General features: G+C 34.4%; 56 protein-coding genes and 1 other annotated feature (2 of these 57 running past the window's edge). Of the genes, 43 read left to right on the forward strand and 13 right to left on the reverse strand.

The window, feature by feature from the left end:
• From EZV73_RS08095 to EZV73_RS08115, 5 genes are all read left to right on the forward strand, one after another.
• Positions 1 to 763: the 3' portion of a MurR/RpiR family transcriptional regulator gene (locus EZV73_RS08095; protein WP_240839754.1), read on the forward strand. Its footprint begins 74 nt before the window's first position; only the last 763 of its 837 coding nucleotides appear in the window; its start codon lies off the left edge, out of view; it ends in the stop codon at positions 761 to 763.
• Positions 764 to 867: 104 nt separating this feature from the next.
• Positions 868 to 1,563, forward strand: coding sequence for an N-acetylmannosamine-6-phosphate 2-epimerase (locus EZV73_RS08100; RefSeq protein WP_240839755.1), 696 nt, complete (start codon positions 868 to 870; stop codon positions 1,561 to 1,563).
• Position 1,564: 1 nt separating this feature from the next.
• Entirely contained in the window at positions 1,565 to 2,599 is a 1,035-nt protein-coding gene (locus EZV73_RS08105) for a uroporphyrinogen decarboxylase family protein (RefSeq protein WP_240839756.1), read from the forward strand.
• A 33-nt stretch (positions 2,600 to 2,632) separates the two neighbouring features.
• Positions 2,633 to 3,082, forward strand: coding sequence for a YhcH/YjgK/YiaL family protein (locus EZV73_RS08110; protein WP_240839757.1), 450 nt, complete (start codon positions 2,633 to 2,635; stop codon positions 3,080 to 3,082).
• Positions 3,079 to 3,963 (forward strand): ROK family protein, encoded by an 885-nt coding sequence (locus EZV73_RS08115; protein ID WP_240839758.1) that lies wholly within the window; start codon positions 3,079 to 3,081, stop codon positions 3,961 to 3,963. Before EZV73_RS08110 ends, EZV73_RS08115 begins: the two co-directional genes overlap by 4 nt.
• Positions 3,964 to 4,024: 61 nt before the next feature.
• Here the strand turns inward: EZV73_RS08115 and EZV73_RS08120 are convergent, their stop codons facing one another.
• On the reverse strand, positions 4,025 to 5,212 hold the full coding sequence (locus tag EZV73_RS08120; RefSeq protein WP_240839759.1) for a MalY/PatB family protein: 1,188 nt from the start codon (positions 5,210 to 5,212) through the stop codon (positions 4,025 to 4,027).
• Between the two features lie 717 nt (positions 5,213 to 5,929).
• Here EZV73_RS08120 and EZV73_RS08125 point away from each other — a divergent pair.
• From EZV73_RS08125 to EZV73_RS08165, 9 genes are all read left to right on the forward strand, one after another.
• Positions 5,930 to 6,646 (forward strand): gamma-glutamyl-gamma-aminobutyrate hydrolase family protein, encoded by a 717-nt coding sequence (locus EZV73_RS08125; protein WP_240839760.1) that lies wholly within the window; start codon positions 5,930 to 5,932, stop codon positions 6,644 to 6,646.
• Positions 6,647 to 6,662: 16 nt separating this feature from the next.
• Complete coding sequence (locus EZV73_RS08130; RefSeq protein ID WP_240839761.1) at positions 6,663 to 6,983, forward strand: hypothetical protein; 321 nt, start codon at positions 6,663 to 6,665, stop codon at positions 6,981 to 6,983.
• Positions 6,984 to 7,208: 225 nt separating this feature from the next.
• Positions 7,209 to 7,934: a gamma-glutamyl-gamma-aminobutyrate hydrolase family protein gene (locus tag EZV73_RS08135; RefSeq protein ID WP_240839762.1), complete on the forward strand. Its 726-nt coding sequence runs from the start codon at positions 7,209 to 7,211 to the stop codon at positions 7,932 to 7,934.
• Positions 7,934 to 8,278 (forward strand): helix-turn-helix domain-containing protein, encoded by a 345-nt coding sequence (locus tag EZV73_RS08140; protein ID WP_240839763.1) that lies wholly within the window; start codon positions 7,934 to 7,936, stop codon positions 8,276 to 8,278. The genes EZV73_RS08135 and EZV73_RS08140 overlap by 1 nt, the downstream gene beginning before the upstream one ends.
• A 75-nt stretch (positions 8,279 to 8,353) precedes the next feature.
• Positions 8,354 to 8,671 carry a hypothetical protein gene (locus tag EZV73_RS08145; RefSeq protein WP_240839764.1) on the forward strand — a complete coding sequence of 106 codons (318 nt, stop codon included), beginning with the start codon at positions 8,354 to 8,356 and terminating at the stop codon, positions 8,669 to 8,671.
• An 8-nt stretch (positions 8,672 to 8,679) separates the two neighbouring features.
• Positions 8,680 to 9,264, forward strand: coding sequence for a hypothetical protein (locus tag EZV73_RS08150; RefSeq protein WP_240839765.1), 585 nt, complete (start codon positions 8,680 to 8,682; stop codon positions 9,262 to 9,264).
• Positions 9,265 to 9,275: 11 nt separating this feature from the next.
• A complete protein-coding gene (locus tag EZV73_RS08155; RefSeq protein WP_240839766.1) occupies positions 9,276 to 9,725 on the forward strand; it encodes a hypothetical protein in 450 nt (149 codons plus the stop codon).
• 562 nt (positions 9,726 to 10,287) lie between these two features.
• A complete protein-coding gene (locus EZV73_RS08160; RefSeq protein ID WP_240839767.1) occupies positions 10,288 to 10,605 on the forward strand; it encodes a hypothetical protein in 318 nt (105 codons plus the stop codon).
• A gap of 282 nt (positions 10,606 to 10,887) precedes the next feature.
• The gene (locus EZV73_RS08165) at positions 10,888 to 11,265 is read left to right on the forward strand and encodes a RidA family protein (protein WP_240839768.1); all 378 of its coding nucleotides are present in this window, start codon (positions 10,888 to 10,890) and stop codon (positions 11,263 to 11,265) included.
• A 109-nt stretch (positions 11,266 to 11,374) separates the two neighbouring features.
• On the opposite strand, the gene EZV73_RS08170 is transcribed toward EZV73_RS08165, so the two are convergent.
• The 3 genes from EZV73_RS08170 to EZV73_RS08180 all read right to left on the reverse strand — a co-directional run bounded on the left by EZV73_RS08170 (position 11,375) and on the right by EZV73_RS08180 (position 15,211).
• Complete coding sequence (locus tag EZV73_RS08170) at positions 11,375 to 13,381, reverse strand: methyl-accepting chemotaxis protein (RefSeq protein ID WP_240839769.1); 2,007 nt, start codon at positions 13,379 to 13,381, stop codon at positions 11,375 to 11,377.
• 54 nt (positions 13,382 to 13,435) lie between these two features.
• Complete coding sequence (locus EZV73_RS08175; protein WP_240839770.1) at positions 13,436 to 14,629, reverse strand: MalY/PatB family protein; 1,194 nt, start codon at positions 14,627 to 14,629, stop codon at positions 13,436 to 13,438.
• 252 nt (positions 14,630 to 14,881) lie between these two features.
• Positions 14,882 to 15,211, reverse strand: coding sequence for a helix-turn-helix domain-containing protein (locus EZV73_RS08180; protein WP_240839771.1), 330 nt, complete (start codon positions 15,209 to 15,211; stop codon positions 14,882 to 14,884).
• A 240-nt stretch (positions 15,212 to 15,451) separates the two neighbouring features.
• Here EZV73_RS08180 and EZV73_RS08185 point away from each other — a divergent pair, with 240 nt between their 5' ends.
• The 4 genes from EZV73_RS08185 (at position 15,452) to EZV73_RS08200 (ending at position 17,825) form a co-directional block, all read left to right on the forward strand.
• Positions 15,452 to 15,778, forward strand: a complete 327-nt coding sequence (locus EZV73_RS08185; RefSeq protein ID WP_240839772.1) for a hypothetical protein — start codon at positions 15,452 to 15,454, stop codon at positions 15,776 to 15,778.
• 162 nt (positions 15,779 to 15,940) lie between these two features.
• Positions 15,941 to 16,648, forward strand: a complete 708-nt coding sequence (locus tag EZV73_RS08190) for a LytTR family DNA-binding domain-containing protein (protein ID WP_240839773.1) — start codon at positions 15,941 to 15,943, stop codon at positions 16,646 to 16,648.
• A gap of 14 nt (positions 16,649 to 16,662) precedes the next feature.
• Positions 16,663 to 17,493 (forward strand): MFS transporter, encoded by an 831-nt coding sequence (locus EZV73_RS08195; RefSeq protein ID WP_240839774.1) that lies wholly within the window; start codon positions 16,663 to 16,665, stop codon positions 17,491 to 17,493.
• A complete protein-coding gene (locus EZV73_RS08200; RefSeq protein ID WP_240839775.1) occupies positions 17,487 to 17,825 on the forward strand; it encodes a hypothetical protein in 339 nt (112 codons plus the stop codon). The genes EZV73_RS08195 and EZV73_RS08200 overlap by 7 nt, the downstream gene beginning before the upstream one ends.
• 95 nt (positions 17,826 to 17,920) lie before the next feature.
• Here the strand turns inward: EZV73_RS08200 and EZV73_RS08205 are convergent, their stop codons facing one another.
• Complete coding sequence (locus tag EZV73_RS08205) at positions 17,921 to 18,466, reverse strand: LysR substrate-binding domain-containing protein (RefSeq protein ID WP_255813031.1); 546 nt, start codon at positions 18,464 to 18,466, stop codon at positions 17,921 to 17,923.
• A gap of 572 nt (positions 18,467 to 19,038) precedes the next feature.
• On the opposite strand from EZV73_RS08205, the gene EZV73_RS28975 reads away from it, so the two are divergent.
• The 4 genes from EZV73_RS28975 (at position 19,039) to EZV73_RS08220 (ending at position 22,293) form a co-directional block, all read left to right on the forward strand.
• Complete coding sequence (locus EZV73_RS28975; protein WP_369123958.1) at positions 19,039 to 19,281, forward strand: hypothetical protein; 243 nt, start codon at positions 19,039 to 19,041, stop codon at positions 19,279 to 19,281.
• Positions 19,282 to 19,295: 14 nt separating this feature from the next.
• Entirely contained in the window at positions 19,296 to 20,564 is a 1,269-nt protein-coding gene (locus tag EZV73_RS08210) for a DUF1576 domain-containing protein (protein ID WP_240839777.1), read from the forward strand.
• A 1-nt stretch (position 20,565) separates the two neighbouring features.
• A complete protein-coding gene (locus EZV73_RS08215; protein WP_240839778.1) occupies positions 20,566 to 20,907 on the forward strand; it encodes a hypothetical protein in 342 nt (113 codons plus the stop codon).
• A 462-nt stretch (positions 20,908 to 21,369) separates the two neighbouring features.
• Positions 21,370 to 22,293: a permease gene (locus EZV73_RS08220; protein ID WP_240839779.1), complete on the forward strand. Its 924-nt coding sequence runs from the start codon at positions 21,370 to 21,372 to the stop codon at positions 22,291 to 22,293.
• Positions 22,294 to 22,487: 194 nt separating this feature from the next.
• Here EZV73_RS08220 and EZV73_RS08225 read toward each other — a convergent pair whose 3' ends face one another.
• Positions 22,488 to 22,835: a hypothetical protein gene (locus EZV73_RS08225; RefSeq protein ID WP_240839780.1), complete on the reverse strand. Its 348-nt coding sequence runs from the start codon at positions 22,833 to 22,835 to the stop codon at positions 22,488 to 22,490.
• 124 nt (positions 22,836 to 22,959) lie between these two features.
• Between EZV73_RS08225 and EZV73_RS08230 the strand changes: the two genes are divergently transcribed.
• Positions 22,960 to 23,412: a DUF1847 domain-containing protein gene (locus EZV73_RS08230; RefSeq protein ID WP_240839781.1), complete on the forward strand. Its 453-nt coding sequence runs from the start codon at positions 22,960 to 22,962 to the stop codon at positions 23,410 to 23,412.
• A gap of 158 nt (positions 23,413 to 23,570) precedes the next feature.
• Here EZV73_RS08230 and EZV73_RS08235 read toward each other — a convergent pair whose 3' ends face one another.
• Positions 23,571 to 23,819: a hypothetical protein gene (locus EZV73_RS08235; RefSeq protein WP_240839782.1), complete on the reverse strand. Its 249-nt coding sequence runs from the start codon at positions 23,817 to 23,819 to the stop codon at positions 23,571 to 23,573.
• 166 nt (positions 23,820 to 23,985) lie between these two features.
• Between EZV73_RS08235 and EZV73_RS08240 the strand changes: the two genes are divergently transcribed.
• Complete coding sequence (locus EZV73_RS08240) at positions 23,986 to 25,140, forward strand: uroporphyrinogen decarboxylase family protein (protein WP_240839783.1); 1,155 nt, start codon at positions 23,986 to 23,988, stop codon at positions 25,138 to 25,140.
• Positions 25,141 to 25,167: 27 nt separating this feature from the next.
• Here the strand turns inward: EZV73_RS08240 and EZV73_RS08245 are convergent, their stop codons facing one another.
• The 4 genes from EZV73_RS08245 to EZV73_RS08260 all read right to left on the reverse strand — a co-directional run bounded on the left by EZV73_RS08245 (position 25,168) and on the right by EZV73_RS08260 (position 29,501).
• Entirely contained in the window at positions 25,168 to 26,205 is a 1,038-nt protein-coding gene (locus tag EZV73_RS08245) for a substrate-binding domain-containing protein (protein WP_240839784.1), read from the reverse strand.
• Between the two features lie 70 nt (positions 26,206 to 26,275).
• A complete protein-coding gene (locus EZV73_RS08250; RefSeq protein ID WP_240839785.1) occupies positions 26,276 to 27,709 on the reverse strand; it encodes an ASKHA domain-containing protein in 1,434 nt (477 codons plus the stop codon).
• A gap of 2 nt (positions 27,710 to 27,711) precedes the next feature.
• The gene (locus EZV73_RS08255; protein WP_240839786.1) at positions 27,712 to 28,254 is read right to left on the reverse strand and encodes a hypothetical protein; all 543 of its coding nucleotides are present in this window, start codon (positions 28,252 to 28,254) and stop codon (positions 27,712 to 27,714) included.
• A complete protein-coding gene (locus tag EZV73_RS08260) occupies positions 28,254 to 29,501 on the reverse strand; it encodes a PocR ligand-binding domain-containing protein (RefSeq protein WP_240839787.1) in 1,248 nt (415 codons plus the stop codon). Before EZV73_RS08260 ends, EZV73_RS08255 begins: the two co-directional genes overlap by 1 nt.
• A gap of 145 nt (positions 29,502 to 29,646) precedes the next feature.
• On the opposite strand from EZV73_RS08260, the gene EZV73_RS08265 reads away from it, so the two are divergent.
• The 10 genes from EZV73_RS08265 (at position 29,647) to aspS (ending at position 42,295) form a co-directional block, all read left to right on the forward strand.
• Complete coding sequence (locus EZV73_RS08265) at positions 29,647 to 30,276, forward strand: corrinoid protein (protein ID WP_240839788.1); 630 nt, start codon at positions 29,647 to 29,649, stop codon at positions 30,274 to 30,276.
• A gap of 8 nt (positions 30,277 to 30,284) precedes the next feature.
• Entirely contained in the window at positions 30,285 to 31,634 is a 1,350-nt protein-coding gene (locus tag EZV73_RS08270) for a uroporphyrinogen decarboxylase family protein (protein ID WP_240839789.1), read from the forward strand.
• Entirely contained in the window at positions 31,634 to 32,494 is an 861-nt protein-coding gene (locus EZV73_RS08275) for a GTP-binding protein (RefSeq protein WP_240839790.1), read from the forward strand. The genes EZV73_RS08270 and EZV73_RS08275 overlap by 1 nt, the downstream gene beginning before the upstream one ends.
• A gap of 103 nt (positions 32,495 to 32,597) precedes the next feature.
• Positions 32,598 to 34,811 carry a hypothetical protein gene (locus EZV73_RS08280; RefSeq protein ID WP_240839791.1) on the forward strand — a complete coding sequence of 738 codons (2,214 nt, stop codon included), beginning with the start codon at positions 32,598 to 32,600 and terminating at the stop codon, positions 34,809 to 34,811.
• 85 nt (positions 34,812 to 34,896) lie between these two features.
• A complete protein-coding gene (locus tag EZV73_RS08285) occupies positions 34,897 to 36,129 on the forward strand; it encodes an efflux RND transporter periplasmic adaptor subunit (RefSeq protein ID WP_240839792.1) in 1,233 nt (410 codons plus the stop codon).
• Positions 36,130 to 36,135: 6 nt separating this feature from the next.
• Positions 36,136 to 36,837, forward strand: coding sequence for an ABC transporter ATP-binding protein (locus tag EZV73_RS08290; RefSeq protein WP_240839793.1), 702 nt, complete (start codon positions 36,136 to 36,138; stop codon positions 36,835 to 36,837).
• Positions 36,837 to 39,182, forward strand: a complete 2,346-nt coding sequence (locus EZV73_RS08295) for an FtsX-like permease family protein (RefSeq protein ID WP_240839794.1) — start codon at positions 36,837 to 36,839, stop codon at positions 39,180 to 39,182. The genes EZV73_RS08290 and EZV73_RS08295 overlap by 1 nt, the downstream gene beginning before the upstream one ends.
• A 52-nt stretch (positions 39,183 to 39,234) precedes the next feature.
• Positions 39,235 to 39,591: a hypothetical protein gene (locus EZV73_RS08300; protein ID WP_240839795.1), complete on the forward strand. Its 357-nt coding sequence runs from the start codon at positions 39,235 to 39,237 to the stop codon at positions 39,589 to 39,591.
• Positions 39,592 to 39,600: 9 nt separating this feature from the next.
• Positions 39,601 to 40,728 (forward strand): GGDEF domain-containing protein, encoded by a 1,128-nt coding sequence (locus EZV73_RS08305; protein ID WP_240839796.1) that lies wholly within the window; start codon positions 39,601 to 39,603, stop codon positions 40,726 to 40,728.
• A 10-nt stretch (positions 40,729 to 40,738) separates the two neighbouring features.
• Positions 40,739 to 41,013: a binding site (T-box leader), on the forward strand.
• Positions 41,014 to 41,032: 19 nt separating this feature from the next.
• Positions 41,033 to 42,295, forward strand: a complete 1,263-nt coding sequence (aspS, locus tag EZV73_RS08310; RefSeq protein WP_240839797.1) for an aspartate--tRNA(Asn) ligase — start codon at positions 41,033 to 41,035, stop codon at positions 42,293 to 42,295.
• A 21-nt stretch (positions 42,296 to 42,316) separates the two neighbouring features.
• Here the strand turns inward: aspS and EZV73_RS08315 are convergent, their stop codons facing one another.
• Positions 42,317 to 44,404, reverse strand: a complete 2,088-nt coding sequence (locus EZV73_RS08315) for a S41 family peptidase (protein WP_240839798.1) — start codon at positions 44,402 to 44,404, stop codon at positions 42,317 to 42,319.
• 140 nt (positions 44,405 to 44,544) lie between these two features.
• Here EZV73_RS08315 and dnaN point away from each other — a divergent pair, with 140 nt between their 5' ends.
• The 6 genes from dnaN to EZV73_RS08345 all read left to right on the forward strand — a co-directional run bounded on the left by dnaN (position 44,545) and on the right by EZV73_RS08345 (position 50,681).
• Entirely contained in the window at positions 44,545 to 45,654 is a 1,110-nt protein-coding gene (gene dnaN / locus EZV73_RS08320) for a DNA polymerase III subunit beta (RefSeq protein WP_240839799.1), read from the forward strand.
• 173 nt (positions 45,655 to 45,827) lie between these two features.
• Positions 45,828 to 47,897, forward strand: coding sequence for a methyl-accepting chemotaxis protein (locus EZV73_RS08325; protein ID WP_240839800.1), 2,070 nt, complete (start codon positions 45,828 to 45,830; stop codon positions 47,895 to 47,897).
• Between the two features lie 54 nt (positions 47,898 to 47,951).
• Positions 47,952 to 48,212, forward strand: coding sequence for a hypothetical protein (locus EZV73_RS08330; protein ID WP_240839801.1), 261 nt, complete (start codon positions 47,952 to 47,954; stop codon positions 48,210 to 48,212).
• 70 nt (positions 48,213 to 48,282) lie between these two features.
• Positions 48,283 to 48,750 carry a DUF4375 domain-containing protein gene (locus EZV73_RS08335; RefSeq protein WP_240839802.1) on the forward strand — a complete coding sequence of 156 codons (468 nt, stop codon included), beginning with the start codon at positions 48,283 to 48,285 and terminating at the stop codon, positions 48,748 to 48,750.
• Positions 48,751 to 48,758: 8 nt separating this feature from the next.
• Positions 48,759 to 49,454: a metallophosphoesterase gene (locus EZV73_RS08340; protein ID WP_240839803.1), complete on the forward strand. Its 696-nt coding sequence runs from the start codon at positions 48,759 to 48,761 to the stop codon at positions 49,452 to 49,454.
• Between the two features lie 120 nt (positions 49,455 to 49,574).
• Positions 49,575 to 50,681: a M20/M25/M40 family metallo-hydrolase gene (locus tag EZV73_RS08345; RefSeq protein WP_240839804.1), complete on the forward strand. Its 1,107-nt coding sequence runs from the start codon at positions 49,575 to 49,577 to the stop codon at positions 50,679 to 50,681.
• Positions 50,682 to 50,707: 26 nt separating this feature from the next.
• Here the strand turns inward: EZV73_RS08345 and EZV73_RS08350 are convergent, their stop codons facing one another.
• Positions 50,708 to 51,679: an S-layer homology domain-containing protein gene (locus tag EZV73_RS08350; protein ID WP_240839805.1), complete on the reverse strand. Its 972-nt coding sequence runs from the start codon at positions 51,677 to 51,679 to the stop codon at positions 50,708 to 50,710.
• Between the two features lie 120 nt (positions 51,680 to 51,799).
• Here EZV73_RS08350 and EZV73_RS08355 point away from each other — a divergent pair, with 120 nt between their 5' ends.
• The 3 genes from EZV73_RS08355 to EZV73_RS08365 form a co-directional block, all read left to right on the forward strand.
• Entirely contained in the window at positions 51,800 to 54,568 is a 2,769-nt protein-coding gene (locus tag EZV73_RS08355; RefSeq protein ID WP_240839806.1) for an EAL domain-containing protein, read from the forward strand.
• A gap of 88 nt (positions 54,569 to 54,656) precedes the next feature.
• Positions 54,657 to 55,709, forward strand: a complete 1,053-nt coding sequence (locus EZV73_RS08360) for a TMEM165/GDT1 family protein (RefSeq protein ID WP_240839807.1) — start codon at positions 54,657 to 54,659, stop codon at positions 55,707 to 55,709.
• 178 nt (positions 55,710 to 55,887) lie between these two features.
• On the forward strand, positions 55,888 to 57,671 hold the 5' portion of the coding sequence (locus EZV73_RS08365) for a bifunctional diguanylate cyclase/phosphodiesterase (RefSeq protein WP_240839808.1). Its footprint extends 502 nt past the window's final position; only the first 1,784 of its 2,286 coding nucleotides appear in the window; it begins with the start codon at positions 55,888 to 55,890; its stop codon lies beyond the right edge, outside the window.

Genomic DNA, 57,671 nt, shown 5'->3' on the forward strand with positions numbered 1-57,671 from the left:
AGCGGATTATATATTTGCTAATTTCAAAGATATCATGTATCTCTCTGTTACAGAACTAGCAGAACATGCGGATGTAGGTGAAACAACTATATTTAGATTCTGTAAGAAACTAGGTTTTAAAGGTTATCCTGAATTCAAACTTATGATTGCCCAAGACATCGTTAATTTAGAAAAAGCTGAGGAATCGGAGTCAACTTCTTATAAGAGCATGATCAAAGATAATATCATTGCTGAGATCAATGAATGTTATGAAACATTAAGTGATGATCATCTTAACCGTGCCATTGAGAGTATATACAATTCCAATCGAGTATTTTTCTTCGGTGTTGGTTCTTCTGGCATTACAGCAACGACTGCTAAAGAGCGATTCATGAGAATAGGTTTTCCAAGTGATGTGGCGACAGATGCCCATAGAATGAATATGGTTTCATCTGTTTTATCTGAAAATGATACAATTGTTGCCTTCAGTTTATCTGGCGCAACGACAGATGTACTTGAATCTTTGGCCATTGCCAAAGAGAATGGCGTTAATATTATCGCAGCGACAAGTTACATTAAGTCACCAATCACGAAACTGTCAGATGTCATCTTACAGACTTCAGGAAAAGCTAATCTTATGGAAGGTGGCTCTCTGGTGAATAGTATTTCTCAATTATTTATTGTGGACTTATTGGTAACTGGTATAACCCTATTAGATAAAGATCAGACCCAAAAAATGAGAGAGAAGACTGGTCGCTCGATATTAGATAAAATTGTCAAATAGAATTGCCTTAGAGCAATTTTATTTTCAACTAATATTGGAGAAAATTTTCACCTGATATTGTATTAGAGATGATACATTCACTAATCGGGTGTGAAGGAGTCAAAATGTGTGTAAATTTAGAAAAGCTTAGGCATGGTTTAATTGTGTCCTGCCAAGCTTTAGAAGAAGAACCCCTTTATACAAATGAAGGCGGCATTATGCCTTTGATGGCAAAGGCAGCAGAGTTAGCCAATGCTGTTGGTATACGTGCCAATGGTGTTCGAGATATAAAAGAGATCAAAGAAGCTGTTGACTTGCCAGTTGTAGGCATTTTGAAGAAGCAATATGAAGGTTTTGAGCAGCACATAACTGTTACCATGAATGAAATCGATTTATTGGTTGAAGCTGGTGCGGATATCATTGCCTTTGATGCAACCATGCGTCCAAGACCAGATGGTCTTACTGTTAACGAGTTTATAGGAGAAATAAAAAGTAAATATCCAAATCAACTTTTAATGGCTGATGTTTCAACTTACGAAGAGGGTATCAATGCCTATAAAGCAGGTGTTCATATGGTTGGATCTACCTTAAGTGGTTATACGCCATATACAGCTGAAAAGATGGGACCTGATTATGATTTGATTGAATCACTGTCTAATGAAATTGATATCCCTGTCATAGCTGAAGGTCGCATTCATTATCCAGACCAGGCAAAAAAGATGCTGGAACTAGGTGCTTTTGCAGTTGTTGTAGGTGGTGCGATTACAAGACCAAAAGAGATTACAGAGAGATTTATTAGTATAATGAATACAGGAGAGTAGTATGAACAGTATAGAGAGAACGAATGCAGCACTCGATTTAAAAGAATATGATCATGTATCACCACAGCCACAAATAGATGTGGCTTATGCAGCTAAGCTGATGGGCGTACCTGTAGGTAAGGCTTTTATCGATGAAAAAATTCATGCTGACGCACTTAACAATGTCTTTGAAGTACATGATGTTGATGGTGTATATGTAAACCTATGTTTATCAAGTGCAGATATTGTTTCTCAAGAGTTTAGAGATGGGGCTTATTATGTAAAGGACGTATGTGGCGCTACTTGGACCGTAAATGAAGATGATATCGGATCTGCTACTGAACGGGATATCACATCACTTGATGATGAAAGGCTCTTTAACATGTCACCGGCAATTTTTGCAGCAGTAGATGTTTATAAAGGTATTGATCAAAAATGGCGTGATGAAAAGGCGATTGTCGTTGGTGTGACAGGTGCATTTTCACATGTTGTCTTCCTATATGGTTTAGAAAATACCATGATGGCCATGGTTTTAGAGCCTGAAAAATTAAAAGAAGTCATCGATGCTCGACTAAGGTTCGCTTTAGAAAACATAGATAAGTTGGCTGATGCTGGTTGTAAATACCTTTGGATTGGAGAAGGTTCTGCTTCAGGTTCTTTAATCAGTCCAGATATGTACAGAGAGTTTGTCTTACCTTATCAACAAAAGATGGCTGAACATATCAGAAAAAGAGGTATGAGAAGTGTCGTTCATATTTGTGGTGATATCAACAAGGCCATAGAATCGGTTGTAACTTGTGGAACAGACGGTATTGATTTAGACCATATGAATGATTTGGCTACGGTTAGAGATATTGCCAAAGACAAGATGTGTGTAAAAGGTAACTTCGATCCAGTTGATCTACAAGAGTGGTCACCTGACAAGATTATAGAGGTTGCTAAAGAAAAGATAGCACTTTTCCCAAATAACAAAGGACTCATACTTTCTACTGGATGTCTTGTAACAAGAGACACACCAAAAGAAAACATAGATGCTTTTGTAAAGGCATGTTTATAAGAGCATCTTTGATGCTCTTTTTTAGGAGGAAATATGATATTCGATAGGTTAGAGAATTTAAATATATATAAGGGTGTTCATAGTAGATTTGATAAAGTAAAGGAATTCTTGGAGACAGAACAGCTAGAAAATGGACGCTATGAGCTGGGTGGGGGTGACTATGCTGTTGTGACAAGCTATGAAACCAAGGAAGACCTGGACACTTATGAAGCCCATAATCAGTATCTAGATATTCAAATTATGATGTCAGGTAAAGAGTGTATTTTTGTTTCTGATAGAGGCTCACTAGAAGCGGCAACTAGTTATAATGAAGCAGATGATTATATACTCTATAAAGGTCCATCAAAGGGGTATATAAACTTAGAGGCAGATGCATTTGCAGTTTTCTTTATGGATGATGCTCATATGCCAGGTGGCAAGTTAGATAAGATTGAACCTGTAAAGAAGATTATTGTAAAACTGAAAGTGGAGGGCAAGTCGTGATAATTGCAATTGACATTGGTGGAACGAATATCAAGTTTTCTTATGCAAGTCCTGATGGTATTTTAGGTGCTGTAGAATCAATGCCGACGGATGCATATTTAGGTGCAGACAATATGTATAAGAGAATTGAAAACCTGATTGGACTAGCAGATATGTCAAAAGTTACAGGTATCGCCATCAGCTCAGCAGGTCAAATCGACTCCGATAAAGGCCGAGTTATCTTCGCCACAGACAGCATTCCTGGATATACTGGTTTTGAAATCAAGAAACGTCTAGAAGAGAAGTTCAAAGTCAAAGTCACTGTAGAAAATGATGTGAATTGTGCTGCACTCGGTGAACTCTGGAAGGGACATTTGTCATCGGAAAGCTTCTTAGCTTTAACGCTTGGAACTGGTATTGGAGGGGCTATTGTTGAAGATGGTAAGATCTATCACGGCAGTGGTTATTCTACCGCAGAGTTTGGTCATTTAGCCCTTGTTTACAAAGGTCTTGAATGTACCTGTGGCCACAGGGGTTGTTATGAAAGATATGCTTCAGCAAAGGCCTTAAATGAGCAAATCAGTGATAAGTTAGGTGATATGGATACAAAGCTTTTCTTTGAAGCGTGTAGACAGGGCAATGAAGCATATTTAAGGGTTTTAGATCAGTGGGTAGATTATGTATCTGAGGGTCTTAAGTCACTTGTTCATACCTTTAATCCGAATTTAATATTGATAGGTGGCGGTGTTTCAGCTCAAGGCGACTATTTAGCTGATAAAATCAAAGAATCCCTTAAAGGAAAAGTCATGCCTTCATTTATGAAAGACTTAGACATAAAAATGATGACACTAGGTAATGACGCCAATTTATTAGGTGCCGTTTATCACTTTAATCATCAGTAAAATAAACCACCCTCAACGATTGTTGAGGGTGGTTTATGTGGTTATTCAAGATAGGTTTATGTTAATTAGATGGCACTCTCAGGGATTCAACCGCTGATTTTAGAAGTGAAATAGCTTTGTGCAAGTGGGATTCTGGACAGGCAAGGTTTAATCTTATAAATCCTGCTCCTTCACGTCCATACCAATGTCCCGCATCAACAGCTAAGCCAGCTTCTGATAATGCATCTAAAAGAAGGTGTGGGTCTGGCTGAAGTTTTCTCATATCTAGCCATACTAGATAAGTGCCTTCAGGTTCTATTAGTTGAATTTCTGGTAATTTAAACGATATATATTCCTTAAGTGTTTTTAGGTTACCTTCTACTTGCTTAATCATTTGATTGTACCAATCTTCTCCATGCTTATAAGCAGATTCAAAGGCGGTATTACTCAGTATATTGTTATGATTTAAATGAAACATATGAATAAAATCATTAAAGTTCTTACTAATTATTGGGTTTGTAATAATAGCAGTCGCAATACTCTGACCTGATAAGTTAAATGTTTTTCCAGGTGACAAGAGTGTAATTGTATTGTTTGAAATATCATCACCTAATGTCATCATGTTTACCATTTTATGTCCAGTTAAGATGATATCACGATGGATTTCATCTGATATGACTCTGACACCATGTTTTAGTGCAAGTATACTCAGTTTTCTAAGTTCATCTTCTCTCCATACTCTTCCGACTGGGTTGTGTGGATTTGAAATGATGATCACTTTTGTATGATCTTTTTCCATGAGTTCCTCTAATGAATCAAAGTCCATTTCGAATTCAAATGTAAGTTTTAAAGGACTCTTATAAAGCTTACGCCCCATTGATTTGACGGTACTGGCAAAGTTGTGATAAACAGGTGGCTGAATAATGATACCGTCTTCTTTTTCAGTCAATATTTCAATGAGGATTGGTAGAGCCGAAGAAACACTTGGAGCTGTATGTATCCACGATTTATCAATATGCCAATTGTGGATTTTTTTCTGCCATTCAATGAAGCTGTCAAAAAAATCTTCCGATTTGTACTCATAGCCGAAGTGACCTTCGAGAGCTCTTTTTTTTATGTCTATTATAGTTTGTGGTACAGTCATGAACTCCATATCTGCTATCCACATAGGATGCAAATGATCCTTTTTAAATAATTTCTTTTGTCTGGTATTTGACCACTTTTCAGCGTTAAAATTAGCTCTGTTAAGCATTTTATCGAAGTATAACACTGGCTTACCTCCCTTTGTAGTTTTTCTTTATCTCACTAATGGACTTTCTATCGAAAGCATTGATAAGGTCTTTAGCGTTCCCGATAGTATTTGAATCCGTTATATATGTTTTATTAAAAAATATATTGTGTAAGTCTCTTAAACGATAAGTTAAGTCCCATAGTAAAGGGAATATCTTGGCAAGGTGTCTATTTATCATATAAATATTTAGTAATTGTCCTACCACTATTATTGATACAAGAAAGTACTTCATGTCACCAAAAATATCAACACTACTGACGATGAATAAAATAACAATAAGCAGAAGTTGTATGTTTAGACTATTAGATATTTTGTTCATTTATGACTCCTAAATTATTTGTTTCCTATCATGTTATCAAGTAAATATGTTTGTATGTTTCTTTGCATATGCTCTAGTTTAGGTCAATCATAAGTCCATATTGCATGGAAGTCAATACACACTTTTAAGTACCTAGTAACCTTTAGGTACTTAGTAAAAGCCTTAGAAATAGGCGTTTCTAGTGATATTGCTTATCCTCCCACAGATAAGTAATCTTGAATTTGATTGCAGTGGCGCTATGTGTTCATTGAAGTAAAATTGAATAAGGAGACTAGATCGTATGGTTACTAACTGGTTACTAGTTACTATAAAGTACATACTTTAACATTTTTATTTCGAGTACTATAATGAGCTTGTTATTTAAGAAGGGAGTATCAATGAAAACAATAGGCATAACAACAGCTCATTATAATCTTAAACAGGGATTTTTAAGTAATGGTGTGAACAATCAATATTACAATCAAATTATTGAAGCAGAAGGATTACCTGTTTTACTTCCAATTCCGCATAAAGAGGACATTAAAAGACTTGCAAGACAATACGTAAAAAAATTAGATATGCTCCTGCTGACAGGAGAAGAAGATGTATCATATTCTCGCTATAATACTGTAAGCGATTATAATACATATATCTATAGTCTTGATAAAGATGAATGGGAGCTAGAACTTATTAAAGTATTTATGGAAGCATCCAAACCTATTATGGGTGTTGGTTTAGGTTTTTTAAAGATTAATCTGGCATTAGGAGGTACATCGACAAAAGAGATAGTGTCAGGACAGAATCAAATTGGTTTTGGTCATTTGCATTTAAAGACTGAGAAAATTACTTTGGAAGGTCATACATTAAAAGAAGCATTTGGAAGAGATATACTTGTGAATTTGGATGACAATCAGGATATTGATGTGCTTGCATATGAGTTAAGTGTAGATAGTGAAATAGGTTTTTCTGAAGATCATAGAATAAAGCTATTATATAACGAAAGAAACAAGATTTTAGGTGTTCAGTTTTGTCCTGAAATGATAGAAGATATAGTGCAAATAAAAACATTATTTGATTTATTTTTCCTAGCTGCTACAAAGGGAAAAGATTTTTAACATAAGGAGGCATGTAATGGAAGTAAAAATTTATGGTAAAAGAAATGAGTATCCAGTAGTTGGATGTGGATGTTGGCCGAAAAGAACCATGTATGAGATGTACAGTGAGTTTGCTGGGGCAGTTAACGAGTGTAAGTTAAGTGATGCTATACAGTTTGACTTTTTAGATGTCAATGAGGAAAAAATATATGACCCCTTGATTCTAAATGCCTTAGATCGAGGATTTCACTTACCACTTACAGTAATAGATGGTGATTTGAGATATCAAAATGTTCTACCTACAAAACAATTCGTAAAGAATCAATGCTTAAAATTAAAAGGCAATATTGGATTATAATATATAGATGTTTAGACAGAGTATGCTAAGTAACTGCATACTCTTTTTAGTATCATATACAACACACCAACTTTTTTTCAGAAAGATAATTTTATGAAATGATGAAAAATAGCCATTTTCAAAGCCTTTGTAGTTTAGAGAAAGTAACCAGTTACATAAAAGTGCATACTTCTTTTGATGTACCATATTGGTTATACTTTGCTTACAGTAAAGAAAGGAGGAAGTATGAAAAAAGTTGGAATAACCCTACATCACTATAAGTCAAACTTAGGATTTGATAGCAATGGTGTGAATAAACAATATCATGAAAGAATATCAGAATCTGGCGGTTTACCTGTTTTAATACCAATTCATGAAGGAGAGAATATATCGGATTTAGCGATTGATTATGCTGAAAATCTAGATATGTTATTACTTACAGGCGGATCGGATATTACACCATATTTATATGGCGAAAATATTGAGAAAGATTGTGGTGATTTTGATGTTGATAGAGATACGTGGGAACTTGCTTTGATTCATTCTTTTATGAAACTATCTAAGCCAATAATGGGTATTTGCAGAGGCTTTCAAATACTTAATGTAGCACTAGGAGGAACCTTGCGACAAGATTTAGATAAGTCCTTTAACAAACACTGGCATAATCTTGATAGACCTCATCAAACGGGACATCGAGTCAGTATATCAGGCAAAACTCTTGAGATGTTATTTGGTAAGAGTTATTGGGTTAACTCATTTCATCATCAGAGCATTGATGAAATTGCGCCTGTTCTTGAAGATAGTGAATTTGCCTTAACAGATGATTTATTGATTGAGATGCTATACAATCCAAAACTAAAAATAATCGGTGTTCAGTATCATCCTGAAATGATGCCAAAAGAGAAAGAAACAAAGCTTCTTTTTGAATTATTTATGAATTTTGAGAAGTATAAGTTAGAGGAGGTATCATAATGCCTAAAACTGTAAAAATAAACAATGAAAGTACTAACCATCTTTGTGGTGTTGGTGTAACAATATCAATTATTGGTGGTAAATGGAAACCTTTGATTTTATGGTTGTTATTACAACATGAGAACAGAAGATATGGTCAGATTAAACGTTTCATACCTGAAGTGACCAATAAAATGTTGAGTCAGCAGCTTAAGGAGCTCATCAGTGATGGCTTGGTCACTCGAAAGGACTATCATGAAATTCCACCAAAGGTAGAGTATAGAATTTCAGAAAAAGGAAAGACTCTCGATGACATAATCGAGAACATGTGTATATGGGGCATTGACCATATGAGTGATGTGTAGTTACTAAAAAGTGCGTACTTGTATATGTATATGCTCTTTGATATATTTTCAAATGACGAAAAAATGGAGGTAAAAATGGAAAAAATTAAAGTAGAAGTATTTGGTATGAAGGACCAATATCCAGCTACAGGGGGATGTGGATGTGGCCCAGCACAGTCTATGGGCGAAATGTATAGTGAGTTTATGGAGAGAATTTCTTCGAATGAACTGTATGAAAATATGGAAATTACATTTGTTGAGTATTCAAACGACCTTGAAGGTTTTGACTATGTAAAAGAAGCACACGGTAGAGGTTATTCCTTACCACTTACTGCAATTAATGGACGTGTACGTTTTCATAGTTCAATTCCATTCAATCAAGTTATAAGACTTGTTAAGCAACAAATGAAATAGGAGGTCGTATGTTTAATCATGAAGAGGCAACAAAAAAAATATTAGAGACGATGTCTGGTTTTCAGCTACTTGGGATCGCATCGCGTGACAGATTTGAAAATAGAGATGTAAAAACATTAGAAGGTAAAGATCCTAGTAATCTAGTTAAAGATTTTCAGTCGGTAATTGTTTTTGGAGAAGGTAAACATAAGAAAGATGAGTTAAATGTTGTGCCAGAAACTTTTGAAGATCATATGGATATTTTAGTTAAGCCATTAGAAGTGGTTGCTTATCTTAACTCTTTGGGCTATAAGTCACATGTTGTACATAAATCTGAACTAGATGTTTCACTTGTTGATATGGCAGTTCAAGCAGGTGTCGGAGAATTAAGCCCTGTAAATTCATTAGTGGTCAAAAACTATGGTTTAACACCTGTTATTCAGGCTATTATTACTGAAGCGCCGTTAGTAGCATCTGAGATGCCAAAGCCTAAATCACATTGTATTGGTTGTAACTTATGTTTAAGAGTATGTCCAATTAGAGAAGAGGCTTATGCAGATGGGGATATGAGTAAGTGTGCATGTAATAAATGCGTTGAAGTTTGTCCAGTTTAAGGAGAGGTAATATGATTAATATTAAAATATATACTGCAACAGTAATCACTTGTGCTAAGTATGCCCTTGAAGTACTACACAATGATCTATCTGGTTTAGCAGGTGGTGGTTGCGGCGGAAGTGGCGGCGGATGTGGTTGTAGCGGCGGTGCCAGTTCGTTAATGACGATTGAAGATTTAGAAGAAATATTTAGTGATATGGATGGTTATGAGATTGAAGTAATCAATCACGATGAACAACCTGAAAGATACTATGAAGGCTTAAAGAAGACCTTTGATAAAATGGGGTTTGAAACAGTTGTTGATAATGGCACTGTAGAATACATCAAAAGTGCCTATGCACCAATTATTACAGTTGATGATATTATTATTTCTATGGGAAGAGTCCCTGAAGATTATGAGTTGATTGATGCAATTGAAGAGAACACTAAAGTACCGGTAGCTGCTTCGGCTGGATTCTAGCCGATAGTTGTTATAAATAACAAGGAAGTGCTAATAAAAAACTGCCCCTTTATTAGCGTACATTCAATCTGTATGACAAGTTATTGTTAGAATGATATTAATGAATGACTTCCCCCCTCAAACTAAAGTCAAACCTTTATTAGGTTTGACTTTTTTCTATTCATATTATTTTTGGTTAATTAAATCTAAATAGAGAAAAACTCAAGACGTAGTCGCTCGAGTTTTGATGGACATTTTATTATCGAAATAATCTTCTAAATAAGATGCTTATTGTTGAAATTGCCATAATCATTAACAGTATTGTTTTTCTCATCTGATCTCCCTTCGCATTGAATATTAAACTAGAATTTTGATGTTTAATATAAGTAGTATATACAATTAAAACAGGGAAGTTAAGTATGTACTTTTTTGTAACTACTTGATGAATTTAGGTTGTTCTTCATTAAAATTTTGTTCGTAGGCACAGTAGGTAACTGGTATCAAAAAAGTGCGTACTTGTTACAAACACTGGGATTTGGTATATTTGCATTGAAGAAAATAACTAAGACTTTTGGAGGTTACAATGGAAAAAATTAAAATTGAAATTTTTGGAATAAGAGATAGATTTCCTGCAGCTGGCGGTTGTGGGTGTGGTCCTTCCCAAACTATGATTGAAATGTATGATGAGTTTATGTATCGTATGAAGTCAAATGAATTATATGAGCATTTAGATATTTCGTTTATTGATTATAAGGATGACATAGAAGGTTATGATCATGTAAAAAGTGCCATTCTAAGTGGCTTTAATTTGCCGCTTACAGCAATCGATGGTCGTATCAGATTTCATAACTCAGTACCATTCAATCAAATTGTAAGACTCATTTCAAGGCAAATAAAGTAGTTTTTTAGTAAATGAATTATAATTTACACTTCAACATAGAAAGATAACTATTTTTTAGTATCAGGTTAGAGTAGATTTTATAGAATGCCTTATTGTTTAATAAGTGTAATAGTTGCTTATTAAAATATATTCATACTTTCATAACACCTTGAGCAGTAAGGTAATTTTAGTTTTATTGGGACTTAATTTGATTGAATAGAAGACAATGATTTATAGGTTTAATGAGAAAAGACAATGTAGATTAAATATCTACTAGAAATCAAACATGTTTTGGAGGAAAAAATGAAAAAGGTTATATCAACGGTTAATGCGCCGTTAGCAATAGGTCCATATTCACAAGCTAATCAAGTAGGCAATACGATTTATATTTCAGGACAGTTACCAATTGATCCAGTTACTGGTGAGTTTTCAAGTGAAGAGATTAAAGGGCAAACAAAGCAGTCTCTTGAAAATGCTAAGGCAATCTTAATTGAGGGCGGATTCACTATGGAGAATGTTGTTAAAACAACAGTATACTTAGATGATATCAAAGAGTTTGTAAGTATGAATGAGGTGTATGCTCAGTATTTTACTTCAAAATTTCCTGCTCGTGCTGCATTTGAAGTTGCTAAGTTACCATTAGGGGCAAAGGTAGAAATTGAAATGATTGCTGTAAAATAATAAAAGTGAATAGATCTGTTTCTGATTTGATAAGTTAATAGTATATAGAAAAAACTACTCCGATGATAATACAGGAGTAGTTTTTTTAGGTAGTATGTTGGATTATGGTTTAAGTGACCTTAAATTCACTAATATTTTTTAGTAGTTTATCAGTAGCGTTCTCTTGCTCGTCAGCAATAGCTGTTACTCTATCAACAGCTTCTGAGACGATGTTGATATTATCGCTAATATTTAGACTATTTGCAGTAGCCTGTTGAATTGCACTTGCTATTGATTCAATAGAACTACCTACTTCGTTAATTTCTTTGTCAATTTCACTTGCATGGATATTAAAGTTCTTCATAATGTTTTCTACGAGCTCTGAATCGCTAAGATATTGTTCACTAGTAGAAACCAGCATTTGATAATCTGGAATTACCTTTTTATCTATAAATGTCAACATGTTAGTAGATTGAATGGAAACCTCTTCAAAAGCTTCATTAACTTCTTTAATTAACTCACTTATTTGGGCAACTGTCTGCGTAGATGCTTCTGCAAGTTTTCGGACTTCTTCCGCTACAACAGCAAAGCCATTGCCATGTTCTCCAGCTCTTGCTGCTTCTATTGCTGCATTCAAGGCAAGTAAGTTTGTTTGAGTTGCTATTTGATTAATGGTGTCTGCCATCAAGGATATTTCTTTTACAACTTCAGCTTTTTCCAGTGAAGCATGGACATTGTCATGATTTTCCTGATATATAGTATGAACTTCATCTAACGATTTGATCCCTTTTTGTCGAATTTCAATAGCTTTTTCAGCGATAGCCTTTGCATTGCATAAGCCTTCTTTTGCTGTTGTCTTCAATTCTTGGGTTCGATTTACAATCAGATTAGATTTAGAGTTAACTTGATCTGAAGCAGCAGAAGTTTCCTCAATGCCAGCCGTAATTTCTTGAGTTGCAGCATTAATGTTATGAAGCTGTACATTAAATTCCTCAATTGCTGAATGGAGTTCCTTCGAAGTTTCAGAAACAAGAGAACTGTTATTATTAACGACGGATAAGTGTGATCTTAACTGATGTGACATTTCTTTAAATGAATGACCAATGAGTCCTATTTCGTCATTCTTAGAAAATTTAAGTTTTCTAGAGAAATCACCATTTCCTGCATACGCCATTTCTTCTGAAAGTCTTTTCAAGGGCTTACTAATAACAATTCTTGTAAATGCTTCGACAATAATTATAGCAATTATTACACCAATAAATAAAACAAGAATAAGCATTTTCTGTGTATCTAGATTGGTTTTCATATAATCGTTATAACTAGCTGTGACGATTAAAGCCCAGTTACCGATAGGTTTATAGGCTGCATAGTATTTGTCTGCAAATCGACTATAGTGGAAGCTACCGCTAGTATTGTTCTCAATCCCTTCAATGACTTGAATGGTTTCAGGTATTTCTTGTTCTAATATATTCATATTAAGTGATAGATTATCGCTTGGATGGACAGTGACGAGCCCAGTTTGATCAACTAGATAACCAAAACCATTATCAAATATATGAATGTCTTTGATGTGTTTAGCCACGTTAGTCATACTCATTGCAGCTACAACAACTCCAATTGTTTCACCGTTTTCACTAACAGGTTGGCAAATGGCTACAATATTTCCATTTGATGTTCTTGATTTCAAGACATTACTTTGGCTCATTTGACCACTTGCAATAGTTGCCTTAAAGTATTGCCGGTCACTGATAGACGTAGTAGAGTTTGTCTTTTCATCAGTTACAATTACGCGACCTTTTGCATCGGCAATTAATAATCTTTCAATGGTGCCATTTGAAATTCTAACTTGCTCAGCAAGGTCGTTTCTTATTCTGTTGAGTGAATTGCCTTTAGAATGAATGGTATTCCTTACTTCTCTACTGCTACTGATAGAGTTTAAGAGCATTTGTGCACCTAAAAGCTCAGCTTCTAGTGCCTCAGCTTTATTGTTTGCAAGCTCTCTCATTCTTTCATAAATTGCGTTTTCGGTAGCTTTTTTGAATTGCACTAATGTGATAGTGCCTGGTATTGTAACAATCAAGATTATTACAATAAGAAACATGGCTAAGAGTTTGGTTCTTATACTATAAAATTTCATCTTTCATACTCTCCATTCATTAGATCATAATAGATTAAGCTTGTTAGCGGATCTTTATTGGTGAATTGCCTGAATAATAGTTATGGCAATCTTAAGTTTAGACAATGCAGTCATTAAGACAATTTTGGGACAAGCGATATTGATTCGAATAAAACCAGCACCTTGATGGCCGAACCAAGAACCTGCATCTACTGCTAGGTCACCGTATTTAGCGATCGCCTCAATAAGGTAGTTTGAATCTGTGGAGATTTCTCTTAAGTCGAGCCATACCATAAAAGTGCCCTCAGGTTTGATTATATTAATTTCAGGAAGTTCTTTGTTAATAAAGTTTTCAAGAATCATATAATTAGTTTCCAGAACCTTTGAAAAGTGACTCAACCAGTTGTAACCATGGGTATAGGCAGTTTCGAAAGCAATATTATTTAGAATGTTGTTGTTATTAATATGATATTTATCAACAAAGCTTTTATATTTCTTACTAATTAATGAGTTGTTTATTAATACAACGGCCATTGATTGACCTGATATATTAAATGTTTTACCAGGAGCTAAAAGAGTGATGGTGTTTCTAGAAATCTTATCCGACAAGTCCATTATGTTAGTCATGGATATGTCTTTGTATAGGATATCACGATGGACTTCATCAGAAATAATCTTGACATTATGTTTGATACATAAATCTGCTACTTTTCTGAGTTCTATATCAGTCCATACACGACCTACTGGGTTGTGAGGATTAGAGAGGATTAACACTTTTGATTTGGGATTTGTAAGTAAGCTTTCTAGATGATTAAGATCCATTTCGTATCTACCTGACTCATATCTTAAAGGGTTTTCTGTAACTTGTCTGTTTAGATTTTTGATAGATTTAGCAAACATTTGGTAAACAGGCGGTTGAATGATTATATAATCATCTTTATCAGTTAATATTTCTATAAGTACAGGCAGTGCTGTAGAAATACTTGGTGAAAAATGAATATATTCTTCTGGTATATGAAAGTTATGTTTATCTAAGTGCCATTTTTTAAAAGCATGAAGCATCTTTTTAGTTCTATGTTCATAGCCAAAGTGACCTTTGGAGACTCTTTTTTTTAGATTAGCTACGATTTCAGGTGAAGTCATAAAATCCATATCATTTAGCCATAAGGGGAGTAATTTATCTTTGTTAAAGAACTCCAGCTGTTTTTCGGTTTGATATTTAATAGAAGGTGTTTGATCTCTTTTAATTGAGCGATTAAAATATAACATTAAATTTTCCTTTCAACTACTTGGTTCATCAATTGCTGATTGACTCAAAAGTAAATTATCATTGCACACATTATATCAATTATTGGTTGAATTACTAGTATGTACTTTTTTGTAACTACTTACTCGAATGTAACTAATATAGAGCTTTTGAGCGTGTTCTTAGTCAAAATTTATACACAAAAAAAGTGCTGTCTGATAAATATGAAATCTATCAAAAAACACTGATTGCATTAGGTTAAATTTTGGTATAGGTTATTGCCTTTTAAATCCCCAGTCACACATTAAATCCAAAATAGGTACTAATGTTTCACCTTCTTTAGTTAAGGAATATTCTACTTTAGGAGGAACTGTTTCGTAGTCTTTTCTTCTAATAAGTTTATCTGCTATGAGTTCTTTTAATTGTTGACTCAACATTTTATTGGTAACACCTGGTATAAATCGTCGTATTTGACCATACCTTTTAGTACCATTTTTAGCAAGGAACCATAAAATTAAAGGTTTCCATTTGCCCCCCATCTTTGACAGTGTATAAGGAATACCGCATTCTTCACTGCTTAATACTTCTAAATTATATGTACTCATCAGGCCCTCCTTTACTGCATTTTACGCAATTTTAAGTTTCGTAGAAGTAACCAGTTACTAAAAAGTGCATACTTCTATACATATACTATTCTATTCTATAATTAACTTGAAGTAAAATAATGGACAAGTTGATTTTTAGTAAGACAGTAGTTTAATTGGTAACTGGTTACAATAAAGTACGTACTTGTAAGTATTATTTTCCTTTGTTATATTCTCAGAGGAAGGCAAAGGAGGTTCAAAATGGAAATAACGATAGAAGTATTTGGTCATAGAGAAGATGTACCAGCTTCATGTGAGTATGGTCCTTCTGTAACTATGGGAGAGATGTTTGACGATTTTATGGATAAACTCATGTTGAATGAATTATATGAGTTTATAGATTTAACATTTGTTGAATATTCAGAGTTGTTAGAGGAGCATGACTATGCAAAGGAAGCATATGAAAGAGGCTTGCAATTGCCAATCGTTGCTATTGATGGGAAAGTCTATTACCATAGTACAATTCCATATAATCAAATATTAGAAACCCTTAATATGAAATTTAAGGTGGAGAAAAAGGCAAGTTAAGTATTTAAACAATCATCATCAACTAGTTAGTTTTATAAGCCCTCATATTAACTAGTTGTTGACATAAAATCCACAGGCTAATCGACTCATCACTGGCCATTAGCCAATACTGAACCAATACTTTTGGTTCAGTATTACTCCAATATTTGAAAGGATATAGTAATGATTAATTGCGTATTGGCTTATAACGATGAATTGGCAAAAAATGAAGTAGAATCAGTACTTATGAAACATGCAAATCTAAACATTTCTGTTACTACAAATGGTTTAACAGATAGTCTGATATACATGAATTTTGATGTTTTGTTTCTTGCATTCAATATGATAGAAGCTTCTGTGATAAAAATTATTCAGAGTATAATCTATGCAAACAAAAAAGTCATTATAATATCCTCTGATTATAGATTTGCGGTCAAGGCATTTGAGTTAAATGTATCAGACTTTATACCCTATCCATTTGACAAAAAGCGTATTGAAAAAAGTTTAGATAAGATATATATGAACGCGAATAAGAATAATATGACAATTGAATACTTAAAGCAAGATGTAAAGAAAGATTTATTCAGTTTTCATAAAAATGGTAGATTGGTACCTGTTAGAGCTGATGAAATCAAGTACATCAAGGCAGAGAAAAAAGGGACAAGTATCCATACTACAAAAGGCGTCTTTAAGTTAAAAAAAGCACTTTCAAATTTTGAAAAAATGCTTGATGGTAAACTGTTTTTCAAGTGCCATAGATCGTATACGGTTAATCTGGATTATGTTGAATATATAGAAACATCGTATGGAAGAACATATGAAGCAACTCTATTAGATGAGGATGATAAGATTCCTATATCTTCTAAATATGCTGCTGTACTTAAAGGATAGGAGAGTGATTATAGATGGGTAAGAATAAACAAATGATATTTGGCATCTCTATAGGACATTTTTTTAACGACTTATTGGTTTCTTTTGTACCGAGTATGATGTTCATGCTTGCAATATCACATAAATTAACCATTGTTCAGCAAACCTTAATCTTAGCATTCTTGTCATTTACGAGCTCAATGCTGCAACCAGTGATTAGTAAGTTTGTTTTGTTTTTAGGTAAAAAAGTCTTAATCTTTAGTGTTATATGGATTGCAGTATTTACCTCGGCAATCTCGTTTACAAGTTCTTTTCTTGAGTTGTTTATATTGGTTGGTTTAGCTGGGATAGCATCATCTATCTACCATCCAGTAGGATCAGCACTAACTTTAAACTTAAGTAATAAATCAAAAGGGTTCTCTTTAGGTTTGTTCATGACCGTAGGTGGAGTTGCAGCTTCGTTTTCACCTTTGTTTTTTGCAATGATGACTAAATCCGGTGATTTCCGAAAGTTACTATTTATTGTTCCGATAGGACTGATTGTAGCATTTATTATGTATGCCTTAAAGACAGATGAATTGGATTTCGATTTTATAAATAAATCGAGTTCAAGAGCAAATCATGTAGAGTTTTGCACCTATAAATGGATAGGTGTGTTGATACTTTTAACAACGATAAGAAGTGTTGTTTACAAAGTTATGTTAAGTTTTGGTGTACAGGTTTTAACATATGAAGTTATAAGTAAAAGTCACTTAGTATTCATTTTTCTTCTTGTCAGCACATTAGGCACCTTAATCGGTGGCTATGTGAGTGATAGAATACCTTCTAAACTCTTATTTGTTGCGAGCAATTTTCAACTATGTTAGCAGTTATGTTTTTTCTAATGACAACGGGATTGATACAAGGAATCATGTTTGTTCTTGCGGCTTTATCGCTTTCAATGTCTAATAGTAGTGTGTTAGTGATTGCCTCAGAAATCTTTCCAGAAAATCTGATTTTAACAAATGGTTTAATGATGGGGCTTGCTGCAGGTTTAAGCGGTGCTTTGCTCATAATTTTTGGTGTTTTCGCAGAGCAAGTAGGATTATATAATACAATAATAAGCTTGAATATACTACTTTTATTGGCAAGTGCTTACTCGTTGTTGATTCCAAAGAGAGGAAGTAAATGCAGATTGTCTGATTTGCAATATGCATAGTAGATAATTGTGTATTCTAAATAAGAGACCCTTTTGAGGGTCTTTTTGAGATGCAAGGAGCTTCACAATACGAATTTAGATTTATAACTTCTGATTTAGAGGTTAGCGAGGTTTGTAATCCATTCACATGAATCTAGAAATTCATTTAAATACTTGTTAAATAGTTCGATACCATGGATATGACTAGGCTTTGGGTATCTGTGCTGAATTTGATAACATGTTAAATCTGGTGATGGTGTAATTGGATAACATACAAGATCACTGGTAAACCTCATAGATTTGATAACAGATATTGGTGCGAGTGCCCAAAGTGTTTTACTTTGCATTAAATAATTAATCATCATAGAGCCTGTATTAACAGTTACATAGGGTCTTGTTTTGGGACTCCAATATCTATCATGCCAGACCAAGTAATCAGTTCCCCAGTAGATAAATATTTCGTTCTTACCATCTAAATGCTCGATAGATATGTTCTCATAGTATTGACTATCCTTGTTGCAGATTAGATACATTTGCTCTGAAAAGGCTTTATTAATGATGAGCTTATCATTTCTTACTTTTTCATAAACAAAGCCAATATCCAACTGATAAGATTCTATCATTTCTGCTATTTGATTAGAATGAAAAGTGTTTATGTGCATGTTGATATATATAGAAGGAAATATGGAAAGAAGTTGCTTATAATTATATGATTAATGGCTTCATTAGCAGTATTAATGTTCAAGCATTTAGAAAAAGATCAATCTGTAATAGGTAAGCCCAATAAATCATCAATATACAAGTTGGCACTCTTGAATTACTTATTTCTGAAATTAGTGAAGATAGAATCATCGCTTTGGTGTTTTTATATACACACTCAAATATGTATTGGATGTTTTTAGTAGAAACAATGTATCAGCAGGTTTGATAATATCTATGTTCAGGGTGGAAATAATTGTTGGAGGGAGATTTGTACTTATAATATTCCAGTAGTAAAAATGTGCACTTTACACCTCAATTCTATTCTTCGGTTCATTCATAAGCATTTTTATAATATAAGTCATATACAATGAACTTGAACTAAAATGGTGATGGGATAAAATAAAGTGCATTTTTACAAAAATGATATGGTGGATGAATACAGATTTAATAAGTTGAATATGGTTGTAACTAGGGGTTATCACAGAATTAAACATGTTTATTGGAGATTAAGATCTATGAAGAGAAAATTAAGATGAATAAGGAGTCTTTTGATTCACCTCTAAAAGCTCTAATAATGATATTTACCTATATCATTTTGATTAAGTCAATTGGATTTTATATATCGACCGTAGCTTTTTTTATGTTGTTTGCATGTCGTTATAATGGCAGAACGCTTAAAACTATATTTATGTCAATTGTAATAATCGGAATTGTTATTTATCTTTTGCTGATTAGGGATTTGGGAAACACTCTTCTAACTGGTTTATTATTTTAGTACAAGGAGGAAATATGCTGATAAGACAATCCATTAAAGAGAAAGAAATACATAAGGAGTTTGTACTGGGGGTTTTGTTGGTATTTCCAATAATTCTATTACTATTTGGGATAATCATTGGATCATCTGAACCATGTTTTTTTAGTTGTTATGTAAAAATAACTAAATCTCCAACAATTTTGGTGACAGACTTTTTAGCCTTAGGTGGCATTGGTGCTTCGTTCGTTAATGCAGCTGTGATTGGCTTTGTTAACATATATTTATTAAAGCATTACAAAATGAAAATTAATGGCCTATTGATAGCCGCTTTTATGACTCTGTTAGGGTTCTCTTTCTTTGGAAAAAATCTAATTAATATTATTCCATTTTATTTAGGAGGATATGTTTACACAAAGTATCAGAGAAAACACATGAGAGATGTCATTGTTATTATCATGTTTAGTACAGGCCTGTCACCGATGATTAGTGAATTGATGTTTTCGAGTATCATACCAACACCTTATAATTTATTAATAGGTTTTATAATAGGAATTGCTACAGGTTTCCTTATAATTCCATTATCATCTCAAATGCTGAAATTTCATGAAGGCTATAACTTATATAATATTGGGTTTACTGCTGGTATAATTGGAACTGTTTTTACAAGCATACTTAGATTATTAGATAAAGAAGTTGAACCAGTTCGTATTTTATATGAGTCATACGATCTGCACATAAAACTATTGCTTACATGTTTGTTTATTTTTTTAGTGGCAATTGGTTTATTTGTAAATTCAAGCGGTGTGAAGGATTTAAGAAAAATATTTCGTTACTCAGGAAGAACAGTAACAGACTTTACATATTTGCTAGGCTACGGTGTAACCTTTATTAATATGGGAATTATGGGTTTGAGTTCACTCCTATTGGTAACATTATTAGGAGGGATTGTTAATGGTCCTGTTCTTGCAGCAATTTTCACCATCGTGGGATTCTCTGCTTTCGGAAAACATCTACAAAACAGTTTGCCAGTTGTTTTAGGTGTATTACTAGCAGCGCTTTGTTTGGGTTATGATTTGTCATCTACTGCTATAGTGATATCCATTCTGTTTTCTACGACAATTGCACCAATTGCCGGTGTTCACGGTCCTGTGGCAGGGGTAATAGCAGGTATTTTACACCTAGCTCTTGTAACCAACATTGGCATCGTACATGGCGGTATCAATCTATATAATAATGGTTTCGCTGGAGGATTGGTTGCGGGATTCTTGGTACCTATAATAGATGCTTTTAAAAGAGGAGATTGATATGAAACATGAGATAAAGAAAGTATGTAAAATTGTAGATGAAATTACAACACTCTTATTAAGAGATGATACAGATGAAGTAGATCTTAAAATCAAACGTACTTCAGAGGAAACAATAATATACATTACAGACTATAACACTTCTTATACAAAAAATGAAATCAATGAGATCAAGATGTGTCTCAATGTACAGAGACAACATGAGGTTGAGGAATGTTATTGGCATCTTGTTGGTGAGTGTGATACTGATTCGGAACTCCAGGTTATTGGTAGTATGGTTGATGAAGCAGAACTGCTCTTAAAAAATGGCAACCTATATATAACCCTAAAAAGAAAAGTTTAAATGTTAATTATATCGTAACTATGCTTAATTTTATTTGTTAGTATACATTGTTCATTCACTGCATAGTTATGGTATTTTTTTTGTTGAAAAATTTATCTTATGATATGTGAATTATTTTTATTAACGTTATTGTCCATGATTAGTAAGATAATCAAAAAAACTTTCGAAAATCTTTCTTTTTTATAAGTATTCTAATTACTTGTTTTGAGAGCATTTGAGAATTCCTTAAAGTTACTAGTTACTAAAAAGTGCGTACTGTTTTTTTAACACATAGTACATTAGAATCTAATCATAACCTAAGTTGTCGACTTAGATGGTATACATTAAGTTGACATCAAATGCATACTGTCCCATGTGGACTTATTCTCACTTATAATATTTTACAATCAACATTGTCGAAATGTGATTAATAGATAATGGGAAACGGACAGTATAAAATACAAAAAAGAAAGAGGTAAAAAAATGTTTAATGTAAACAATCTAAACGTGGCATGGGATTTTTTTAAACTGATATTCTTTGAATTAATAGCATTATTTCTAATTATCAGTTTCATAGTAGCTCTTCTACAAAGATATATCTCAAAAGACACAATTAAAAAGGTTTTAACTAAACCGCACAAAAGGATGCAAAATGTCATTGGAGCAGCGCTTGGTGCAGTAACACCATTTTGCTCGTGCTCAACAATTCCAATTTTAGTTGGTCTTTTTAAGAGTGGTGCACCATTTGGTGGTACCATATCATTTTTAATTTCATCACCAGTATTAAATCCAATGATTATTATATTATTCTTAAAGTTCTTTGGATTAAAGGCAACAGCCATTTACTTTGTTTTCACATTTATCTTTGCAACTCTAATAGGTGCTTTACTTGAGAAACTAGGTATGGAAAAGGAAATCAAGAATGTAACCATTCAGGGAAGTGGACATGAGGATATCACTTATGATAAATTAACAGGCACAAGATTTGAAAAACATAAAGAAGTTGCAAGATATGCTCTAAAAGATACGCTAGGTCTATTTGTGAAAGTTATTCCATTCTTAGTATTTGGAGCTGGTGTAGGTGCATTTATTTATGGATTCGTACCTCAAGAGTTTATTGTTAAATATGCTGGTCCAGATAATTTCTTGGCAGTACCAACAGCTGCAGTTATTGGTGTTCCAATGTATGTGAGAACTGAAACTATGATCCCTATTGCAAAGGCTTTAAATGCATCAGGTATGAGCATAGGAGCGATTATGGCTTTAGTTATAGGTGGTGCTGGCGCAAGTATTCCAGAGGTCACTTTATTAAATACGATTTTTAGAAAGAAAATGGTTATTGCCTTTGTTATAGCTGTATTTTCAGTAGCAACTATCACAGGCATTGCATTTAATATAATTTTATAGAGAGGAGATCATCATGAAAGAAAAGAAAAAAGGATTATTTAGTAGCTTATTTAAGCCAAGTGGCGGTTGTGGTTGCGGTGTGACAATCGTAGAAGAAAAAACTAAAAAAGATGACAAGAAAGGTAAGTAACTTACCAACTCCAAAATATTAAAAGAAACCTACATTAATTTGTAGGTTTCCTTTTGTGATAATTTTAGAGTGCATCATAAGAAGCAATAAATTGTAAGGATTGACAAAGCTCATCCTCTGTAATACGTTTCATTTGATTACTGGCAATTCGTGAATCAGGTTTGATATAGTACCTTTTTAAAAAAGGTGTCTCAAAGTACATTTTCATTATTTTTTTCATCATTGGCAATTTATCTTGGTGCGAGGTTTTAAGTGATTTTGTATCAAGAATTAGAGAATATTGAGATGTATCGATAGATGCCATTTTACTTTTATACTCATTTATAAATGTACTTAGTTCATCTTCATTATACATACCACTGCCTTTAATGATAACGTGTTTCTTGTCTTTGTCTAGTTCAATATTATTCATAATTTATCCTTTCTCTAGTTTTGATTTTTTAATCTATTAGAGTATAGTAGATTTTTTATCATGTGAGAAGTATGCACTTTTTTGTAACTATTAAAATAATAAAAGCAGTGAATGGAGGACGTAAATGATTAAATATAATTCTGAAGACAAGATGATTATGGGCGCTGCATTTGATACAATAACTTCAATTCAAGACAGAATTGATGATATTATCATTTATAGTAAGAGTATGGGACATAAAAAAATTGGCATTGCTAATTGTATATCCGTCAATGGTTATGCAAAAGCAGTGGAAGCTTACTTAAGTGAGTATTTTGAGATTATATCAATTCATTGTAAAAATGGTCGTATAAATTCAGAAGATATCGTAGAGGGTAGTTATGGAATCTCATGTAATCCTATTGGGCAAGCAGATTATTTAAATAGTCAGGAGACCAATTTAAACATTACGATGGGGCTTTGTATAGGACATGATATTGTATTTTCTAAATACTCTCGCGCACCTGTTACAAACTTGCTAGTCAAAGATCGTAAGAATAGGCATGATATTATTTATTCCATAGAATCAAAGTTTTAATTTGATACTGTTTTGTGGTGAATGAATCTCCATCTTTAGTTCGTTAAACGTTAAACCAAAAGCTCCATGATATCTTTATCATGGAGCTTTTGGTTTTTGATTTGAAATTATGATATATTTAAGCTTTGGATGCCTAGCTTAAAAGATAATCCTGTTGCTTATCTAATTGGGCAACAGTGTCTACTGTTATTACAGAAGTAGCAGTTAGATTTCCAGATTTCGTATTTTTCCTTAATAACATTATAGACTGTACTAATAGTAAGAACTTTTCTATTTTTATTAGAAAGACTCCTTACAAATTCAAACTCCTCTTTTGGTATATTTTCTATACGGTAATATTTTTCATTAACTTTTTCGTATAAAAACCACTCTTTTAACATTTGATTGACTTTCATATTATTTTTCATATCTAACCTCCTTCGTGGTAATTACGATTTCTAGCTGTATTATAGCTCATTATTTAATCAATAGTAAGTATGCACTTTTTTGTAACTACCTATTTTTTACTTGCAATTATCTCTTCTTAATTGTATACTTGTTTCAAAGATTCGCCCTCGAGGGCAGGAGGAGAAAATGAATAGTAGAGAAAGAGTGTTAAAGGCAATTAATCATGAGGAAGCAGATCGAATTCCGAAGTATGATGGGTTTTGGGAGCAGACCGTAAAAATGTATGAGGAGGATGGTTTAAAAGATAAACTGCCTCAGAATGAGGAAATTGTTATTGAAGGCTTGAAAAGAAGAATCGGTAATCCTTTAGAAGATTATTTTGATTTTGATATGGATGTCTTGTATATAGACACATCTTTAAGAATGCCTTTTGAAATTCTTGAAGAAGAAGAGGAGTTTGTTAAACTGAAAGACAGGTATGGTTTTACAGTTCAGAAGTTTAAAGACAAATCTGGTTCTATGCATTTTTTGGAACATGTCACTAAAGAAGCTGAAGGCTGGGAAAAACTTAAACATAGAATGATCTTTGATCCTAAAGATGAGGCAAGGATTGATAATAAATCCTATTTTATGCATCATGAAGCCTATCCATCTTGGCAAGGTTTTAAGACTTTATATGATGCTTATAGAAAAAGAGAAAAGTTTATGATCTATGCCTGTTATGGTGCTTGGGAAGGTACATGGAGGCATCACGGCTTCGAAGAGCTTATGATGGATTCTATATTAAACAAGGATATGATCAATGAAATGATGGATTATCATACCAATTTAACCATTGATACATTAAAACATGCCATTGAGATAGGGGCAAAGCCGGATGCACTTTGGATTATGGAAGACTTAGGTGGTACCCATACAACTCTGATTTCAAGAGATCAATACATTGAGATGATCAAACCACATCATAAGAAGCTGGCTGATTTTTGTCATGATAACGAAATGAAGTTTTGTATGCATTCCTGTGGTAAAATAGAATCGTTTATTGAAGAGTTCATTGATGCTGGATTGGACGTTTTACAGGCCATACAGGCCAATACAGGGATGGATGTTGTAGAACTTAAAAAGAAGTATGGCAATCAATTGACTTTCTGGGGCAACATTGGAGAGACCAAGCTCGCAGGTTCCAAAGAAGATATTTTAGAAGAAATCTCTTATAAGATACCAGGTGCAAAAGCTGGCGGCGGTTACATTTATCATTCTGACCACAGTATACCTGATGAAGTAAGTTTAGAAAATTATGAGTATATTATGGAACTGGTTAACAAGTATGGCCAGTACTAAAAAAGATAATAGATTTCTATTATCTTTTTAAGTCATATTAAATAATGAAGCTAAAATAACATCGTTGTCTAGATTCGATAGATTTTCTTTTGTAATGATTTCATTCTTTGAAAAGAAGGTAGTTATGTTCTTCGAATCTATAATGGTATTAATGAGTGCCTTTGTAGCTAAATAACCATGTAGGAAGTAGCTCTGGTTAATGGCACTGACGATGATGTCTTCTTCTAAATAGGTGATAATGTCTTTATTGATTCCTGTGACCACATAACGTATATGAGGATAATCTTCTTTTAGATGAGTGATAAGTATGTCAGCATATCTTGGTATGAAGATATACTTTATTTGATCTAAGTTCATGTCTTTCATTTTGTCTAAAACATTTTGAAGATCATCAAGTGAAATCTTATGAAACTCATTGATAGCCTTGCTTTTTAAATGGTCGATAAAGCCGTCATAGTATAAGTGAGAGGCTATTTTATCATTAGGTGTTTGAATAACTAAGAGATCTTGACCACTTGGATGTTCTCTAAGTAACATGTCAGCGGAAATGTGACCAGATTGATAGTAATTCTTTCCTATATGAGAATAGTCCTCGCTGATTTGATTGTCTATGGTTACGACGTTCGTAAACTGATATGCCTTTATAAGCGTATCAACTTTGTCTTTATTGATTGGAATAATTATGATACCTGTTAAGTCACCTAGTTTTAATGATGCCTCGAGTTGGCTCAATTGGGTATTTTCCTGATCAATCTTACAAGAGTGGATTTCCAACTCAACTTTAAAATGCTTTAGCCTGTTTACTGCATCAATAATGCCTTCTTTGGTTTCCTCAAAGTACTGATTATTAACAGAATGAATAAGAAAGACATGTATTTTTTTCACACCACTAGGCGCTAGCATACTTGAAAGTATGTTTTTTTTATAACCTACTTTCTCACAATAGTCCAGTATTAACTTTTTCTTATCTTCTGCAATATCTTGATCGCCATTAAGGGCTCTTGCCACAGTACGTCTAGAAAAGCCTAAGGCTGATGCTATGTCTTGCTGAGTAACTTTCTTCATAAAATCCTCTCATTTCCTATTACTTTATTAGATTATAAGATATTGAAAACAAGGTCAAGGATTAGATGTTTTAAAAGTACATATAATCCATAAAGTAGTCTTGGAATTTTGGATGATCACTTAAAGATACAGTCTGATTTCTACTGATAATTTCTTCAATGACCTTCTTGTTGTTAGTGTACATAAGTTTGATTGCACCATTTAAAGAACTGTTGCCTATGGTTCTGGTTTTATCTAAAAATGTACTTGGTAGGATATCTATGTCACATAAGGCCTTTAAAGAAACGTACTTGCCAAAACCACCAGAAATATAGATATTTTTAACATCTTCAGCCTGAATATCTGCAGTGTCTAATAGAATCTCTATACCGGTTCTAATGGCAGATTTAGCTGTCTGGATAGCTCTAATATCTCCTTGGCTGATGTAGATATTATCTGTGAGATAATATTTATCTTCATCTTGAAACTTGTCTATAAACCTACCTGTAGCATCAATCAGACCATTTTTACTTAAATAAGCAACCGTACTGATTGTACCTGTGCCACATATGCCTTTTGGTTCTTCCTTGTCAATGGTATGGCTATTACCATCATAATCATAAATTGCACCAGCTTTGGCCTGCATACCACATGATAAGGAAATACCTTCAAATACTGGGCCAGCAGCAGTAGATGTTGTATAGATTTTACTTTTATGACTCAGTGCCATTTCGCCATTTGTTCCCAGATCTATTAAAAGAGATGTATCGCTTGTGTTAATGAAGTCACATTCGACAATGCCTGATAGAATATCACCACCAACAAAAGCAGAGAGTCCAGGGATAACTGTATAAGTGAAATCGTCGATGTCTATGTGTTCAAGGTCTTTTAATTGAAAGTCAAATGGATAAAGACCAAGACTTGAAATGCTTAAACCCATAAAGAGTTGATTCATTGTTGTGTTACCTGAAACATATATATGATTGAGAGTGCCATATTCAAGTACAAAGGATTGAATGGCTTCACTGATGGGACGTCGAATCACCTTAACCAATATATCTAAGTTGTTTTCAGCATAGGTAATTCTAGATATCACATCAGCACCATATGAAGATTGTGGATTTGAAAAAGTAATTGTTTTAAGCAGTTTGTTTTTATCACAATCCATGAAAGACATAACTACGCTTGTTGTTCCGATGTCGATTGCACAAGCATGGCCTGTTAAAGAGGCTGTGTTATCAGGTAAATGGACATCTGATATGATTTCAAGTTTGCTTGTCTCTAAGAATAGGTTTGTTTCTTCCATAACAGGATATGTACAGGATAGTCTATAACCTTCTTCAAGCTGTTTTTCTGATAAGTGTCTTTTATCTGCTTCTGTAATGACTTTAGGATTTAAGATCTTAAGATGACATTTGCCACATGTTCCATTGCCAGCACAGGGAGCTGGAATTTCATATCCAAGGCTTCGGAGTTGATTTAAAAGGTTTGTGGGGGTTGTCTTGGGTTTTATATTTATTTTCATGATTATTTCCTCATATGACAGGTCTGATTGTCGCATTGATTACAGTTGATATCCTCACACGCATCAAAATGCTCTTGAATAAGGTATTTATAGACAAGTGATCTCTGTGGGATCAAGACATGATAATCATTAGTTGTAATAGGTGATTTTAACTTATTCGTAATAAGACTATTATCTTCTAAAGACAGTTCGTCCCCTGGCGTGAAGCGTCTGCTAAGGCCATGACCATGACTAATTGCATCTTCTTTTAATTTAAGATAATAGTTTTCGCTTGCTTCAAAGAGTATGATGACCAAGAGCTGGTCGCATAACATGGCAAGAAAGGGATCATCACCATTCCATAGTTTATCTAGGAGGGCATCAATCCTATTACCTAAAGTGATACCTACATAAACTGCCTCTGTAGATTTTATGTGATAACATTTCAAATCTAAAAGGTCTTGCAGCCTTGGATAAATTTCATTGTAAGCCTTTATGACTTCGTTTCTTATATTTTCAGTATGACCTGGGTTCATGATTTTAAGTAATCGATCTAGTTGAGTCATCAGCCGTTTACCTTTCTATATTTTAGTGGCGTTAAAGATGTATGTTTTTTAAAGACTTTAGTAAAATAAGACTGGTCTTCAAAGCCAAGGGATATGGCAATCTCAAGAACTGTTTGATTGGTGTTTTTAAGCATGCGTTTGGCATCGTTGATCCGTAAGACATTGATGTATTCAGAAAATGCGATTTTCATTTCTTTTTTAAAGATTGCAGAAAAGTATTTTGGACTGAGTTCTACCTTATCAGCAGTATCTTGTAGTGTGATGGACTTAAGATAATGTCCGTGTATATACTTTAAGGCATTTCTTATGACCAATGGATGGCCTGCATCATTGACATTGATAACATGTTCAGTAAAGTTATTAAGGATTGTAAGCATCCAAAAGGATAAGTCATCCATGGATTTAACATCTGATAAGTCTTTGATATATTGATTGCTAAGCCCAAATAAAAGGTGAGCATCAGCGCCGCCTTCAATGGCTGCTCTTGAGATAAGAGCGGACATTTCTAAAGCTCTAGATTTGCTGACTTCAATGTCCACACCTGTATCATAGAATATATAACCTAAAAGTTCATTAAGGACTTGTCTGGCTTTTTGTGATTCACCTTTTCTCACATATTTAAGTAATGCCTGTTCTTTGTCGAAGGGATAGAAATCATGTGTCGATGATTTATAGTCAGAAATCGTATTGAGAATAGCCATTTGCTGTTCAGTCTTTGTTTGACGTTTTTTCATTTCCATCAAGTCGTCGTTGATTTGACTGGACACCATAAGCTGTAGAAGTTTGCTAAGATGTCTGACTCGAGGAGGTTCTACAACAGGAATTGTTCTGACATAGGATTTGATTCTACTTTTTTCATTGATATCCAAATGGTTCTTCTTTATGATTTCATCCACAAAATATTCGTCTGGGTAAGCCATTAGTATAGGACCTGCAATAAATGATCCTTTGAAAACACCTTCATAAGAAACTGGATAGGTAAACTCGGTTAAACCTGCATGGCAAAAGAAGATATAGGCTTCTCCTTGAAGCTTTGCCTGAAGGCCAGAATAAAGATGCGTTTGATTACAATTACTTTTGTCTGCAATTGAGTGGAAATAGTTACAAAAGGAAAACTCATCTCCAATGGAAGAAATGGTTTTGCCATTGTCATCTATAAATTTTGCAGATATTCCTGTAGAGTGGTAAAACACTTCTAATAACTCTTTTATAACTGGTATGTTTAAGTGCCCTTTTTCTAACAACATATGTATTCTCCTTTTCTGTTATTATATTATATTTTACCAAAATTGTCTTTAAGCATGTGGAAATAGTACCAAAATTAGAACGATGCGACAAGAAATGATACCAGTAATCGCGTATCATATAGTTAACAGATTGAAGGAGGCGTATATGTATTTAGAAGAAATGGGGCAAGCGCTTACTAAAGGACAGTCTAATGAAGTTATGGACTATGTTAGTAAGGCTATTGATGCAGGTGTAGATGTAAAAATTATTCTTAATGAAGGTTTATTACATGCTATGAGTGCATTAGGTGAGAGATTTAAGAAAAATGAAGTATTTGTACCAGAAGTTTTAATTGCTGCTCGCGCAATGAATGCAGGTTTATCAGTTTTAGAACCATTTTTGGTAGGCTCAGATGTAAAGCCTACAGGTAAAGTTATTTTAGGCACTGTAAAAGGGGACTTACATGATATCGGTAAAAATTTAGTTGGTATGATGTTAAAGGGTGCTGGTTTTGAAGTTGTAGATTTAGGTGTCAACGTTGATAGCGATAAGTTTATCAGTAAAGCGGAAGAGTTAGGTGCTGATATCATCTGTATGTCGGCTCTTTTAACAACTACGATGAACAATATGAAAACAGTAATTGACGAATTGGAACAAAAGGGTTTAAGAGAAAAGTATGTGGTTATGATCGGTGGTGCACCGGTGACATCTCAGTTTGCAAGTCAAATTGGAGCAGATGCATTTACAACAGATGCTGCATCATGTGCTGCAAAAGCTAAAGAATTAGTAAATTAGGAGAAACGATGAACGGTAGAGAACGTATAATTAACACACTTAAACATCAAGCTGTTGACCAATTGCCATGGGTACCTTTTGCCGGTATACATGCTGGAGCGTTAAAAGGCTATACAGCAAGGGAACTTTTGACTGATAAAGATAAGCTAATAGAATCGCTTTTAGAAGTAAAAAAAATCTATAGACCTGATGGTATGCCAGTTATGTTTGACTTACAAATAGAAGCTGAAATATTAGGTTGTGAGCTCGTATGGGCAGAAGATGCACCACCTTCAGTAAAGACGCATCCACTTGAACTAAGTAAAGAGGTGCCATGTAAATGTTTGATGCCATCTAAAAATGACGGCAGACTGCCATTAGTACTGGATGCTATGACTGCACTGAGAAAGCTTGTTGATGATGTTGCCTTATATGGTTTGGTTTGCGGTCCGTTTACACTTGCATCACATCTTCGTGGTTCTATGATATTTATGGATATGTTTGATGATGAACAGTATGTAAAAGACTTGTTAGATTACGCAAATGAGGTATGTAAAAAGATAGCAGACTATTATATTGAAGCCGGTATGGATGTTATTGCTGTGGTAGATCCATTGGTATCACAGATATCTCCAGATCACTTCAAACAATTTATGCATGAACCATTTGAAAGTTTATTTACCCATATTAGAAATAAAAATGTCTTATCATCTTTCTTTGTTTGTGGTAATGCAACACCTAATATTGAAGTGATGTGTTTAACAAAGCCAGATTCAATTTCAATTGATGAGAATGTGGATATGATGACAGCTAAGGCTATTACAGATAAACACCATGTTGCAATTGGTGGTAATATCCCTCTAACAACAGTTATGCTTTTAGGTAACCAACAAGATAACATGAAGTGCACCATTGATCTTATGGATAGTGTGAGTCATGATAACCTAATCATAGCACCAGGATGTGATATGCCTTATGCAACACCAATTGAAAATACCATCGCTGTACAACAGGCAATTAGACAGCCTGAAGAAGTTAGAAAAATGATTGAAAACTACGAAGCTGTTGATGATGACATTGAAGTAGAGTTACCTGACTATAAAAATTTAGAAAGGCCATTGGTTGAAGTATTCACTTTGGATTCAGAGACCTGTGCAGCTTGTACTTATATGATGGCAGCCGCTAATGTTGCTAAAGAAACATTTGGTGAAGATATTGAAGTGATTGAATATAAGTACACCATTAGAGAAAACATTGCTCGTTGTAAGAAGATGGAGGTTCCTAATCTTCCTAGTATGTATATTAATGGCCAGCTTAAATTCAAGTCAATTATACCTTCTAAGACAGAGTTAGAAGAGTCGATTAAGGTGCATTTATAATGATTAAGATAATCCTTTTATCGGGTTTTCTAGGTTCAGGAAAAACAACACTTCTGAATCATTTAATAAAGACAATGGAAAAAACAGCCATCATTATTAATGAATATGGTAAAGAAAGTGTTGACGATAAACTTGTACATGGTGATTTTGATGTACAGGAAATAAGTAATGGTTCAATTTTTTGTACCTGTCGTTCAGATCAATTTCTGAATGTACTCCTTAGAGCAAAAGCTTTTGATGTTGAAACCATTCTAGTAGAGAATTCAGGACTAGCAGATCCTACCGGCATGGGGAGTATCATGGATATGCTTGAAAAAGTATCTCCAAATACTTTTGAATATGAAGGTTCCATTTGTGTCTTGGATGCACTTAATTATCATAAAGTGAAGTCAACCCTTCCTGTTGTTAAGAATCAGGTAATAGGTTCTAGTTTAATAGTCATTAACAAGATTGACTTAGTTGGTGATGTTTACTTAACTGAACTTACTGATGAGTTGGTTTCTGAAGGTCACCAAGTGGTTCAAACTCAGTATGGACAGGTTGATGATGTGATTATGAGTAGAGAAAGAACTCTATCAAACGGTTTAATCACTAAAACAATTGGTATTTCAAAGTTACACCTTGATGCCAGCGAATACAGTTTAGAACAAGTAGAAAAGTGGTTAGAGAAAATAGGTCCATTAACACTTAGGATAAAAGGCTTTATCAATGACAGTGGTCATTTCTTAGTACAGAGTGTCTTAGGTGATTATCGAGTTGAAGCTTGGCCTAATTCAGAAAATGCCTTTCTTGAGATAATATACAAGAGTAATGATCAAGTGAAAAGTAAAATTCTGGAGACGTGGAAAAATTTATTATAGATATTTTGAATTACAATAGGGCAGTTAAAGTTGATGGACTTTAGCTGCCTTATTTATTTTTTAATATAGAAATATATGTTACTCTGATTGTAGAGGTGATAAAGTGAAAAAGTTATTTGTATTTATATTTCTTATTTTTTTGATTGGGTGTGAAGAAGAGATTGAAAGACCCATTGTTCAAGTACGTCCTCCAGTGGACCGAACGGTTTCTGAGAATATTATTTTGAGTAAGCCTGAGATTCTTCTTGAAAAAATCTATGATGCCCCACAAACCTTTAAAGTGGCAGATGTTATAAAAGGGCCTGAAGATTTGATTGTTCAAGTGGATGGTCAAGTTGTTGAAGACGCTTTTACACTCGATTATGGTAAGCATAAGATAGGTGTTCATTATTTTGTAGGTGAAGAGGAATCTCCACATGCTTATTTGAACATTGAAATAGCAGAAAACATTGAATCGCTTTATACGACCTTGTATGAAGAACTAGATGGACCAGCCGGTAAAATTTTAACCAGTGATATTAGGTCCTTGGATGTTTATAAACGACTTATAAGAATTGAAAATGACCAGATTCGAACTTACTACTATTTAAATGATAAAGGTTACTTTACTGCTCCTGAAGGTCAGTCATACAATCCAGAGATCACTGAACTTAATTGTAAAGACAACACCTTTCATGTCAGGGGAGAGATCACTTCAGATGTTGTTTTAGTGAATGGCTACTACAGCATTAAATCCGAACATGGCGATTATCTTGTTGATATAGAAACGGCTGACTTCATTGAGCTTAGAAATCACCAGTTATCTATGAGTGGAAGGTATATGCTTACAAGACAAGAAGATGGGTTTAAGTTGTATGAATATAAGAATGGTTCTTATGACTTGAATTATATTTATTTAAAAGAAGCAAATACATATGTTAATTCATATTTAATAGGAGATGAGCTTAGATTTTCTATTGAAGGTGATGGGTCTATAAGAAGCCTGCTTGGAGAAGATTATTTAGAAACGTATAGATATGATGTAAATGCTTCTAAGCCAGTTCGTTTGGTTAATAAAGGTGACTTGCCTTTAGAGCTTTATAAGAGTTACTCAATCTCTAGTCCCTATTTAGGTAAAGTTGATATAGACGATCTTTATACTGAGCTTGGTTTGGTGTATACGGAACTTTCTAAAAAAGGTATGAATGAATGGTTAGAAGTGGATAAGGGTTATATCCAAATAGACAGCGATATGTACCGTTACCATGGGCAATTGTACGCTGATGACGGTGAAAAACTACCTCTAGATATGTGGGTTTATGATGAACTTCCAAATCAAGATGGCTATTATCTTCTAGGTAAAAATAGAGGTGAAAATTACATATACAGTGTCTTTACCCATGAGATGCAAGCTCTTGAAGATCCTTATGTTTCTAATGATGGCAAGGTGATTATAGCTTATGATACAGATCTTTTGACCATATATGAGTTTACAAGTCAAGGTTATCAAAGCGTTGATAGTCTTGAAGTCGATATTTTAAAACCGCTTTGGATATCCTGGCGTGATGATGGTTTTGACATCAGAGAAGATGGTGAAGCAGCTGGTTATCATCTGATATATGATAAGTTTACTTCATTTACTAATGTAAATGGTCACTATGTTCAAAAGAAGCTTGCCCATAATGACATTGCAATTTACCAAGAAGCAAGCTTAAAAAGTGAGCAAATAGGCATTGTTAATTTTGATCTTGAAAGTGTTAATTTTATCAGACAATACCAAGTATTTGATAATAAGCTCATGTCATGGCATGAAGTTGAACAAGCAGGCCTAAAAGGTTATGTCATGTTACCGATGGATCCTTATATGTATAGATACGAGGTAAACAATGATTTTGTTATAAAGTTTGTTTTAAATGATGGGTCCATAAAGGAAGTGCCTTTTGATTCCTATCTCCACTATTCATTATCAAATGAGTACAATGATTTTGATTATTATGTCTTACAACTTGAATATGAATATGGATCGACCTACCTTATAAATAAAGACAGTGGTTCTATCCATAAGGTCAAGGGTTATGTGAATCTTTCACCTGATAAATCTTCTTTTATGGCCATTGATTATGCTTGGGAAAATCAAGCTTATGATGTTGTTTTCTATGATATTGAAGGTGATCAAATTGATGAGAATGAAGCTTTTACCTTCTATGGATGGCAGAGGAGTAGGTTTGAATGGGTCGGTGAAAAACAAGTAAATCTGGTATGGGATAACTATAACAATCGTGAAACATTAGGGACATTTGATTATAAGGATAAGAAATGGCAATTTACAAGGCGCTGAAAGCGTCTTTAATTGTTTTATACACGAATAATTCTGAACTAGGGTGGTATAATAATAATAACACCATTATAAAAGCGAGGTCGAAATGAAAAAGTTATTTAGTAAAAGGAATATGATTATTTTCGTAGCTCTTGTAATTCTTGGCGTTGGCGGTTATTTTGCCAATGACTTTGCTATGAGAGTTGAAGTTGATCTACATACAGTAGATGTAGGTAAGGTTGTAGAGTCATTTAATGAGGATGGTTACATTGAGGCTGTTAAAACTGCTGAAGTGCAGGCTGCAATTTCAGGGAATGTAGATGAACTTTTCGTAGAAATTGGAGACAAAATTTTAAAAGACGATGTCCTTCTCTTGTTCGATGATGATGTTTTGAATTTTCAAATAGAAGGCGTAGAAGCTGAGATTAAAGCTTTGGATTATCAACTATTAGAAGCCTCAAAACCAGCAGATCAAGAACGCATTAACAATGCTAATCTTGCAGCCGCTCAAGCCAGAGCAAACAGAGATAAGCTAAAAAAAGACTATGAAGACAATTTAGCACTTTATTCTTCAGGCAATCTAAGTAAAGTTGCTTTGGATTTAAGTGAGAAGCTGTACAATGATTCTGTTAAGGCTTATAGTATGGCCATTAATGAGTCTAAGCTTATCAACAAAGGCATTAGTGAAAATGTGACCTCACAATACGAAGCTTCAATTGATGCTCTATATGCCCAAAGAAAGATACTAGAAAGACAATTAGAAGATTATACAGTGGATTCACCTATGTCTGGTGTTGTTTTAGCCAGTCATGTAAAGTCAGGCAACTATGTAATGGTAGGACAAGCTCTTTTTGACATAGCTGATTTGAGTGAACTTAAGCTGGTTTGTGAGATATTAGAAGATGATTACTCGACTATTAGTATGGATACACCAGTAATGCTTTTGGATACCAATACAGATGAAAGTTTTGAAGCTGTGATTTCAAAAATCTATCCTCGTTCAGAATCTGCAATATCTGACTTGGGTATCAAGCAAAACAGGGTGAAAATCGAAGTGAAACCAAAAGGTGACCTCGAAGGTTACATTGTTGGTCAATCTTTAGAACTTGAATTTATTACGAAAGAAGAAACATCCTTAAGAGTGCCAATTGATGCCGTTTATAAATCAAAAGGCAAATACTTTGTATTTGTGGTTGAAAATGGCATGATTACCTCTAAGGAAATTGAAGTTGGTATTGAGGGTGAAGATTATTACACCTTATTATCTGGTTTATCAGAGAATGATGAAATTGTAAAAGTCATTACCAATGATCTAGAAGAAGGTCTAAAGATTAAGTAGGTGGATATGAAAATAATAGAAACGGTTGATCTAAAAAAACAATATGAAATGGGTGAAGTATTTGTTAAGGCCTTGGATGGTGTGAGCTTTCATGTAAATGAAGGTGAGTTTGTTGTGATTTTAGGTCCATCTGGTTCTGGCAAATCGACATTATTAAATATAGTAGGTGGCATGGATTCGCCAACTGAAGGTGATGTCATTTTCACAGATGAACACCTGAGTGGTTACAATGACAAACAGTTGACCAATTATAGAAGAACAGAGGTTGGCTTTGTCTTTCAGTTTTATAATCTCATGTCCAATTTAACAGCAAAAGAAAATGTGGAGCTTGCAACAGAAATCTGTGAGGATGCACTTGATATCGATAAGATTTTAGAAGATGTTGGATTGGCAGATAGAAAAGATCATTTTCCATCACAGATGTCTGGTGGTGAACAGCAGCGTGTTGCCATTGCTAGAGCAGTTGCTAAAAATCCAAAAGTCTTATTATGTGATGAACCGACTGGTGCCTTAGACTTTAAGACAGGCATCACCATATTGGAACTTCTATCAAAGATAAACAAAACATACAATAAAACAGTCGTTGTTATTACCCATAATGCTTCCATTGCTGAAATGGCAAATCGTGTTGTAAAAATGCGAAGTGGAAAAATTATTGAGAACTATATCAACGATAAGCCAATATCACCTGAAAGGATTGAATGGTAATGCGTAAGTTAGATGTTAGACTTGTTAGGCATATGAGCCATTCTAAGGGACAATTTATTGCTCTTTCAATGGTGATTGTGTTAGGACTTATGATGTATGTAGCTATGAACTCTGCATATATCAATTTAAGTTCGTCTTTAGAATATCATTACGACCAGCATAACTTTGCAGAAGTCTTTGCAGAAGTGATGAAAATAACGGAGTCAGACATAGAAGATTTAAGAGAGATTCCGGGTGTTGAAGCTGCTGAGGGGCGCTTGGTTTATGATGTGCCTTTGAATGTAGGTAATGAAGAAAAGGTCAATGTTAGACTCGTATCTTCGTCTTATGGTGAAGACAGTATCAATAGCCTATATGCTTTGGAAGGTAGATCTGTTGTCAACTCAGATACAGAATGTCTTGTTGTGGAAAAGTTTGCTCTTGCTAGAAATATTCAGGTTGGAGATATCATTAGTCCGCATATATCTGGTAGAGATTATGATTTGGAAGTTGTAGGTATTGTATCTTCTCCTGAATATGTTTACTTGATGGAAAATGACCAAACATTGCTACCAGCTGCTGAAAAGTTTGGCATCCTATTTACAACAGAATCATTTATCTCTGATGCCATTGGTGTTGGATCAAGTTATAATCAGGTTTTATTCATTCTAGAGAAAGATTTAAATGTAGATGAGTATGTGAAAACGCTTGAAAAGAAACTAGATAAGTTCGGTGTTACTAGAATCTATGATCAAGATGATCAGTTGTCTAATAGAATGGTTCATGAAGAGATGCGTGGCCTTGAGCAATCATCTTCTACTGTTCCGGTAATTTTCCTTGGTGTAGCAGCCTTTATAATGGGCGTTATGATTTCTAGAATGGTAAAAGGTGACCGTCTAGCAATTGGTATTTTAAAGTCTATGGGTTACTCTAACTCAGATGTGATTTTGCATTATACAAAGTTATCTGTAGTTGTAGGACTTTTAGGTGGTTCCTTAGGTGTGATATTAGGCTATTTGCTGTCAATGCAGTTTACTCAAATTTATATAGACTTCTTTTCAATTCCAACTTTAAGATTTGTATTTAGGCCAGAGCTTATTCTTTTGTCAGCGATACTTGTTTCAATTTTCTCGGTTGCAGCAGGCTTATGGGGTTCAAGAAAGTCTATGAAGATATCGCCAGCTGAATCCATGAGACCAGAGCCGCCAAAGACGGGTAAGAGGATTCTGTTAGAAAGAACATGGTTGTGGAAGCATATCAGTTTTTCAAACAAGATGGTTTTCAGGAATTTGTTTAGAAGTAAAAAACGTGCTTTCTTCATTGCTTTGGGTATTTCGTTAACTTTTGCCATTACCTTGATGCCCTTTTTCATGTTATCAGCATTTAATGATATGTTTGACACCATGTATGGTGAGTTTCAGACCATGGATTATGTTCTGAATTTCTCAAGTGGTGCTAATGAAGATATTATTTATGATTTACGAAATACATTAGATATAGATGAGATTGAGGGTAAGCTTGAGTTCCCATTTGAGCTCCAGCATGAATGGAAAACCAAAGTCGTCAATATAGTAGGTGTAAAGGAAAATACACAATTCTTTAACTTCCAAGATGAAAATTTTAATCCAATATATTTAAAACCGGGTGATTTCTTTATGTCAGAGGGACTCGCCAATGTACTTGGCATAAAAATCGGAGATTATTTGACTGTTTCGTCATTTATTCCTGACAGGGATGATATAGAAATAAAAGTCACAGGTATTGTCAAGCAAAATCTAGGAGCCAATGGCTACATGATTTTAGATGATATGCAAGGTCTTTTGATGGATGATGACTACATCAATGGGGCATATATAGCCACTGACCAAAGTCTAAAAGATGAAGTAGAGAAATATAAAGTTGTTGCATCTATTCAAACGACACAGGATCTACAAGATACATTTAAAGAGTTTCTAGGTTTGATGATTATGATGTTGTCTATTATGATTATGTTTGGTGGTATTTTAGGATTTGCAATTATCTATAACTCTGCTGTTATTGCTATCAATGAAAGACGATTGGAGTTTTCTTCATTAAGGGTAATGGGTTTTACAAAAAATGAAATATTTATAAGTCTTTTAAAAGAAAATATCATTAATGCTATTTTAGGGATTATTCTTGGTGTACCAATTGCAAGAGCAATGCTAGAGAGCTTATCTTCTACATTCTCGACAGAGTTGTATTCTTTTGATATCCTTTTAGAGCCTATGCATTATGGTTTAACTGCCATAACAGTTATTATATTTGTTATCATAGCTTTATTAGCAGCATACAGAAAGATTCATGGCCTTAACTTCATTGAAGCACTTAAGAATAGAATTACTTAGACAGGATAGAAATATCCTGTTTTTTCCTGTATGATAAAAATAAGGAGGCACTATGAAAAACAACAAATTTAACTTATTCATAGGCTGTTTATTGCCTATATATATAGTCATTTTTGCAGCAACGATTCTTATGTTTACTTTCTCGGATGGTATGGATGAAAATGTTCTGCTTATGCTGGTGCCATTTCATATTTTCGTTATGTTTATCAGTATCTATCTCATTATCTTGTATGTGGTCTATTTTGATCAAAATAAGGCACTAACTGGCAATCAGAAAGGCATTTGGTTTGTTATTCATTTTGCTACATTTGGTCTATCCTATCCACTATTCTGGTGGCATCATCTTTCTAAATGGGAGACCATTACAGCCAAACACATTTTAAGGCATTTTGGAATTGTAAAAGACTAAGGAGAAGTTTTGGAAAAAATATTTAAATACGACATATCTATATATGCAATGGTCATCCTAGTGGTTTTATTGATTATTATTTGCAAACATTCTTATAGCTCTACAAGATCAAAAAAACTGTGTATAACTGTTGTAATAGCAACCTTTCTTGCAATGGCTGTAGAGATTCTGTCATGGTTATACAGTGGTGATATAAGTCCTTTTGGAAGATCTATGAATAGGATATTTAATACGCTTTTATATATACAGTTTTCATTTCCTGCTGTTGCATGGACCTTATATTTTGAACATAAGGCTTTTGGTGAAAAGCAAAAGTCTAAAGCAATCATAGTAGGATTTTCAGGTGTTTTTCTTTTATCAACATTTCTAATTGTAATCAACCACTTTAATGGTATGATATTCATCATTAACTCCATGAATTATTTTGAGAAAGGTCCTCAATCTTATCTGATGGAGATACTGGCTTATTGTCCACTAGTCCTATACATATTGTCGGTTGTTATAAGAAGAAAACAAGCCAATGAAAGAGTCTTAAAGACCATACTTTTGGTATGCATGATACCGATTACGGCATTTCTTATCCAGATGAGTCATCTAGGCTTAACCATCATCTGGCCGTCGCTGACTCTAGTTATATTGGTCACCTATATCTTGTTTGAGACCGATGGTCTTCAAAAGGATGATTTAACTAATTTGTATACTAGAAGGCATTTAGAGAAAAGGATAAGATTTTTACTTGAAAGAAAGTTATCATTTACCGTTATCATGATAGACCTTGATTCTTTTAAGAAGGTGAACGATACTTATGGTCATCCTATTGGTGACAAGGTGTTAACGGCCATGGCTTCTATCATACATGCTAATGTCAAAAGACATGATCAAGCTTTTAGAATCGGTGGAGATGAATTTTTCTTACTCATTGAAGGTGATGATGCTTCAGCAGGTGACAAGGTTGGACAGAGACTCAAAGACCAGGTTTGTCTTTACAACAATAAGAAGCTTCTACCTTGTGACATAAGTTTTACATATGGTGTTTATAATTACAAAGCGGCTGAAAACGTTACATATTCTGATATTATGATGAAGGTTGATCAAAAAATGTATGACAATAAAAACTTGACGCCTGTAGAAATATGATGTAAACTGTTCAAAACCGATGAAAAGAAGAGTACAGATGATTTAGGCTTTAGAGAATAAGTGGTTGGTGAAAACTTATGGAATAAACATTTGGAAGGACGTCTTGGAGGTGTTTGTGTGAATGTCTATTAGCACAAGCCGGATTCCCACGTTATAGGGACATAAGAGGATCTTTGATCAACTAGGATGGTACCGTGGATATTGCATTCATTCCTAACAGGAATGGATGTTTTTAGTTTTTTGAAGATTAAAAGAAAGGTGGCACCGCGAGCAATCGCCCTTTCGTAACTTATGGAGGTGTAAAATGAAAAGAACAATGATTGAAAGTATCAAACCAGGAAAAGTTAAGGTATGTGGTTGGATCCACAGAGTCAAGAAGTTAAAGGCTGTTGTCTTTTTAATCTTAAGAGACAAAACAGGTTTTATCCAAGTTGTCATGCGACCAGAAGACTATGAGGGACTTAAACTAGAAAGTGTGGTTTCTATTATAGGACAAGCTCTAGAAAGTCCTAATAAGTATGGTCTTTATGAAATTAGACTAGATAAGCTTCAAGTCTTATCAGAAAGTCAGGACCTTCCGATTGCAGTGAATCAAAGTGAGTTAAATGTTAACCTTGACACTATTTTAAATCACCGCGTGTTAGCTTTAAGGCATGAAAAAGACCAGGCGATTTTTAAGATCCAGGCTCAGATAGCTCATGGATTCAGAAGCTTTTTAGAAAGCCATTTATTTACTGAAATCCATACACCCAAACTTGTTAAAGAAGGGGCTGAAGGTGGTGCTAATGTGTTTGAATTAGACTATTTCGGTCAGAAGGCCTATCTTGCACAAAGTCCCCAGTTTTACAAGCAGATGATGGTGATTGCAGGTCTTGAAAGAGTATATGAGATAGGTCCAGTCTTTAGAGCAGAATCTCATTCAACTATCAGACACTTAAACGAGTACACAAGCATGGATTTTGAGATGGGCTTTGTTGAGGACATTTCAGAACTTATGGCACTTGAAACGGAGCTTTTAAAATTTATTATCCATCAGGTAAATGTTACTTGTAAAAGAGAACTTGAAGTCTTGAATACAAAACTGCCTAAAATTGAAAGTATTCCTTGCATGACTTTACAGGAGGCCATAGAAATACTGAATAAAGAGTACGGCAAACACCTTGAAGGTGACCTAGACCCTGAAGGAGAACTTCTGATTTATGAATACATTAAAGAAAAGACCGGTTCAGACTTTGTATTTCTAACCAATTATCCAAAGTACAAAAGACCTATGTACACCATGCCAAACGGCCAGTATACAAAGAGCTTTGACCTTTTGTTCAGAGGCTTAGAAATAACAACAGGTGGTTTAAGGATACACAATTTAAATATGCTAAAAGAATCTATGCTTGAAAAAGGACTTGAGCCTAAAGACTATGAATCTTATTTGGAAGCCTTTAAATATGGTGTACCACCCCATGGTGGATTGGCCATTGGTTTAGAAAGGTTAACAGCCAAGCTATTAAACATAGAAAATATAAGAAGAACAACCTTGTTCCCAAGAGACAAACAAAGATTAACACCATAAGAGAGATGCTCATGCATCTCTCTAATTAATTTCGCTTAAGTAGTCATTCAGTTCATGACCATCAATAATGATATCAGGAGTGATACCTATTTCAGATATATTTTGTTCTCTAACATTCCAGTAATGGCTGACGATGTAGTAGATGCGTTTGTTGATTCTATCTTCAAAAACATCTTGGCCAACCCCTTTGCCATAGGTGGTTTGTCCTATAATGGTTACGTCCTCTAAAAAAGTCCTTAAACCAAGTGCTAAAAGTTCAGAAGCAGAAACCGTATCTTCATTGACTAAGACATATATATGATTAAATGAAACCATAGACTTGTCTGAGTAATAAGGATAGGAATAACCATCTTTATATATCATTTGACTGATCAAGAGATCAGGTAAAAGTACATTTAAAATGTTGTTGGCACTTTCAGTCGAACCACCAGTGTTGTCCCTTAAATCGAGTATGAGGTCTTTTGACTCTGGTGATTCAACTTGGTCAATTGCTTCTATGACATGGTGGTCAATATTATAATCAAACCTGTTAAACTTCATATAGATTTGATTGTCCTTGAGGTGAATGACTTCTAGTGGATTGTTAGAAGCATCCATCATATAATCGTAATCAATGTCTGTAAGAACAAAAGTATATGGATCATCTTCTGATTTAACAGATCTTATAAGCTCATGGATATCTTTATCTGTTACGGGATCCCTGTAGCTGTTAAAGGCTTCTTTGTTAAAGCTATATAGATAATTTCCGTCGAAATAGTCTTTAACTGTATCTAGCTTTGAACCTGTAAGTGATTCCAGTGATGATTTCATAGACAAGGATGATTCATCATAAGGATAGATCTTTAAATAATCATTTAAAGACTCAAGAGCCAGGTCGTACTCTCCATTGTAGTAATGGCAAAGTGCTATTATATAGATGGCTTCATAATCTTCAATAAGTCTAAAATATTTTTCAGCCGTTTCAATTGTTTCTTTGTAGTCATTTCTATAAAACTGTGACAACATAATTTCATACAAAAGATCTGAGCTTTCAGGATAGGATGCTACTTGCTTCAAGCCGATGTCAATGGCTTTTTTATAACGCTGGGCATTTTTTAGACTGGCCACAAGGTTGACAACAGGCGTGTCATCTTCTGCTTTTAAAAGTGCCTTTTGAAAATATCTAGAGGCTGCCATATAGTCTGTTTCAGATGCTAAAATATTGCCCATCAGATTATAACCTTCAAAGTCTTCTGGATAGTTATCAATGACTTTTTTAGCCACTTTCTTGCCTTGATCATAATCTTCTAAGTACTGATAACAGTAGCCTTTCCAGACCAGGTTATCAAAGTTTTCATCATGACTTTTAAAGGCATCTAATGCCTTTTGATATTCACCAAGTTTGAAGTAATAAACACCAAGATTGAGTGAGATATTGTATTCATCGGGAAAATCTTCAGCCAATTTTTCATAGTAGGCAACAACATTTTCTTCTTTATCAATTTGTTCTAATACCATGCCCTTTAACTCATGTAGCTCGTAGTTGTTAGGAAAAGCCTTTATGGCTACTTCTGAAAAAGAAAGACCATCGATGTATTCACCGTAGGTTATCATACAGTCGAGTTTTGAAATATAGTAGTCAATGTCTCTTTGATACTTGATGGCTAAATCGTAGTTTTCTATGGCTAAGTCATATTGGTTGTTGTCTCTATATATAAGGGCTAAGCCATAATAAGCGTATGAGTTGCTTTTATCGGATAAGATGGCCTTATTATAGGCATGCTTTGCCTTGTCGTCATTAAATAATCCTAGATGTGCATTGCCTAGATTAGAATAAGCAATGGAATAGTCCGGATTGATCTCAACAGCCATGTTAAGCACATCAATGGCCTCTGAATACTTTTCTAGTTCAATGTAAGTAAAGCCCAAGGTATTGTAAGCAATACTTGACTTAGGTGATTCCTTGATGGCTTCTTCAAGTATTAAAGTAGCATCGAAGTAATTGCCTTCGTTGATCAAACCTGTTGCTTCTTGAATCATCTTATTGTACTCATTACTGTATATTTCAATGTTTGAAGTTGAGCATGAAACTAAAAGCAGTGTTATTAATAATATAAATATTTTCTTCATCATATTCTCCCATATGACACATTTTACCACAGAATGGCTTAGACTTTGTCCTTTTCTGTTATTTTTATATACCCTTTAATATGAAGAAATATGCTATAATAATGACATGAAAATCTTAGAATGAAATGTATGGAGAAAATATGAAAATTCGAGTAAGTAAGAGTGAATTAATAAGAGCCATTGGTATAGTACAAAAGGCTGTCTCATCTAGACCAAGCATACCGATTTTAAAGGGAATACTACTTGTAGCTAAAGACCAGACTTTGATTTTGACTGCCAATGATTTAAAGATAGGCATAGAGACAAGCATTGATTGTGACATTCAGTCGCCAGGTTCTGTTGTCGTTGATTCAAAGTTATTTGGAGATGTCATCCGTCATATAAGAGACGAGTATGTTTCTATAGAAGTTAAAGACTTGTCAGTCAGCATTCAAAACAGAGACCTAGATATCTCTTTAAAAGGTTACAGCGATCAAGAGTTTCCTGATCTGCCTATGCTTGCTTCAAATGATAGTATTGGCATTAAAGAAGATGTTTTTTTAGATATGCTTAATCAGACCTTGTTTGCAGTTGCTGATACAGAATACAACCAAATCATCAATGGTGTATTGTTTCAACTAGACTCAGAAATCCTTACTCTGGCTGCATCAGACGGCTACCGTTTTGCCTTAAGAAAGCAGGCGGTTGAAAACATGGCTTCTATAAGTAAAAGGTATGTCGTACCGGGTTCTACCCTAAAAGAGATCAAGAAGCTTCTTGGACATGATGCCGAACGCTTTATCAGGATATCTGTAGATGAACATCATATCGTCTTTAAAATGGATAACACAAGGATTATCTCTAGACTCTTAGAGGGGGAATATATTAAGTATGAAGCCATTATGCCAAGTACCTTCTTTACAAAGGTGTCCGTAGATACCGAGGGTCTTTTGGATGCACTGGGTATCAACTCGGTTCTGGCTGAGAAAGTCAACTCATCTGTTATTTTAAGTGTTCATAAAGACCATATTGAAATAAGGTCTCGATCAGAAGTAGGTAAGATATCAAAACGAGTGCCTGCCAGAGTAGAAGGTGATCCATTGACAATTGGTTTTAACATCAGATATTTAACAGAGGGCATCAAGGCCAATAATGAAGCGACAACAAGAATATCATTTGTTAAAGGCAGCAAATCACCTGGTGTTATCACATCAAGAAACCAGTATCAATATCTTCTTTCTCCAGTACTTGTCAGTGAAATAGAATCATAAGAATTTCCAATAATAAACATGACCTCTTTGTCGGGTCATGTTATTTTTTTTAGGCCATGTATTTGCAAGGCTTATTAGATGAAGTCAAGAAAGTTAATCATGATTTGTTGAGAAAAATATTGCTCATTTCGTGAATATACTTTAACATTAAACTGTTTAGGGGAGGAGAGGTTATGAAAAATTTGTCTATGAGAATGAAAATGATTTTTTTCTCAGTTATGATCGGTATCATACCGTATGTCATTGTATCAACCATGTCATACACAGCATCTAAGAGTGAGTTGGAAACTGCTATTGGTAACTCTGCGGGGATATATTCAGAATTGACATCTAGCAAGTTAAACGATTATTATGCTGAAAGAGAAGCCGATGGGGATGTACTGTCTAAGTCTGATAGTGTTGTTGAAAATCTAAGAATATTAAGTAGTAAATCATTAACAAGTTCAGATGAAATAAAAGCATTTCAAATGCTTAAAAAGTTTCTAATGCCTGCACACGAGGAGTATGGCTACACTGCTATTTATGTAACTGATAATACTGGTAAAGTACTTTTTTCTACAGGATTGAAGGATACTTTAGAGGGGGCAAATCTTTCTGATAGAGCTTATATCGGATCGACACTGCTAGGTTATCAGACATGGTCAGATATGTTTTATTCTGATGTGGTGGATATGAATGTGATGGTTATTTCTACACCGGTTACTGATAATGGCCGTATTCTAGGAACCTTCAACATTCTTTTCAGCCAAGAAGAAATGAACTCTATTGTGCATGAAGGTGTTGAAAGACTAGGTGAGAGTGCCAACGCTTATATAGTCGATGAAGAAGGTCTACTCTTAACAGATATGCGCTTAGGTGAGTATGCAGATAATGCTGCTCTTAATCATTATATTGATACTGAGGCAACTGCCCTTATCAATCAGGCCATATTGGATGAGGATTTGTCATTTTCAAAACGTTTCACATATGAAGACCACCGTGGTGAAAAAGTATACGGAACTCTAGGGATTGTTAGAGTTGGTAACCAGTTATCCGGATTGGTAATAGAAGTCGATTACGATGAAGCCTTTTATGGTGTAAAAAGCTTGCTATATAAAGTTGGTATTGCAGCTGTGATTATTATTTCCATATCATTTGTCATTGCAACTATTCTAATCAGAAGTATCACAAGACCACTTCATGCAGTTTCTGAAAGTGCCAAACTTCTGGGGGATTATGATCTGTCTCAAGACTTGGACTTAAAGTTTGTAGATAGAAAAGATGAGTTTGGTAAAATTGCTGTTTCAATGCAAAATGTAATTGGTAACTTGAGAACGCTTATAGGCCAAGTGGCAGTAACTTCAGAAAGCGTTGCGGCGTCATCAGAAGAACTGACAGCCATTGCTGAGGCGTCATCTAGATCTGCAGAGGAAGTAGGCTATACCATCAGTGAAATCTCTTCTGGTGCAACAGAACAGGCTGAAAATACAACTGAAGGTGTTGCACAGACTAACGAACTCGGTGACATCATTGATGAAGATAAGGTAAATATAGAAAAGATGTTAGGGGCCACACAAATGGTTGGGCATCTCGTAGATGAAGGTTTGGTATTGGTTGAGGACTTAACTGATAAAACATCTCAAACGTCTTTAGTTACCAAAGAAGTTGAAATGCGTATCAACAAGACCAATGAAGGTACAGAAAAAATTGGTCAAGCGAGTGCTTTGATTGCTTCTATTGCAGAGCAAACCAATCTACTTGCCTTGAATGCTGCCATTGAAGCAGCTAGGGCTGGAGAACACGGAAGAGGTTTCTCAGTGGTTGCAGAAGAAATTAGGAAATTAGCTGAGCAGTCGACTGCTTCAACTAAGTCGATTGATGCTATCATTCAGAGTCTAAAGGTAGATGCAAATTTAGCCGTTGAAAAGATGAATGAGGCCAATGAAATTTCTGTTTTACAAGGCAAAAGTGTTGCAGATACTGAAGCCAAGTTTAGAGAAATTGCTGAGGCAATGGTTATAGCAGATCAAGCTGTTGATATTCTTCTAAAGGCCAGCGATATTATGGATGAAAAGAAAGTCAATGTACAAGCGGTTATCCAAAACTTATCAGCCGTTGCCCAAGAAAATGCAGCTTCTACAGAAGAGGCATCTGCTTCGATGGAAGAACAACTTGCAGCTATGAATGAGATTTCTGATTCAAGTGAAAGTTTGTCAAAGTTAGCTGAAGAACTCAATGGTCTCATTTCAAAATTCAAGTTGTAGTTGTTTATTAATCGTTTATTGTGTTGTGATATGATACACAAAAGGAGACAATATATGATTGATACCAAGATGCATGTTCAGGCTCACACAAGCTTTTTAAAGAACTATACAGAGATTGAAGATAAGGTCAATGAGTATGTAGATTTGATGAATCAGATTTGCAATTTAAAGCTGATAAGTCATCATGAAATGACTTTATTAGCTGAAGCTTCTATTATATATAATCGGTATCAACCTTATTTTCCAAGAGCTTGCTCAAAAATAAAGAAAATGCAAAAGTACATTATCGAAAAATTTCTTGTGATTCAAGGTTAAAAGATGGCTATGCCATCTTTTTTTGGTATAATAAGTTAAGCATAATTGATAGAAAATGGATGGAGGCCTTATGTTTAGTAGAGGACAAAAAGTATCTAGAATATTAGCAAAACATGATGGAAAAGAAGCCGTAACTCAGATTGATGATTTATTACAAGCTGTATATGAAAAGAAACCTAAAAAGATTAAGAAGGCTGAAAAGCATTTTATCTTAATTAAAAGAATGGAAAATCAGGTCCAGACAGGTGGCTTTGAGAGCTTCTATTTTAATGCTTCAGGCGACCATGCATCTGATACTTATGATGCCTTAGACTTGATTGGATCAAAGATTGTAAAGAACTTGTTCTTTGAATCTATGCAAGCTTTCAGAGGTATGGTGGCTAAAGATATGGCGACACGTCAGAAATACATGGAAGACTATAAAGAAGAATGCACACCCATTTGGCAACCTTTAAATGAAGTTTTTAAGAAACACGAAGAAGATCTTGATAAGCTTTTAATCGATTATGTAAGGGCACATATATTAGAATTTAGATAGGAAGAAATATGAGATTTGCAGTAATAAGTGATATACACAGTAATTTGTATGCTTTAAAAAAGGTGTATGAAGATATTGAAAGAAGAGGCATAGAGAGAGTCTATTGTACAGGAGACCTTGTGGGTTATCTGACAGACCCAAATGGTGTTATTGATTTCTTAAGAGAAAAGAAATGCAGACTAATAAAAGGCAACCATGATGAAAAATATATTGGTGGCACAAAACTTTCTGAGGAAGAAATTACGGAAGAACTGAGAAATAAGGGCGGCTCCTTTTTATATACAAATCAAAAGCTATCAGACGAAAATAGGTATTTTCTAGAAAAACTACCGAGTGAAATAATATTGGATGATATGCATTTTGTGCATGGTTCACCGGATAACTCTTCTGAGTATATGTATGCAGGTGATGACGTCATAAAGAGAGTTGCTAATAAAACGTCTTTTAAGTATATTTTTTATGGACATACTCATCTACCTAATTATGAAATAGTAGGTAGAGTACATTTTATTAATCCAGGTTCTGTTGGAAAACCTAAGCACGGTAATCCAAATGCCAGCTATGTAGAAGTTATAAAAGAAGAGGCATTTGAGTTATATTTTCACCAGGTAGCCTATGATTTAGATGGCATAATCTTGGATATAAAAAGTGAACCCTTGATAAATGATAAGCTAGTCAATGACTTAAAACAAGAAGCTGAATGATTGGAATCTGTTTACATAGATTCTTTTATTATGGCTTACAAGTTCGTTTTTAAGTTTTTTTGAGAAAAAGGTTGTTCGCTAACCGAAACAAGTGGTATCCTATTTGTGGAGGATATTATAATGATTAATAAAGATAGATTGGTTAGACATTTCCTTGAGTATGTTCAAATAGACAGTGAATCAAGAAATGAACTTGAAATGGCGAAACATTTAGAAAAGGAATTGCTAGAATTAGGTTTTGAAGTAAGCTTTGATGATGTGGGGGACAAAATAGGTGGTAACATAGGTAACCTGATTGCAAAGAAAAAAGGTGATTTAGAAGGTTCTGTATTTTTAAGTGCACATATGGATACCGTAACACCAGGGAATGGTGTTAAGCCAGTCTTTGAAGGTGATGTTATAAAATCTGATGGCACAACAATTCTTGGTGGTGATGACAAGGGTGGTATCGTATCAATTATGGAAGCTGTTAGAACTATTATTGATAATAAGTCATCTCATCCAGATATAGAAATCATGTTTGCAGTTGCAGAAGAAGTTGGTTTATTAGGATCAAGATATGTAGATGCAGGCATTTTTAAGTCAAAAGTTGGTTATGTGATGGACTCTGGTAAACCAGTTGGTACAATTATTAATTCAGCACCTTCAGAGACAACAATGGAGGTTACTCTTAAAGGACGTCCTGCTCATGCGGGTACTGAACCGGAAAATGGTATATCAGCTATTATGATTGCTGCTAGAGCCATAGATAGAATGAATCTGCTTAGATTAGATGAAGAAACAACTGCCAATGTTGGCATTATAAATGGTGGTGTTGCTACCAATATTGTTACACCAGAGGTATACTTAAAGGCCGAAGCCAGGTCTTTAAATGATGAAAAGTTAGATAAGCAAGTTGCTCATATGCGTGCATGCTTTGAAGAAGCTGCTGATTTTTATGGTGGCCAAGTAGACTTTAAAACAACTAAGAATTACAAAACTTACAAAGTAGATGAGTCTTTTGAATCTGTGAATCGAGCTTTAAAAGCTTTTGAGTCTGTTGGTATAGAAGCAGCATTGATTCCTACTGGTGGTGGTTCTGATGTGAATAACCTACGTGAAAAAGGCATAGATTGTGTGAACTTAGCCATTGCTATGTCAGCGTGTCATACCTTAGATGAATATATCAAAGTGTCTGATATGGTTAATGTCAGCCATGTATTATATGAAATATTAACCAAATGGTAAAATGAAAACTCTCGCTTTTGCGAGAGTTATTTTATTTCCCATTTAGCCATTTCTGGTAAATTAAGATTGATATTAATTTGATCGGTTTCTATGATTACAAAAGCAGGAACCTTTGACTTGTTATAATCAAGTGATTTGGTTAAGTACTTTGTTGTACCTGGGCTGTAATATTTAGAAAAGCCTTTTATAAGCTCTGAAGAACCATCCTTAAAGAAGACTCTTAAACTTGATTCTGGCAAGTCTTTGCTAGAAACATTCTTTTGAGAGTAAGTAAATGTTAAGGTGTTTATAGAAGGTTTTTGAGAGATGACAATCTTCTCCATGACAACTTCTACTTGACCATCTATATTTACAGTCGTATTTAAGTCTTCTTTGTGCATTGTATTAATAAAGGTATTATCTATCTTATGGATATTTTTTCTGATAAGTTTTGTCACAACAACAATGGCAGCTTCGGTTGTTGTATTGCCTGAAGCATTGAACTTATCATTACCAACACCATCCATAATACCATTGGCTTTAACTGTGTAGATAGCACTTGAAGCCCACGAACTGAACTGGTTGTCGTCTACAAAAGCATAGCCTGAGTTTGGCGCGATTTTCATATCAAGAGCATCTAGTGTGTTAACTAAAAGTGTGGCCATTTGCTCTCTTGTTAATAGCATATCTGGGCCGAACTTGCCTCCGCCTATACCAGAAGTAATACCAGCAGAAGCACCCTTTAAAGCGTAGATATCGTTGGTATCAGAAAAACTGATGTTTGAGTCTACTTTTATGGCTTTACCTTGTACAATCTCAATCATTTTTACTGTAAGATAGATAAACTCACCACGGGTAATATTATCTTGATAATCCGTAAAAGCTGATGATCGAATTTCTTGATAAGCCTTTAATTCCTCAACAAAATCTTTGGCCCATATACTTGGTTCATCTACTGCCGCAAAAGACATGGATGAAACCAACAGGCACCCAATAAGCAATAAAACAATTTTCCTCATGATTCCTCCATTTCAACCGTATACCAATGATTCTCAAAAGTAATAAAGGGGTATACTCATAATAATAGTATCATATATAACAAAATTGTTTAAGATGAATCGGAAATTTTAGGAGCCATTATGACATATACCAGTAAATACAAAAAACTCATTATTTATAGACGTATACTTGTTGTTATACTCATTGCCTTTATGGTAATCGTTTCTTTTTTTAACAGCATGTTAAGAAAAAACAGTCTAGAGATGATGCACCATCAATTAAAAACAGAAACCCAAGTTTTATCAGGCATTATTAATGAACACTTGGTCAAAAATGAAGAGATTGTCAAACAACTAAGTGAGAACACGCATCTTGTAGATCAAATTAGAAACTTAGAAATGCAGCCTGATGAAATTGAATTTATCATGACGAGTTTAAGTGATGCAAATAGTTCAAACTCTGCAGATGGTTTTGCATGGATAGGTGTGAACGTACTAAATAAAATTATCTATCCAGATGGTTATGCTGATTTGGCTTCAGATTATGTTTATTCTCAAAGACCATGGTATAAGATCATGATGGAAAATCCAGATAGGGTATCCATCACAGAGCCCTATATAGAAGTTGCTGATTATACGGAAGTTGTGACAATGGTTAAACCTATCTACGATGGTGATGAGATAATAGGTAATGTTGGGCTTGACTTGAACTTAGATGAGTTAAAAAGCTATGTCGCGACTTTTAAGATTGGATCAAATGGTCAAGTAGCTTTGGTAACTGAAGACAGACATGTCATCAGCCATTCTTTGGATCTAGTGATTACTGAAAACCACCCTTTTAAATCCATGAACTATCAAATGGAAAAGGTACAGGAAGTGATCATTGATGGCAAACAGGCCTTCTTATACTATTCACCCACTTCTGTAGAGGGTTGGTATATCTGCGCTTATCTGCCGATTAGTGAATTAAATACTCAAATCACCTATATAAGTATCATGTCTGGTGTTTTGCTGATGATTGCTATGGTTCTTCTGATGCTTTATAGCACTGTGATGAAACTTCAAAATGATAATAAAACACTGATTGAAATGAATGAAAAACTTGAAAAACAAGATGAATCCTTAAAGGAAAAACATGCTGAGATAGAAGAAACCAATACCCAGCTCTACAATAAAAACTTGGAGTTAGAGGCTGCATATCAACAGTTGACTGCCTTTGATGAGGAAATCCAGGCGCAATTAGCTGATAAAGAAGCCTATGCAGCTGAATTAGAAGATATTAAGTATAAGTTTGAAATGGCTGTTCAGTTTACAGAATCCTCTGTTTGGGAATTTGATATCGAAAAGCAAAGTCTTTCTATTACCCTTGGATTTAGAGACAATGTGTCCAATGATTTAAAAGAAGATGACAATGACCTTGTTACCATTGATGAGATGATTTATCCAGAAGATAGAATGAAGTTTTGGCAGGCACTTCAAAAGCACAGCAAGGGGGAGACTGACACCCTGCATGAAGAAGTAAGGCTTTATGATGAAGAAGGACTCCTGTCATGGTGGCTTGTTCATGGGAAAAAACATGAGGACAAACCAATTATCATTGGTACAATTGTCAACATAACAAAACTTAAGAATCAGGAGGAAGTGGTCCAAAAGATGACCACTATTGATCCTTTAACCAGACTACCTAATCGAAGTCAGTTTGAATCGGTATTAGAAGAAGCCATTCGTAATAATGAAAAGGGCTTGATTGCGCTAATTGATTTAGATAATTTTAAAGAAATCAATGATACCTTAGGTCATATATATGGTGACCATATTTTAAGGATTATCTCGAATCGCTTGTATGGATTAGCAAATGATCATTTGTTTGTTTCTAGATTTGGAGGAGACGAGTTTTTGATTCTTATAAATGATCAAAACCAGGTAGATGATATTCTTAAGAATATCAAGCAGATTATTGGTGAAAAGATTTTGGTTGATAACCATGAACATTTTATTTCAACCAGTATCGGTTTGACTAAGTACCCGGATGATGGCAAGACTTCTGAACAATTATTTATGAATGCAGATGTTGCCATGTATCATGTGAAGAAGTCGGGTAAGAATAACTATGCTTATTTCGACGAAACCATGAGAGCGGAGGTATACGAAAAGACCAACATTGAAAAAGTCATAGACAAGGCATTAGAAAATGATGGTTTTAGATTGGTTTTACAACCTATTATCAATCCTTCTACAGGTTATGTCACCGCATCTGAAGCACTGATCAGACTCAAGCATTCTGAGCTGGGACCAAGCCGATTTATTCCAGTAGCGGAAACCTCTCATAGAATCATCGATATTGGTAGGTGGGTCTTACAGGAAGCTGTTAAAATGATTTATACTTGGCAAAAAGAAGGAAGGCATGTCATGCCTATCAGTATCAATTTTTCACCAAAACAGTTACTGGACAGACACTTTATTTCTTACTATCAATCGCTTTTAGATAAATATCATGTTTCTGCTGAAATGATACGATTTGAGATTACAGAGTCTATTCTTCTAGGACAGGAAGCTGTATCAGTAGAATTTATTGAAGCTTTAAGGAATCTAGGCAGTCCAATTTTACTAGATGATTTTGGTACGGGTTATTCATCATTGAGCTATTTAACCTACCTGCCGGTAGATTATATCAAACTGGATAAATCATTATGTGATAAGTTTTTAAATATGAAGGACCGAAATGTCATCAAGAGCGTTGTCACCTTGGCTCATGGCCTTAACTTAAAGGTGGTAGCCGAGGGCATTGAATCATTTATGCAAGTGGAGCTTTTACTTCGTATGGACTGTGATTATATTCAAGGTTATTATTACAGCAAACCGCTTAGTATAGAAGAGTTTAATAAAATTTCTGGTCAGAAATTTGACTAATAAAAATCGCAGTTTTCTGCGGTTTTTATTAAATTGCATTTGATGAATTTACATGTTATCATTGTTAGGCAAAAGAAAGGGAAGATGAATGTTTAACGATTATATATCTGCAGTCATATTGATACTCTTTGCAGAGATGGGAGATAAAACTCAGTTTTTAGCCATGGCATTTGCAACTAAGTATCCAGTTAGAAAAATCATATTAGGTGTCGCAATAGGTGCCTTTTTTAATCACGGTTTGGCAATCTTATTAGGACGAGCTATCCTTGAGTTGATACCAACTAATGTGGTTGGTCTTATTGCCGGTCTGATGTTTCTGTTTTTTGCTATGAACTCTCTTAAGATAGAAGATGAGGAAGTAGAAGAAGGCAAAGAAAAATATGGGCCAGTTTTAACCGTGTCTTTGGCATTTTTTTTAGGAGAGCTTGGAGATAAGACGCAATTGTCTGCACTTGGTCTTTCAGTAGATTCTACTTACTTGTGGATGGTTCTTATGGGCACCGTTACAGGCATGATCTTGACCTCTCTTTTAGGAATTTTTATAGGTATAAAACTGGGTAAAAATATACCGGAAGAAAAGTTGAAAATAGCAGCTTATATTATGTTTGTTTTATTTGGCTTCCAAAAGATTTATCAGTCATTGGCATTAAATATGGTTTATACACTCATATTTGCCTTAGCACTTATACTTGTTTCAGGAGTTATGTTAAGAAGATTCCACAAGGAATCAATCCTTCATGGTGAAAGTGCTTTTGCTAGACAAGCTGAGGTTTTAAAGCAGGTAAAGACTCGAATCGAGTTAAAAGTTGAAAATATGTGTAAGGGTCCCGATCAATGTGGTACCTGTGATGGAAAAGAATGCCTTGTAGGCTATATGAAATATTTACTGAAAAACAGCGATAAGCCTATTTCAGAAGAAGAATCTAAATCCATAGCACGTTTAAAAAATAAGGTCTTTGATAAGGCTGAAGCAAGGATGATTTTAGACTTTTTAATGGAATACTTTGAAATGTATCCAAAAGAGTTTGAAGAAAATTATGTCTTGGTCCAGTTAAGACAGACTGTAGAGTTTATCCTTTATGACCATGTTATTGAGGAAAAAACCTTAGATGCTTATAAAAAGTATCTAAGTCAAAGATGATTTTTTATCAAGAAATGAAGACATTGAATAAACTATGATATCATAGACTTAAATAGGATGTATACCATCCTATTTTGCATTTAGAATAATAATAATTTTATATCCAGCAATTTATGTCATTAACTTTTACTTATAATAGATATTTTGGGTATCTCCAATATAGAAACGAAGGTTATTTATGAGGAAAAATTTAGTCATTTCATTAACAGCTTTGCTTTTAATGACGTTTATAACATCTTATTTAAATATGGCTGTAGTAGATGTGGTGTCACTTCTGTTTTTATCAGTAGTCGTTTATACAGTTCATTATAATACAAAAGAGATTAAAGTATTAAAAGGCAACTGGCAACTTCTAATTGGGGCAGCGTTTATTTGGCTTGTCGCAGACGGGGCTTGGCTAGTCTATGAAAGTTTAGGCTTTTTCATGTCTGAAGATAACTTGTATTTGAGTTTGCTTTATGCCATTCCAAATGTCCTGCTTCTTATCTCAAGTCTATGGTATTTTTATTTTTCAAAAGACAAGTGGTCTAAGAGACAATTGACCATAGAATTTACAGCCGTCACACTGATCATTGGTATCATCGTTTATGCACTCTTTTTAGTTGAGTTTGATATTCGTTATATGTCTCTAAATACCTTGGTCAATATGTTCTACTTGATAACAGATGTGGTTATTCTAGTACTTGTGATGACCATGATAATATCATCAAGATACATTAAGGTAAAGCTTGCCATCCGCCATTTATACTATGCTTTTATAGTCTATGTAATTGCAGATTTTATATACCTCTGGCAACGTATTAATGACGCTTTCACAAGTAATGCATTGTCAGATGCTTTGTTTTTGTTTGCCTTTTTTACGATTGCAATCGCGTCACACCATGCTAGCAAAGAACCGAATGAATATTTTGATTATAAAGACAAATTGCCACTTAATTATGGGCGTTCTAAAATACTGTGGCTTGCATTGGTTGCACCAATAATTTTACTGGTGACAGGCTCAATTGAAATCATTCATTTTTCAATGATACTTTTGGTCTTGGTTATTTATCAGGTAACCAGTCACTATGTTCAGCTCTTGATGATGACGGAAGTCATGTATGATAAAGAACATGAGATGACACTTAAATTAGAAGAAGAGATCAAAGAGAGAACAAGAGAGCTTTTAATTTCCAAAGAAGCTTTGGAAAAACGTGCCATTACAGATTCTCTAACAGGTCTTTTTAACAGGGATTATTTCAATCAGGAGCTTTTAGACCGCATTGAAAGGCAAGACGTCTTTACAGTAGCCTATTTAGACTTAGATAAATTTAAGATCATCAATGATTTACATGGCCATCATATGGGAGACAGGGTACTCATTCATATTGCCAAGTTATTTGGCAATCATCTGTCTATTGATTATGAGATTTGTAGAATCGGTGGTGATGAGTTTGCTCTTATTATTCCTGGAGATTCAGCCAAAGTAATGACGGGTGTAAGTCAGCTTATTAAGGAACTTTTAGATAAGACCATAGTTATTGGAAAGTATTCCTTCCAAGTAGAAGCGAGTCTGGGTTTTGCCAGATATCCTAAAGATGCAGGTACGGCGTCTGATTTGGTTAAGAGTGCAGACATAGCCATGTATCATGCCAAGAATGAAGCTTCTGATGTTAACCATGTTTTTTATACATCAAGACTTGTAGAAGGTTTGGAAAGAAGAAATCACATTGAAATGCTTCTTTCGAAAGCTGATTTTGAAAATGACTTTGAGCTCTATTATCAGCCACAGTTTGATGCTAAAAGTGAAAAGATTACAGGGATGGAGGCATTGATTCGTTGGAATCACATAGAAGAAGGCTTTATATCGCCTGGAGAGTTTATACCGATTGCAGAAGAGACCGGCTTGATTCTACAGATACACGATTTTGTCTATAAGGCAGCCATTAAACAGTTATCAAGATGGCATCAACTTTACAATGA

The sequence above is a fragment of the Acidaminobacter sp. JC074 genome, from assembly GCF_022496765.1.
Lineage (GTDB): Bacteria > Bacillota > Clostridia > Peptostreptococcales > Acidaminobacteraceae > JABXKX01.

Coding starts and splice junctions, on each gene's coding strand:
- EZV73_RS08100 (WP_240839755.1), top strand. CDS start 868: ATGTGTGTAAATTTAGAAAAGCTTAGGCATGGTTTAATTGTGTCCTGC.
- EZV73_RS08105 (WP_240839756.1), top strand. CDS start 1,565: ATGAACAGTATAGAGAGAACGAATGCAGCACTCGATTTAAAAGAATAT.
- EZV73_RS08110 (WP_240839757.1), top strand. CDS start 2,633: ATGATATTCGATAGGTTAGAGAATTTAAATATATATAAGGGTGTTCAT.
- EZV73_RS08125 (WP_240839760.1), top strand. CDS start 5,930: ATGAAAACAATAGGCATAACAACAGCTCATTATAATCTTAAACAGGGA.
- EZV73_RS08130 (WP_240839761.1), top strand. CDS start 6,663: ATGGAAGTAAAAATTTATGGTAAAAGAAATGAGTATCCAGTAGTTGGA.
- EZV73_RS08135 (WP_240839762.1), top strand. CDS start 7,209: ATGAAAAAAGTTGGAATAACCCTACATCACTATAAGTCAAACTTAGGA.
- EZV73_RS08140 (WP_240839763.1), top strand. CDS start 7,934: ATGCCTAAAACTGTAAAAATAAACAATGAAAGTACTAACCATCTTTGT.
- EZV73_RS08145 (WP_240839764.1), top strand. CDS start 8,354: ATGGAAAAAATTAAAGTAGAAGTATTTGGTATGAAGGACCAATATCCA.
- EZV73_RS08150 (WP_240839765.1), top strand. CDS start 8,680: ATGTTTAATCATGAAGAGGCAACAAAAAAAATATTAGAGACGATGTCT.
- EZV73_RS08155 (WP_240839766.1), top strand. CDS start 9,276: ATGATTAATATTAAAATATATACTGCAACAGTAATCACTTGTGCTAAG.
- EZV73_RS08160 (WP_240839767.1), top strand. CDS start 10,288: ATGGAAAAAATTAAAATTGAAATTTTTGGAATAAGAGATAGATTTCCT.
- EZV73_RS08165 (WP_240839768.1), top strand. CDS start 10,888: ATGAAAAAGGTTATATCAACGGTTAATGCGCCGTTAGCAATAGGTCCA.
- EZV73_RS08170 (WP_240839769.1), bottom strand. CDS start 13,381: ATGAAATTTTATAGTATAAGAACCAAACTCTTAGCCATGTTTCTTATT.
- EZV73_RS08175 (WP_240839770.1), bottom strand. CDS start 14,629: ATGTTATATTTTAATCGCTCAATTAAAAGAGATCAAACACCTTCTATT.
- EZV73_RS08180 (WP_240839771.1), bottom strand. CDS start 15,211: ATGAGTACATATAATTTAGAAGTATTAAGCAGTGAAGAATGCGGTATT.
- EZV73_RS08185 (WP_240839772.1), top strand. CDS start 15,452: ATGGAAATAACGATAGAAGTATTTGGTCATAGAGAAGATGTACCAGCT.
- EZV73_RS08190 (WP_240839773.1), top strand. CDS start 15,941: ATGATTAATTGCGTATTGGCTTATAACGATGAATTGGCAAAAAATGAA.
- EZV73_RS08195 (WP_240839774.1), top strand. CDS start 16,663: ATGGGTAAGAATAAACAAATGATATTTGGCATCTCTATAGGACATTTT.
- EZV73_RS08200 (WP_240839775.1), top strand. CDS start 17,487: ATGTTAGCAGTTATGTTTTTTCTAATGACAACGGGATTGATACAAGGA.
- EZV73_RS08205 (WP_255813031.1), bottom strand. CDS start 18,466: ATGCACATAAACACTTTTCATTCTAATCAAATAGCAGAAATGATAGAA.
- EZV73_RS28975 (WP_369123958.1), top strand. CDS start 19,039: ATGAATAAGGAGTCTTTTGATTCACCTCTAAAAGCTCTAATAATGATA.
- EZV73_RS08210 (WP_240839777.1), top strand. CDS start 19,296: ATGCTGATAAGACAATCCATTAAAGAGAAAGAAATACATAAGGAGTTT.
- EZV73_RS08215 (WP_240839778.1), top strand. CDS start 20,566: ATGAAACATGAGATAAAGAAAGTATGTAAAATTGTAGATGAAATTACA.
- EZV73_RS08220 (WP_240839779.1), top strand. CDS start 21,370: ATGTTTAATGTAAACAATCTAAACGTGGCATGGGATTTTTTTAAACTG.
- EZV73_RS08225 (WP_240839780.1), bottom strand. CDS start 22,835: ATGAATAATATTGAACTAGACAAAGACAAGAAACACGTTATCATTAAA.
- EZV73_RS08230 (WP_240839781.1), top strand. CDS start 22,960: ATGATTAAATATAATTCTGAAGACAAGATGATTATGGGCGCTGCATTT.
- EZV73_RS08235 (WP_240839782.1), bottom strand. CDS start 23,819: ATGAAAAATAATATGAAAGTCAATCAAATGTTAAAAGAGTGGTTTTTA.
- EZV73_RS08240 (WP_240839783.1), top strand. CDS start 23,986: ATGAATAGTAGAGAAAGAGTGTTAAAGGCAATTAATCATGAGGAAGCA.
- EZV73_RS08245 (WP_240839784.1), bottom strand. CDS start 26,205: ATGAAGAAAGTTACTCAGCAAGACATAGCATCAGCCTTAGGCTTTTCT.
- EZV73_RS08250 (WP_240839785.1), bottom strand. CDS start 27,709: ATGAAAATAAATATAAAACCCAAGACAACCCCCACAAACCTTTTAAAT.
- EZV73_RS08255 (WP_240839786.1), bottom strand. CDS start 28,254: ATGACTCAACTAGATCGATTACTTAAAATCATGAACCCAGGTCATACT.
- EZV73_RS08260 (WP_240839787.1), bottom strand. CDS start 29,501: ATGTTGTTAGAAAAAGGGCACTTAAACATACCAGTTATAAAAGAGTTA.
- EZV73_RS08265 (WP_240839788.1), top strand. CDS start 29,647: ATGTATTTAGAAGAAATGGGGCAAGCGCTTACTAAAGGACAGTCTAAT.
- EZV73_RS08270 (WP_240839789.1), top strand. CDS start 30,285: ATGAACGGTAGAGAACGTATAATTAACACACTTAAACATCAAGCTGTT.
- EZV73_RS08275 (WP_240839790.1), top strand. CDS start 31,634: ATGATTAAGATAATCCTTTTATCGGGTTTTCTAGGTTCAGGAAAAACA.
- EZV73_RS08285 (WP_240839792.1), top strand. CDS start 34,897: ATGAAAAAGTTATTTAGTAAAAGGAATATGATTATTTTCGTAGCTCTT.
- EZV73_RS08290 (WP_240839793.1), top strand. CDS start 36,136: ATGAAAATAATAGAAACGGTTGATCTAAAAAAACAATATGAAATGGGT.
- EZV73_RS08295 (WP_240839794.1), top strand. CDS start 36,837: ATGCGTAAGTTAGATGTTAGACTTGTTAGGCATATGAGCCATTCTAAG.
- EZV73_RS08300 (WP_240839795.1), top strand. CDS start 39,235: ATGAAAAACAACAAATTTAACTTATTCATAGGCTGTTTATTGCCTATA.
- aspS (WP_240839797.1), top strand. CDS start 41,033: ATGAAAAGAACAATGATTGAAAGTATCAAACCAGGAAAAGTTAAGGTA.
- EZV73_RS08315 (WP_240839798.1), bottom strand. CDS start 44,404: ATGAAGAAAATATTTATATTATTAATAACACTGCTTTTAGTTTCATGC.
- dnaN (WP_240839799.1), top strand. CDS start 44,545: ATGAAAATTCGAGTAAGTAAGAGTGAATTAATAAGAGCCATTGGTATA.
- EZV73_RS08325 (WP_240839800.1), top strand. CDS start 45,828: ATGAAAAATTTGTCTATGAGAATGAAAATGATTTTTTTCTCAGTTATG.
- EZV73_RS08330 (WP_240839801.1), top strand. CDS start 47,952: ATGATTGATACCAAGATGCATGTTCAGGCTCACACAAGCTTTTTAAAG.
- EZV73_RS08335 (WP_240839802.1), top strand. CDS start 48,283: ATGTTTAGTAGAGGACAAAAAGTATCTAGAATATTAGCAAAACATGAT.
- EZV73_RS08340 (WP_240839803.1), top strand. CDS start 48,759: ATGAGATTTGCAGTAATAAGTGATATACACAGTAATTTGTATGCTTTA.
- EZV73_RS08345 (WP_240839804.1), top strand. CDS start 49,575: ATGATTAATAAAGATAGATTGGTTAGACATTTCCTTGAGTATGTTCAA.
- EZV73_RS08350 (WP_240839805.1), bottom strand. CDS start 51,679: ATGAGGAAAATTGTTTTATTGCTTATTGGGTGCCTGTTGGTTTCATCC.
- EZV73_RS08355 (WP_240839806.1), top strand. CDS start 51,800: ATGACATATACCAGTAAATACAAAAAACTCATTATTTATAGACGTATA.
- EZV73_RS08360 (WP_240839807.1), top strand. CDS start 54,657: ATGTTTAACGATTATATATCTGCAGTCATATTGATACTCTTTGCAGAG.